Raw genomic sequence first — 57,671 nt, 5'->3', positions numbered from 1 at the left:
AATCGGCCGTCATATTGTGGAATTGTTGAAAGGCAAGAACGATTTTACTGGGATTGCGATGGTTAGAAACGAAGAACAGGCAGCTGCCTTTAGGGAGAAAGGGGTAGAAGCGGTATTGGCAGACCTGGAAGGTAGTGTCGATGAATTGACAGAAGCTATGGAAGGCTGCGATGCCGTCATTTTTACAGCCGGTTCGGGAGGTCATACAGGGGCAGACAAAACGTTGCTTATCGACCTGGATGGAGCAGTCAAAACTATTGAAGCAGCGGAATTGGCAAAGGTTAACCGTTTTATTATGGTCAGTGCCTTACAGGCAAACAACCGTGAAAACTGGAATGAAAAAATCAAACACTACTATGCAGCCAAACATTATGCTGACAAAGCTCTATTGCAGAGCAGTTTGAACTATACGATCGTGCGGCCCGGCGGTCTCGTGAACGAGGCCGGAACTGGTAATATAAACGCTGGTGAAATAATTGAACGAGGTGTAATTCCACGTGCAGATGTTGCCAGGACGGTTGTTGAATGTTTAAAAGAAGAACATACTTACAATAAATCGTTCGATCTAGTTTCAGGCGGCACACCTATTCAAGAAGCATTACAAAGAATCTAAACAGAATTGGTGGGATGCGTGTGAATATTATTGACCTTCATTGTGATGTTTTATGGAAACTGTGGGAAAGCAAAGGGAAGATCAGTTTTAGTGATTCCCCGGAACTTGATGCAAACAAGGAACGTCTGAATAAAGGAAATGTGAAGGTACAGTGCTTCGCTGTTTTCATTCCTCCAGAACTTAAGACAACTGAACAATTTCAGGCCGCGCTTGAACAGGTTAATTATTTCTATACGGAAATCCTTGAAGCAAACCACGATATGATACAGATCAAAAGCTGGAAGGATGTTCTGAAGTTAAAACCAGACCAAACAGGGGCTGTGCTTACGCTCGAAGGTATTGACTGTATTGGTAATGACATTCAAAAGTTGAGTATATTAAAACACATGGGCGTCCTTTCTGTCGGACTTACTTGGAATTATGGAAACCTGGCTGCAGATGGAGCACAAGAATTTCGCGGTGCAGGCCTTACAGAATATGGGAAAAAAGTGGTACTCTATAATAATGACAACAGTCTTCTGACTGATGTATCACATTTAAGTGAAAGGGCCTTTTGGGATGTGATTGATCTAGCGCATTTTCCGATTGCAAGCCATTCAAATGCAAAGTCAATATGTGATCATCCAAGAAATTTGACAGATAAGCAGGCTAAAGCCCTTTTCGAGAAAAATGGAATGATTCATGTTGTCTTTTATCCAGAATTCACCGATGAGAAAGACGTTGTGACAGTTTCGGATCTTATCAGACATATTGATCATTTCAGTTCGCTCGGAGGAGTTAGCCATATTGGATTCGGCTCTGATTTTGACGGGATTGATAAACATATTTCCGGGTTGGAAAATGCATCAAAATATCCCAATCTGATCAACGAGCTTTTAAAGTATTATTCCGAGGAACAGGTAAGAGGATTCGCTGGTCAAAACTTTTTGGAAACGTTGTCAAATTGGGAAATTTAATCAGCAATAAAGTACTTGAAACATTTGAACCTGGATTATTATGAAAAAACCTTAAAAAAAAATATGAATATAGTTTTAAAAAAACCGCGTTGGGCAATACAAGTGCTATAGCGGTTTTTTTATTTTCCGCTTGCTATTCTAATGGAAAGATAAGGAGGCTGTTTAAATGTCGGAAAAAGATAATGGTTTAACTCGCCGTGACTTTTTGAAAACTTCCGGAATTGCGACAGGAACCTTGATTGGTGGCGGCCTGCTGGGCGGATTGATCGGATATAACGCTAATAAGGATAATGATACTGCCACAAAGGATCAGGGAACTGGCAAAGACAAGTCCAGTCCAAAAGGATTGCAATTCTTCAAAAATTATAATGACTTTGAAGTTTTATCACAGGCAACCGAACGCATTTTTCCAAAGGATGATCTGGGCCCTGGTGCTATCGAGCTTGGTGTCCCCTATTTCATCGATAATCAACTTGCCGGAAGTTACGGCCTGAATGCAAGGGAGTATATGCAGGGGCCATTTGATATTGGGAAAATCACACAGGGTTATCAAACACCGATGAACCGTCAGGAGGCCTTTTTACTTGGAGTAAGAACATTGGAAAAAGAAGCGCAGAATCGTTTTAAAAAAGGGTTTGCCAATCTGGAAGGCGATCAGATGGATAAAATTTTGACAGACTTCCAAAAAGGCAAAGTGAAAATGGATGGGATCACTTCCGACTTCTTTTTTACACTGCTTAGATCAGCAACGCTGGAAGGTGCATATGCAGATCCAATATATGGCGGTAATAATAATATGGATGGCTGGAAAATGAAAAACTTCCCGGGCCATCAGGCAGCATATATAAACATTGTAGACAGCAAGGAATTTCAGAAATTAAAACCGCAGTCTCTGGCTAGTATGGATCATTAAAGGAGTTGAGAACATGGCAAAAACTTTAGATAAGGTAGATGTTGTAACCGTTGGGGTAGGTTGGACTGGCGGTATTGTAGCAGCCGAGTGTGCAAAGGAAGGGTTGAAAGTGGTAGGACTGGAACGAGGAGAAAGAAGGGGAACCCAGGACTATCAGCGAATCCATGATGAATATAGGTATGCTATCCGTTATGATTTGATGCAAGACTTGTCCAAAGAGACAATCACGTTCAGAAATACACGTAAGGAAAAAGCACTCCCCATGAGACAGATGGGCTCATTTCTATTGGGTGAGGGTCTCGGAGGTTCGGGGACCCACTGGAACGGGTGGACGTTCAGGTTTTTGCCATATGATTTCGAAATTAGAAGTATGACGGAAAAGAAATATGGCAAAGAAAAAATTCCCGATGGCTTCTTGCTGCGAGATTGGGGTATTACATACGATGAAATGGAGCCTTACTTCGATAAATTTGAAAAAACGGCGGGGATTTCTGGAGAGACGAACCCGCTTGGAGGGAAAAGGGCCAATGATTATCCGACTCCACCGATGAAAAAGACTCCTATATTGCAAATGTTTGAAAAGGCCGCAAAAGATAGGGGATATCATCCATATATGATGCCTTCGGCAAATTTATCCGAAACCTATGAAAATCCTGATGGGCAGAAAATTTTTGCCTGCCAATATTGTGGATTTTGTGAAAGGTTTGGCTGTGAATACGGTGCTAAGTCTTCTCCGGAAATAACAGTTATTCCTACTGCAGAAAAGACCGGAAAATTTGAAGTACGGACAAACGCCAATGTCGTCGAGATTTTGAAAAAAGGCGACAAGGTCACTGGTGTGAGATATGTGGACACAGTCACAAGGAAAGAATATATTCAGCCTGCAGATGTAGTAGTGTTGACAAGCTACGTGCTGAACAATGCAAAACTGCTTATGGTTTCCGATATTGGAGAGCAGTATGATCCGGATACAGGAAGAGGGACATTGGGCAGAAATTATTGCTACCAAATGAACGCCGGTGCAACAGGATTCTTTGATGATCAGATGAATACATTCATGGGTGCTGGAGCACTTGGTATGTATATGGATGATTTCAATGGAGATAATTTCGATCATAAAAAAGAAGATTTTCTTCATGGTGCCGGACTATGGATTACTCAGTCAGGGTCGAGGCCGATTGCAAGCAATCCAGTCCCGCCGGATGTCCCGCTGTGGGGCGAGGAGTTCAAGAAAGCTTCCATTCATTATTACACACGGACACTGTTTGTGGGAGGTCAGGGAGCATCACTCCCATATAAGGAAAATTATTTGTCGCTCGATCCAACATATAAAGATGCATACGGATTGCCGCTGCTGCAGATGACCTATAACTTTACCGATCAGGATCGTGCACTGCATAAATTTGCGACGGAAAGATCTGCGGAAATTATGAAAGATATGGGAGCAAAAGAGGTAGTCCCTGATAACGTGTTGACAGACTATGATATTGTCCCTTACCAGACAACTCATAATACTGGCGGAACTACAATGGGGGACGATCCCGGAACAAGTGTTGTCAACAACTATTTGCAGCATTGGGATGCGGATAATTTATTCGTTGTCGGAGCCGGAAACTTTCCTCACAACAGTGGCTATAACCCGACCGGCACTGTTGGTGCATTGGCCTACAGATGTGCGGAAGGAATCATTAAATACAGTAAGAATGGCGGAAGCTTAGTCTAATCAAAAAGGAGGCTGGCAAAGATGGGGATTTCACAAATAGGTATACCAGGCCTGATTATTATTCTGGTCATCGTATTGATTATTTTTGGACCGAAAAAGCTTCCGGAAATCGGAGGGGCCATGGGAAAGACACTATCCGAATTCAAAAAGTCCACTAGGGAAATCATGGATGACGGCGAAACCACAAAACAGCAGGATAAAAAAGAGATTTGAACTAGAGGGTGTTTTTGATGGGACAAGTTACCAAACAAAACAGAAAGATTCTCAGTCCCTTGGACAAAAAGCCTGAAGACCGAAGGATGGACCGCCCCTATAACAGAGTGGAAAAGCAAGGGTCAGAAACAAACGGGGAAGCTTTGGTTGAACATTTGGCAGATCTTCGCAAGCAGTTGATCAAAAGTTTGATCGTATTTGCCCTATTCCTGGTTCTCGTTTTTACAACGATGAATTACTGGTTTCCTTATGTGACGAAGGGGAATGATCTCGTTGTATTTGGACCTTTCCAAATCGTCAAGTTCTACACTTCCATTTGTGTGACGCTTGCGCTTGGGTTGTCGTTGCCATTCCTCGTCCATTTTATGTGGCAATTTGTTAAGCCCGGTTTGAACTCTAATGAGATTCGTTTTCTGGGATTTTACTCACCGGCGATGTTTCTGTTGTTTATTGTGGGTGTCGCGTTCGGCTATTTTGTTGTAAATCCTTTAAGTTACCATTTTTTGATGAACTTTGGTGCAATGAACTTCAATGTGATTGTGTCAGCGCAGGAATATGTTCATTTCCTGATCATGACGACGATTCCGCTCGGCTTGTTATTTGAACTGCCCATCGTCGCTATGTTCTTGGCAAATATCGGAGTACTGAGCTCAGAAACGATGAAAAAGGCGAGAAAGTGGTCTTACTTGGTCATAGCGGTCTTATCCGCTCTAATTACCCCGCCTGACTTTATAAGCCAGTTGATGGTGTTGATTCCAATGGTACTGCTGTATGAAGCAAGCATCTATATTGTAAAAAGGATGCAAGCAAGGCAGATGGCGGCTCAACAGGCTGAAGCCGTTACTACTGAATGAGTCCAAAACTCGTCCAATAGTTATTTATGAAAAGAGCTCCAGGAAGACCGTCAGCCTTCCTGGAGCTATCTTTCATTTACCAAAGATCACGATATATTCCTCGCCGCGCTTCTCCATTTTGAATCCGCGCCATCCTTTTTGCAGCAAGTCTTGCTGCCCTTTGATATCACCCATTGGAAGTTCTTTTGTTTGGCTCCAATCGTAAGAATGGTCAAATCCGAGCCTTTTGTAAAAAACATAACGCAGACGTCCTTCATATTTTTCTTTTAGTGCAGTGATCAACATGCCTTGACCCAGCTTATCCTTCAAACTTGGTATATTGAATGGCATGACGGTTGCACAGACATATTTGAAAGATTGATCCTGTTGTTTAAGTTCCTGCATGATCAGTTTTGCGAGTTGCTGCTGTAGCCGGTTTCCACGGTAACCCGGATGTACATTCGATATTTCCTGATAGATGACATCTTGAAGCTCAACATCCCGCAAACCTATATCGAGCCCTAAATGTTCTTCTTCATCAACAGGGGGAATCAATAGAGCCCGAAAAGCAATTAATTTTTGATCCGCAAAGGCACCGATGAGAATTCCATTGCCATCGGTTATATATCGAAACTCTTCATAAGACAGCGGCTGCAATATATCTTTATTTTCCAGTGTTTGAACAACAATATCCTGAAGGGAGAGGGCCTCGGTAATATCTTCCGCTGCCATCCTTCGTACTCTGTAGGGATGGTTGTTTTTTAAAACCCCTTCAAAGAAATAGGTCATGACATCACCTCTTAACGGACAATATCTTTGTACTGTGTCAATTCCTCCAATGTTTCCTGGTCGACTTCCACACCAAGCCCGGGCTCTTCATTAAGCTGGATGAAAGGTACGTCATATCTGAGGTTTCCGATGTCCCGCGAAAACTTCAATGGACCGGTCAGTTCGACGCTCGTAATGTTTTTCTTGGAAAAAGCGACATGGAAACCGGCGGCTGACCCGATGGATGATTCTACCATTGATCCGACCTGGCATTCAATGCCCGCCATTTCGGCTTGGTACGCAAGCTTCACTGCCGGAAGAATGCCTCCGCATTTCATCAGCTTTATATTTACTTTATCAGCTGCCCGCTTTTGGATAATTTCCAGCAGTTCACGGGGACCCTTCATCCCTTCATCGATCATGACTGGAATATCGGTCTTTGATTTGATTTCAACCATGCTGTCGATATCATCGGCCATCACAGGCTGTTCAACCCAATCGATATTCAAGTCTTTTAATGAACGCATGGCAACAAGGGAGGCCGCGCTGTTTTTCCAACCCTGATTGACATCGACACGGATAGCAATATCTTTTCCTACTCTTTCTCTAACGGCTTGAATCCTTTCGACATCCATCTGTACTGCAGTACCAACTTTCATTTTAAAAGAGTTATAGCCCTTCTCTATCATGGTTGCTGCTTCTTCAGCCATTTCTTGCGGTTCTTTGATACTCAGTACATGGGTAATCGGGAACTTTTCGTGATAGCGTCCGCCGATCAGCTGATAGATTGGCTGTCCGAGCTTTTTGCCGGCAGCATCAAAACAGGCTATATCCAGTGCGGCTTTCGCAGCGGGCACACCGTAGACAGTCCGGTTCATCAGATCGTGTATCTTTTCAAATTCCATTGGATTTTCACCGATCAACAGGGGGGCGAGTGTATGTTTTAAAAGGTAGAACGTGCTTTCAAAGGACTCGCCGGTCACGTATTCGTCCGGCAAAGCTTCCCCGTAGCCTGTAATGCCTTCATCTGTATCTATTTTTACGATAATGGTGGGCATATGGTGGTATGTACCATAGCTAACAATAAAAGGGCTGTACAATGGCAAATGGACAGCATGAATGTGTATAGCTTCAATTTTCAAGTCGGATCAATCCTTTCACTTTACAAATATCGAATTTTTGATAGAATGGTCGCTAAATAGTCGTTAAATAAGGAGCAAACAGAATGGCTACAAAAATTGCGGTAATAGGACCAGCTGATTTCATGCATAATATAACTCTTTTGGCCGAACAAATCAAGAATGTAGAAATTGTGCCGTATATATATTCTCAGCCGGAAGAGTCAGATTCCATAACAAGGAACTTAAAACCATGTGATGTCGTATTTTACTCAGGCGGGTTACCGTACTATTTTTCAGCGGGAGCCAGGAAGCGGTTGACGATCCCTTCCCTTTATATGGAACAGGACGAAATGATGATTGCAGTTTCTCTGCTTTCCGTTGTCCATAATAAAAAAATCCCCCTGGAACATCTGTCTGTTGATGTATTAGATGCCTGTTTTTTCTCGAATGTCCTGAAAAACATTGGCGCTCCAGAGGCAAAACATCATGTTATTGATTTTGTCAGCATGCTGCCAGCAGATTTTGATATACGTAAAATTGTCCAATTCCATCAGGACCTTTACGAGTCTGGACAAACCAAAATGGCTCTTACCAGCATTTATTCCGTGTATGACAAGTTGGTTGAACTCGGCGTTCCTGCACAACGGATGATTGATCCTTCCAAGGCGCTGATACGGGGACTTCTTGAGGCAAAAGCGGAAGCCGAAATGATGAAAAAGCATGCTGCAACGATTGCCGTTTGCCATATGTCATTAAAATATTCCGATCCAAAGGTGGAGAGTTTAGCTAAATCAATCCAAGCCTCCGTGCAGCGAAGAGGTGATTCCGCTGTTTCGCTTTTCTGTACCCGCGGAGATATTGAAAACATCATCAATACACACGGATTCCGGCTATTCCTGCAAAGTTGGGAAGGGCATGCCGCAATTGGATTCGGTTATGGAGAGACAGTCTCAGATGCTGAGGAGCATGCAATAATTGCACAGCGGTTTGCAGATCATGAAAAAACAAGCTGCGCCTATATTTTGACAGAAATGAAAGAGTTGTACGGCCCTTATCCTGACGATGTAAAGTTTCAAAGCTTGGTAAATGTCCATCCGGAGCTTGTCAAGTTGGCCAAAGCGATAAAAATCAGCCCTGCAAATTTATCAAAAATCATTCAGTTTTCCCAAAACCGGCAAACCCATCATTTTACCGCGGCGGATTTATCCGCATACATGCAAGTGACGCGGAGGTCCGCTGAGCGTATGATCAAAAAATTGGTCGATCACGGATCGATAAAAGTTGTCGGTGAGGAAATGACCTATACACAAGGGCGTCCCCGTTCTTTGTATGAACTTGACATTCCAGTTTATAACTATGGAAAAGAAAGTCCGTGATGGACTTTCTTTTTCGTTGCTTCATAAAAAGTCACTAATAGGGGCTAAAAGTGCCCGCAAATAGAGTTTGTCGAGAGAACCGGTCACTAATAGAAGATAAAAGTGCCCGAAACAAGCGCTTTTCACAAGAACCGGCCACCAATAGAAGATAAAAGTGCCCGTAAACAGAGCTTTCCGCAAGAACCGGTCACTAATAGAGGCTAAAAGTGCCCGCAACTAGCGTTTGTCGAGAGAATCGGTCACTAATAGGGGCTAAAAGTGCCCGCAAATAGAGTTTGTCGAGAGAGCCGGTCACTAATAGAGGCTAAAAGTGCCCGCAAATAGAGTTTGTCGAGAGAACCGGTCACTAATAGAGGCTAAAAGTGCCCGTAAACAGAGCTTTCCGTAAGAACCATCTATGTATCATTTTCTGAGTATCATGTCTTTGTCCAGCTATAGTGCCTTTTGTACCGGGGAACAAGCGGCAGTTCTTTTTTTCACGTATTCATTGCCGCTTTTTCTTCCTTTTCTAAAGCGAGTGCCTCTGTATCCGAAATTTTTTCAATCGTAAACCCGGTGAAAGCGTAAATGATTGAAATGATTGGAACAATGAAATTCAGAACGGCATAAGGCGCATATTGGAAAGCGCTTACACCAAGTGCACCGAATATGAATAGGGCACAAGAATTCCAAGGAACGAAAACGGATGTCAATGTACCGCCGTCTTCAAGTGCACGGGATAAGTTTTTAGTATGCAGCCTTTTATCCCTGTACAATTTTGCATACATACGAGATGGAACAACGACTGAAATGTATTGGTCTGCACATGTCACATTCATGGTGAAGCAGGATAATATCGTTGCCGTAATGATGCTTTTTGTTGTTTTAGCAACCTTCAGAATTTGATTCAAGATCGATTGGAGCATGCCAGTATTTTCAAGGATACCCCCAAAAGCCATGGCAACCAGTACCAAGGACACAGTGAACATCATTGACTCAAGGCCGCCTCTGTTGAACAATTCATCTACCAGTTCATTCCCCGATTCGATCACATATCCTCCATACAATGCTGAGAAGGCGTTGCCTGTACTGTCCCCCTGGACAAAGACCTGACATAGGAATCCAAGAAAAATACCGACAATGATTGCCGGAATGGCAGGCACCTTTCTGGCCACCATGATGATAACAATCAATGGGACGATAAGTAAAAATGGCGAAATAACAAAGTTATCCTGCAAGGAGCGGAGTGTTTCCTGAATACCGCTTGAATTCACTCCTGTTTTTGCGGTGTTTCGGCCAAGGAAAAAGTAGACGATTAAAGCGATCATCAATCCAGGGACTGTGGTGTAGAACATATGCTTAATGTGTTCAACGATATCGGTTTTCGTTAATCCGGATGCCATGATAGTCGTGTCTGAAAGCGGTGACATTTTATCGCCAAAATAGGAACCGGATATGATCGCACCTGCTACCATTGGGGGAGGAAGACCCATGCTCATACCAATCCCCATGCCCGCGACACCGACAGTTCCCATCGTTGACCAGGAACTCCCGATTGACAGGGAGACGATAATGCAAATAAGTGTGATGGAAACAAGGAACCATGATGGAGAAATCAGCTTAAGGCCATAGTAAACCATTGTTGCAACAACTCCGCCGCCGATCCACGCCCCAATAACCACACCTACAAGCATGATGATTGCAACGCCGGGTAACACAAGCCTGATCCCGTTATAGACTGATTCCTCAATCTCTTTCCAGTTAAATCCATAAAAATATGCAACAATCCCTGCTGCAATTGCAGCTATTAAAATGGGAATATGCGGATCTTGTCCAAACGCAATGACGGCGAAACCGATGGAGATAATCATGACTATTAAAGGAATAATAGCAGCCCAGAAAGGTATTTCCCTCTCATTCTTTCCCTTCATTTTCTCCAATACAATTTCCCTCCTTTTGATTTTAGAATGGTTGTCGCATAATAGACGCCTATTTAAAGAAATCTTACATAGAACAATATAAATAGTCAAACATTTTTTGAAAATAATTTTTTGCGGACTAATTGACCTTCAATCTGTTGATTTTAAGTAAGGAATAAAAGTGGAATTCACACGAAGAGTATCTTTGATCGCTTTTGTTAACAGAGGGTGCAACCGGCCTGAAACGTACTAAACGACAAGCGATCTGACAAAAGATCTTGTATGGAATAAGCGGCTGAAATAATTTTTCTGGCAAAAGCTAAAAGGATTTTGGTTCAGGATGAGGAGAAATTGAAAAAATGTAATAAGGGGCCACTTATTAATGCCTGTTTAGTAACAACATTGAAAGGATAGTTTATATTATTCGAAAATTCATTAATGAAAGATTAATAGGAAAATACCTTTTATTTTTGTTTATTCTGTTATATAATAATTTCAGTAAAAATACACTGGTGTATAACACGATGTTGTTCTGCTAAGTAAAGAGGAGGAGAGAGGAATGGAGAACTACTTAGATGTGAATGGGCTGAAAGTGGCGTCCATCTTACATGAATTTATTGAAAAGGAGGCATTGCCTGATACCGGGGTGGATAGTGAAAGCTTTTGGCAAGGATTTAGCGGTATCATTAAAGATCTTGTACCTAAAAACAAACAATTATTACAAACAAGGCAAAGAATGCAGAAACAAATTAATCAGTGGCATCAAGAAAACAAAGGACCCATTGATTTAAAAAAATACAAATCATTTCTTAAAGAAATCGGTTATCTCGAACAGCCGGTCGGAGACATTACAATCACAACAAAAGATGTCGATGAAGAAATTACTGCCCAGGCAGGCCCGCAGCTTGTCGTTCCTGTAAATAATGCAAGATATGCCATAAATGCCGCCAATGCAAGGTGGGGCAGCTTATATGACGCACTTTATGGGACAGATGTGATCGATGAAACGGGCGGAGCAGAGCTGAAAGGTGGGTATAATCCGATAAGGGGTCAGAAAGTAATTGATTACGGAAGAAGTTTTTTAGATCAGATTGCACCACTTCATGAAGGGTCCCATCATGATTCTGTCAGATACACCATATCCGATGGCCAATTGACGGTAGAGCTGCGCAATGGCAAAAACGTGAAACTCCAGGATCAGCAGAAGTTGGTCGGTTTTCAAGGGAAAGAGGATAACCCGAGTGCCATTTTACTTAAAAACAATGGCCTTCATGTTGAAATACAAATTGATTCGAAAGATCCGATCGGCCGGACTGATTCTGCTGGCATAAAAGACCTGCTCATAGAATCGGCTCTTTCTACCATTATGGATTGTGAAGATTCGGTTGCAGCAGTAGATGCGGAGGACAAAGTACTTGTTTATAGAAATTGGCTCGGATTGATGAAGGGATCCATCAGCTCCGTGTTTGAAAAAAACGGAAAAACAATTATCCGTGTAATGAATGAAGACCGGAGATATCTAACGACTGATGGAACTGAATTCTCCCTTAGGGGCCGATCACTCCAGCTTGTTCGGAATGTAGGGCATCTGATGACGACACCAGCCATTTTGGATCAATCCGGGGAAGAAGTCCCTGAAGGGATTGTTGATGCAGTTATCACAAGTTTAATCGCCAAACATGATCTTCTTGGAAATACAACGCGGAAAAACTCTGAAAAAGGATCTGTTTATATTGTTAAGCCCAAAATGCACGGTTCTGAAGAAGTGGCATTTGCCAATGAACTATTTGACCGTGTCGAAGACATGATCGGTCTAGAACGAAATACGCTGAAAATGGGAGTAATGGATGAAGAACGCCGGACTTCATTGAATTTGAAAGCTTGTATCAAAGAAGCCAAAGACCGTATTGTCTTTATTAATACAGGTTTCCTTGACCGTACAGGAGATGAAATCCACACGTCCATGGAAGCGGGACCGATGATTAGAAAAAACGACATGAAGGCGTCCAGATGGCTCAAGGCATACGAACAGTCGAATGTTTACTCAGGGCTTGAGACAGGGCTCCCAGGCCGTGCACAGATTGGGAAGGGAATGTGGGCCATGCCTGATCAGATGAAGGCAATGGTTGAGCAAAAAATCGGTCATGTAGAAGCCGGTGCAAATACAGCGTGGGTTCCTTCACCGACTGCTGCAACGTTACACGCCTTACATTATCACAAGAAAAATGTGTGGGAAATCCAGCACAGACTGTCCAAATCAATCAAAGATGCACAGGATGAAATATTGGATATTCCTCTTGCGGCCAATCCTAATTTTACAAATGAAGAGATCCAGGAGGAACTAGACAACAATGCCCAAGGGATACTGGGGTATGTTGTCAGGTGGATAGAGCAAGGAGTGGGTTGCTCAAAAGTTCCGGATATCCATGACGTTGGTTTAATGGAAGACCGTGCAACACTGAGAATTTCCAGCCAGCATATGGCTAACTGGCTTCATCATGGAATTTGCACAAAGGAGCAAGTGCTCGAAACGATGAAGCGCATGGCAGCAGTTGTCGATAAACAGAACGCCGGGGATCCGCTTTACAAACCGATGTCGGATAATTTCGAGGAGTCTGTCGCTTTCCAAGCTGCATGCGATCTTGTATTTCATGGAAGAGAACAGCCGAATGGATATACAGAACCGATCCTTCATCGCCGCCGCTTGGAATTCAAACAGAAAGTATCAATAAAACAGGTATAAAATGGTGGCTTCAAGGCCGGTTCTACGGCCTTGAAGATATTTAAAGACTTTGTAGAAAGAATAAATAAAAAATTTAAAAATATTGTATTATAACAATTGACTAAATTGTTTATCTGTTATATATTAGTGACAATCCAATAATAAAGTAAAAGAAGGTGGGGAACATGCAAACGAAACAAACAGCGGAAAAAGACTTGATCGAAGCGTGGATTTTGGAAGAGTTGATAAAGGGCAAAACTGTTGAAGAAATGAATGGTACAACTTTTGTCTATGGAAAGGAATTGCTCACTTTAAAAAGAAATGCTGAAGGTTCGTTTGATGTTGAGCCGTTGCCAGCGAAAGAAGTGGTCGTTATCCGAGAGGAGATGGACATGGAGAACATATGTAATAAATGCGGAATGGAGCATCAAACATTTAAAGAAGTAATTCAATGCTGTGAGGATGTTGAATAATTTTTTTGATCTACCTGTTATATAACATAGAAAAACGATAAAACAGGTGTGTTACAGGGGATGATAGATTGCTTGAATCAATCTATTCATAAAATATAAAAACATAGAATGGGAGAGATTTGCCATGACAAGAGAAGCACAGATCCGCCAAGTTGAAGAAAGCTGGAAAACTGACCGCTGGAAAGGGATAGAGAGGCCATATTCTGCTGAAGATGTAGTGAAGCTGCGCGGATCGGTCGTCATTGAACAAACATTGGCGCGGATGGGAGCGGAAAGGCTTTGGAAATTGATCAATACGGAAGATTATATAAATGCGTTGGGTGCTTTGACAGGAAACCAGGCAATGCAGCAGGTAAAAGCAGGCCTTAAGGCAATTTATCTGAGTGGTTGGCAGGTTGCAGCAGATGCGAATCTTGCGGGACAGATGTATCCGGATCAAAGCTTATATCCAGCCAACAGTGTTCCGCAGGTCGTCAAGCGAATCAATCAAACACTTCAGCGTGCGGATCAAATCCAGCAGGCAGAGGGAGAAGGAGATACTTATTGGTTTGCTCCGATTGTTGCAGATATGGAGGCTGGATTTGGTGGTCCTCTCAATGTATTCGAACTGACAAAATCCATGATTGAGGCTGGAACAGGCGGAGTCCACCTTGAGGACCAATTGGCTTCAGAGAAAAAATGCGGACATTTGGGCGGTAAAGTTCTTCAGCCGACACAAACGGCTGTGCGACACTTGATTGCGGCGAGGCTGGCTGCAGACGTCATGGATGTGCCTACTGTTATTATTGCAAGGACGGATGCGAATGCAGCTAACCTGATTACAAGCGATGTTGATCCATATGACCGCCAGTTCCTGACGGGTGAAAGAAGTCCGGAAGGGTTTTACTACACAAATCCGGGGCTTGACCAAGCAATTGCAAGAGGGCTTGCCTATGCGCCATACGCAGATCTCATCTGGTGTGAAACGGCTGAACCGGATATTGAGGAAGCCCGGCGCTTTGCCGAGGCAATTCACGAAAAATTCCCTGGTAAATTGCTTGCCTATAACTGCTCACCCTCCTTTAATTGGAAAAGCAAGCTAAGCGATGAAGAGATTGCTAGCTTCCAACAAGAGTTAGGAAAAATGGGATACAAATTCCAATTCGTTACACTTGCGGGCTTCCATTCACTCAATCACAGCATGTTCGAGTTGGCCAGAGGCTATAATGAAACCGGCATGGCTGCCTATTCCAAGCTGCAGCAGGCAGAGTTCGCTTCCGAACCGGAAGGGTACACAGCTACACGACATCAGCGTGAAGTGGGTACTGGTTACTTTGATGAAGTGTCAATGGTCATTTCCGGAGGAACTTCTTCCACAACGGCATTGGCCGGATCAACCGAGGAAGCACAGTTTCAGCAATCTTGACAATAACAGGATGGCCCCCTTGAAAGTGGTACTCTCAAGGGGGCTTTTTGAGGTAAAGATGCGTGTAGCCGTGACTTTTTAGGAATGAACATCAAGCTAAGTGCTGATGCTGATATTAAAACGATTCTAATAATAACTTGAAGCATTTTATCAATCCTTGACAGTTTTTTTAAGGATGGAATAGTTAGAAATTTTTCGGAGGTGTAAGAATGGGGTTTAAACTCAGATGAGATTTTTAATATCTTATATTCTTACCTTATTTTTTTTCTTTTTGTTAAATGTACTAGCCATTTTTATAGGTTCTCAGGTCAATGATTACAGTTTTAATGAGTACTTTAATTTTTTTTAGTTATTTATATTCCGATTATTGTATTACTGGCTTTTGTAGGGGTGGTTATTGGAGAACTTGTTTTGAAAATATCTTTTTTAAATACAACTAAACGGCGATTGTTCTCGCTTTTAATTCTTGGGTTAGTATATGGTATATTGGTTAGTGCTTTGCTTTATTTAACCCAGGGCCGTTCTTTAACTACAAGTGATATGAGCAACATCTTGGCTTTTATTATTCTCAGCGTCGTTGGTTCATTAACTTTCTTCGTTTCAAACGTAATTACAGAAAATCTATTTAGAAAAAAGTTGTTTAATAAATAAAGTTGCAGTTTGGTGGACTTTTTGCATACTTTTTGCGTACTTATACAGTTAAAATAAGTGGTATATTGTTCATATAGGGTTCAATAGGCCCCCTCTCTAAATCCTATGCAGAATTTTTTTTCAAGGACTTCCTCTACGGGAGTCCTTTTCTTTGTTGGGAGGTGTACCGAATTATATCTGTTTAAAGCAAGAAAGATTCAGATAATGAGGATTGAGCTACTTATCAAATGGATAGTTTGTTTGATTTATCGATCATCCGGTCAATCAGACATGTAGAGATAATCTTTGTAAAGTTGTATGGTTTTACGGCATTTGGAAGAAAACAGATTACAGTGAGCTGCATCTACATTCAATTTCTCCTTTTTGGGCGTTGTTGACCAAAGCCGTCAACAACGCTCATTTTTTATTAGAATCAATCACATTGATAAAATGCAAAGCTTGACATTGTCACAATAAAATAGAGATAATAGGAATACATTCGAATACATTTTCCTTCGGGGCAGGGTGAAAATCCCGACCGGCGGTGATGAGACAAATGTCTCTTAGTCCGTGACCCGGCTCAGTAATGAGTCGGTGGATTTGGTGAAACTCCAAAGCCGACAGTGAAAGTCTGGATGGGAGAAGGAAAAAGGCGTCAATTTTCATGCTTTCTTAGGGAAAGGCATGTTTATTTTGAGCTTTGCTAAAATTTTTGGAAAAGCTGCATGACGTTTATTTAAATTTGCTGTTTTTGCGCCCCGAAACATGGTTTCGGGGCTTTTTCCGTCATTAAGTTGTTTTTTTATGAAAGGAGGAAATATGGGAGATCACAAATTTTATATGGATTTGGCAATACAGTTAGCGGAATCCGTTATCGGGCAGACGAGTCCGAATCCTGCGGTCGGCTGTGTAGTTGTTAAAAACGGTCAGATTCTCGGCATGGGCGCACATCTGAAAGCTGGCGAGCCGCACGCTGAAGTCAATGCCTTGAAGCAGGCTGGCGAAAAGGCGGAGGGAGCCGATCTTTATGTGACTCTTGAGCCATGTTCACATACAGGAAGGACGCCGCCATGTGCTGATTTGATTATTGAGAAAAAAATCAGTCGCGTTTTTATAGCTGGTCTTGATCCGAACCCCATTGTTACCGGAAATGGAGTGGCAAAGCTTCGGGATGCCGGCATTTCAGTAGAATATGGACTGTGTGAGAAACAAGCTGAAGAGCTGAACAAATTTTATTTTCATTTTATGAAGACAAGGAAACCATTCATCACATTAAAAACCGCTGTAACTTTTGACGGAAAGACAGCGGCATCCAGCGGAGACAGCAAATGGATCACTTCTAGTGATGCAAGGTATGATGTCCATCGATACAGGCATCGCCATGATGCAATATTGGTTGGCATCACGACTGTGATTCAGGACAATCCCCATCTTACAACCCGATTGCCCCAGGGTGGAAAAAATCCCATTCGAATTGTTTTAGACACTTATTTGAAAATTCCTATAGAATCCAATCTTTTAAATGACAATGCAGCCCCAACAATCATTGTTTGTGGGAAGCATGCAAATGAAAAAAAGCGTATTTCCATTGAAGAGAAAGGTGTCAAAGTAAAAAAGATGCCTACAGAAGAAATTGAAATCGAATCGCTGCTGAATTGGCTTGGAACGGAAAAAATACTTTCTGTTTTTGTCGAAGGCGGCAGCACCGTCCACTCATCATTCATTGATTCCGGACTTTTTCAGGAAATAGTTATGTACATGGCTCCGAAATTACTGAATGACAGGGAAGGAATGCCTGCATTTGCCGGCCTCCCGAAACGATTGATTACTGACAGTATCCACTTGGCATTTAAATCAGTCGAGAGGATCGGTCAGGATATAAAGCTAATTGCTGAACCAACGGAAAGGGGAGAGTAAATGTTTACGGGGATTGTAGAAGAAACAGGTACTGTTATGCGAATTGACCGAAAGGCGGAATCCTTCACTATACATCTCCAGGCGAAAAAGATCCTGGAAGACGTCCAGCTGGGCGACAGTATTGCGGTAAACGGTGTTTGCCTCACTGTAACAGAATTGACCCGTACCTCCTTTCAAGCTGATGTAATGCCCGAAACATTCAGAGCCACATCACTTGGCATTCTTTCACCGGGTTCAAAGGTGAACTTGGAAAGGGCCATGTCTGCCAACGGCAGATTCGGAGGGCATTTTGTCAGTGGCCATGTGGATGGGACTGGTATCCTATTAAGTAAAAAAAGACTCGAAAATGCACTTTACATGAGCATCCGAATACCTGAGCAATTCAAAGTATTTGTCATGGAAAAAGGATCGATTGCAATAGACGGAACATCACTGACAATTTTTGAAACAGAAGATGATATTATCACGATTTCTCTTGTTCCTCATACCCAACAACAAACAATACTTGCGGGAAAAAGCATCGGCGATCTTGTAAACGTTGAATTTGATATGCTTGCAAAATATATCTATCACATGATGGATAGGCGTAAGGAAACAAAAGCAGAAATCACAATGGATAAGCTGATAGAAAATGGCTTCGTCGATTAAGAAGGGAGGCGTGACACCATGTTCGATCCAATTGAAAAGGCACTCGAAGATTTAAAAAATGGGAAGGTCATTATCGTAATAGATGATGAAGACAGGGAAAATGAAGGGGACTTTGTTGCGCTTGCAGAAAAGGCGACTCCTGAAGTGATTAATTTCATGGCGAGAGAAGGAAGAGGCCTCATTTGCATGCCGATAACAGAACAAAAAGCGAAGAATTTGGAGTTGCCCAAGATGGCCGATCGGAACACCGATCCTTTGGGGACAGCGTTTACCGTAAGTGTTGATTTTATTGATTCCCAGACTGGCATCAGCGCGTTTGAGAGATCGGAAACTATTTTGAAAATGCTGGAAGACGGCGCAAAGCCGGAAGATTTTAAAAGGCCTGGTCACATTTTTCCTCTCATTGCAAAAGAAGGAGGAGTTTTAAAAAGGCCTGGTCATACAGAAGCAGCTGTTGATCTTGCAGAACTTTGCGGGGCAAAGCCTGCCGGAGTCATTTGCGAAATTATGAAAGAAGACGGTACAATGGCCCGGACTCCGGATTTAAGGCAAATGGCGGATAAATTAGGGTTGTCAATGATTACAATCAAAGACTTGATTTTATACAGGAGCACAAATGAGGCACTTGTCAAAAGAGAAGCGGAAGCTTCTTTACCGACTGAATTCGGGGATTTCAGGGTGATCGCCTACTCTAATCAGCTGGATGATAAAGAACATCTGGCCATTGTCAAGGGCAATATTGAACCGGATACGCCTGTAATTGTACGGATGCATTCCGAATGCTTGACAGGGGACGTGTTCGGCTCATGCAGATGTGATTGTGGGCCACAGCTGCAGGCTGCTTTGAGGCGGATTGAAGAAGAGGGGACTGGAATCATTCTTTATTTGCGCCAAGAAGGCCGAGGTATCGGGCTCATCAATAAGTTAAAAGCATATAAGCTTCAGGAAGAAGGATTGGACACAGTGGAAGCCAATGAAAAACTCGGATTTCCTGCTGATTTGCGCGATTTTAATATCGGTGCTCAAATGTTAAGGGAACTTGGAGTTAAAAAGGTGAGGCTGTTGACAAACAATCCAAGTAAAGTTTCCAGTCTTTCAGATTTCGGATTTGAAGTGACTGAGAGGCTGCCGATTCAGCTTCCTTTTAAAAGTGAAAACGAAAAATACTTGAAAACCAAAGCGGAAAAGCTTGGACATTTGCTGACATTTTAATCATTGGGAGGAGAAAAAATATGGGTAAGACTTTTGAAGGTAATTTAGTAGGCACAGGGTTGAAAATCGGAATTGTAGTTGGGAGATTCAATGAATTCATTACCGGAAAACTGCTTTCTGGAGCGATGGATGCATTAAAACGCCATGGCGTATCCGAGGATGATGTTGAGGTTGCTTGGGTCCCAGGTGCATTTGAAATACCTTTGACGGCAAAGAAGATGGCAGAAACGAATAAATATAATGCCATTATCACTTTAGGAACAGTTATACGTGGAGCGACTCCGCACTTTGATTATGTTTGCAGTGAAGCAGCCAAAGGGGCGGCAAACGTGGCTCTTCAATCGGGAATACCTGTCATATTCGGCATTTTGACAACAGACACGATTGAGCAGGCAATTGAGCGGGCTGGAACAAAAGCTGGGAACAAGGGCTGGGATTCAGCAGTAGGAGCCATAGAAATGGCCAATTTATACAAATCAATGGATGTTTAATGAAAGCCCAACGACAATCAGAGCGAGGGAAGTCCTTCAGGATATGATAAGCACGACCAGTCTTTTTAGATGTGTGATTCCCGCCATCATGAAAAGTTGCCCATAATGGATATCAAAGAAGGTAAAGAAAAAGAATGTGTTCCTATTTCCCTATTTCTTGACTAAACTTCGTTCCTTTTTATGGGCTACAGCATATTTTCCAAATAAAGGCAGTCCAGAAAGTCACTTTGCATTTGACTTTCGGACTGCCGTTTTTTTATTACTCTTTATCCTCCAAAGCTGCTTTCAATGCGTCAGCCAAACTGTTTCCAAAGCCGTCATCATTGGAGTATTTTTTCAGAAGCTGGCGCTCTTCCCGTTTGGTGACTGTCTTTTTCCGATTTTCGGCTTTTTCCACAAGGTTGCATGGCCGGCATTGGAAATACATTCCCGACTTCCCCTTATGGATTTCCATTTTCTTATGGCATTGCGGACAGCGGCGGTTGGACAGTTTCGGATCTTTCCTTTTACGGAAGTTACACTCCCTGTTTGAGCAAACAAGGATACGTCCGTCTTTTCCTTTTATTTCCTTCATCAGAGAGCTGCATTCCGGACATTTCGTACCGGTAATATTGTGGGCTTTGTACGACTTGTCGCTTTGTTTGACTTCAGTCACAAGTCGTTTCGTCTGCTTTCTGATATTTTGTAAAAACTGCTCAGAATCACCTTTTTGACGAGCGATTGCCTCAAGCTCAGCTTCCCATTTGGCAGTGAGTTCAGGAGATTTCAGCTCATTGTTTACAAGCTCGATCAACTGCTTCCCTTTTGGAGTAGGGAATAGGCGATTGTTTGAGCGATCGATGACCTGTGAACTGAGAAGCTTTTCGATAATATCGGCACGTGTAGCAGGAGTTCCAAGTCCATATTTCTCCATCCTTGCCAACAGGTCGGACTCTGTAAACCTCGGCGGTGCTTCCGTCAGATGTTCCTGCAGACGGCTGTTAGCGATTGTCAAAGTTTGCCCCTGCTTTAAATGTTGAAGGGACTTCAGATGCTTTTCACCATCCTGCTGTTTTGTTAAAACCTTGAACCCTTCGTCAATCACAGTTGTTTCTTTAGACAGGAACGTTTCTCCATTCACTTCAAAGGTCACACGGACAATCTCATACTTATATGCCGGGTAAAAAAGTGCCAGAAAGCGTTTGGCGATCAAATCAAACAGCTTTCTTTCATCCTGGGATAAGTCTCCTAATCTTATCGGCTGCTCTGTTGGTATAATGGCGTGATGATCCGTGACTTTTTGGTTGTTAAAAACACGAGGCGCGAGCACCTTTGCCTTTTGCTTCAAAATAGGCTGTATATCATCCTTGTATGCTGGGCGAAGGGCTTCGAGCCGGTCTGCCATCGTAGAAGCCAGGTCAGTTGTCAAATACCTTGAGTCCGTTCTTGGATACGTAACGATTTTATGGTTTTCGTATAGACCTTGCAAAACGTTCGAAGTTTTTTTGGCCGAAAACCCGAACCGGCGGTTTGCATCTCTCTGCAATTCGGTCAAATCATAGGGGAGAGGCTGCTGCTCCGATTTCTCTTTACGGTCGACTGTGTTAACTACCGCTTTTTGGTTCGTTACTTTGGCCAGAATGGCATTTGCCTTCTGTTTTGAAAAGATTCTTTTTTCTCCTTGGTGTTCCCACACGGCTTCAAGGCTCCCAGATTGTACATGAACTGTCCAATATTCTTTCGGAACAAAGGACTGTATTTCTTTTTCTTGGTTTATAATCATTCCGAGTGTCGGGGTCTGTACACGTCCCGCTGAAAGGGGATCATCGAATTTTGTTGTCAATGCTCTTGTCACATTCAATCCGATAAGCCAGTCGGCTTCAGCTCTGCAAACGGCAGATTCAAATAAAGCATCATATTGTTTCGCCGGTTTTAATTGCCGGAACCCTTCCTTGATTGCACGATCAGTATATGAAGAGATCCAGAGGCGTTTCACCGGCTTCTTCCACCGGATCTTTTTAATGATCCAGCGGGCAACCAGTTCACCTTCACGTCCTGCATCAGTCGCGATGATTAAATCTTTAATGTCTTTTCTTTTGGCAAGCTGTTCTATTCCTTTATATTGTGGAAAAGTTTGCTTGATCACTTTTAAATCCATTTTTTGGGGGATGATAGGCAAGTCTTCCAATTTCCACGTCTTATACTTTTGATCATAGTCTTCGGGCATTTTTAGTTCTATCAAATGTCCCAAAGCCCATGTAATAATGTATTTCGGGCCTTCGATATAGTGCTTCTTTTTATCCGTGCAGGCGAGAACCCGTGCCAGATCCCTGGCAACACTGGGTTTTTCAGCCAGTACTAATGATTTCAATTGCTTGACTCCCTTCATACTGCTTCTACTGTATATCATAACATAGCGGAATGTGTAAAAAACCAAAAAATGATTGGTCGTATGTGGCGCAAGCCCAAACATATACTGCCAAACTGAATAATTTATGGTGTGGGGAATCTTCCTTATACACAAACGGGAGGTGAACGCTAATGTTTTGGGGCGGATGTGGCTTCGGTTGTGGCGGCTACGGAGGCTACGGCTACGGTGGTGGCTACGGCGGAGGCTTTGCGTTGATAGTAGTATTATTTATTCTGTTAATCATTGTTGGCGCAGCCTGGTGGTAATCGATTAGAAAAGAGCGGAATTTTCCGCTCTTTTTTTCAATATAATTTTTCCAGGAATAGTGGGCAGGGTAAATGTATTATTTTGATGATCCTTTTTGATCCGGTGCTGGAAGGATAATTGTAAAAGTCGTCCATTCCTCATTGGATCTGCATAATAACTGCCCCCGGTGCTTTTCTATGATTTGCCTAGACACATAAAGTCCCAAACCAGTCCCGGTTTTCTTGGTTGTTACAAAGGGTTCGAAGATATCCTTGATCAAAGAATCAGGAATTTTTGGTCCGGTATTGGAAGCTTCAAGATAAATCGAGTCTCCTTTCCGGTAACCTTTTATATGTATTTCAGATTCTGTGTCAGTGGAAACCATAACTTCAATCGCATTAAAAATGATATTAATAATTACCTGTCGCACTTCTTCCTGGATTCCCTTTACAAACAGTCCATCTTCCATTTCCTGTTGAAGCGACACCTTCAATTCAAGCAGACGGGGATAAACGAATGAAGCTACTTGTTCAACAAGCTCATTCAAAGAAAAAATGACTTTTTCCTGATTTACTTCCTGTTTTTTGGAAAGCATTAAAAATTGCGTGATCCTGAATTTTAGCTGATCCAGTTCCGAAGATATGATATCCATGTATGGCAGATCAGGATACTCTGCACGCAGGAGCTGAACAAATCCTTGAACTGTAGTCAAAGGGTTTCTAAATTCATGGACAAAGCTGGATGTCATTTGACCAAGCAGAGTAAGACGATCTTCATGACTCGAATGAATATGCCGGGTTTCCTGTTCATTCAATTGTTGTTTCAGCCTATCATAATGCATAATAGAATGATATAAAAAATGATCAAAAATATAAGATAATTGCTTGAAAATTTTACTTAAAGTTTGCGGTTCTGCTTGAAAATTATACATTTCTTCGCATAGGATGTTTTTTGCCATATTCAGATTATAAACTAAAAGTTCAATTTCTGAGTTTTCCCTTATTTTCATTTGTGCCAATTGATGGGCACTGGCCTGTAAATAAGTTTGCAAATCCACGTTAGGTAATGAAAGTGCTTTTAAAGCAACCTCGTATATGAATTCCCCTTTGCTTTCCAGCTTTTCTCTGTGAAATTGCGTTAAATCAGGGGGGAGCATCGCTTTTTCTTTCCATTTTTTGAGGAAATTTGGTCCTTTTTGTTGAAGAAAAGATATAACCTCGTCCGTAAGATGGTCCATACCCGCACTCACCTCTTTTCCATTATAGCAGTTGAAGCGCAAAAAGACTCTTTAAAAATTAATTTTATACATTTTATTTAGAAGCTTTATAGATAGGTATATGACGCATTTTATAGGATATGACTAAATGGAACAAATTACATCAAATTTTTAAGTCAGTTTATCATACAAAAAATATATAACACGGACTATATAGTTTTTAAAAAAGATTTGTATTTCACGGTAACGGGTTATTTTTCTGAAAAGTTGATAAAATGTACCTATATACTTTTTAAAAATTCCTATATATAATAAATATAATTTAGTAGATATCTACCCATTGTATTTGGTGTAAAATGACGATTTTTCCATCATTAAAATTTTTGGCAAGTGAAATCTTGCAGACAGGAGTGGGTAGTATGAAAAATGTAGAAGAAAAAAGCAGATCAAAGAATCCAGTGATAAACAAATGCATGAAGCATTTGGAAGTTATTGGAGCAGATGATAAAACAAGGCAAATAGTGTATATGTACATGAAAACTTTGGAAGATGAGTTGACCAAGATGAAAGCAAAAGAGCTGGACCACCAATCCTTTTAATTTGAGCCCAAACAATCGGATAAACCGGTTGTTTTTTTGTTGTTAAAAATGGTTAATTATGGACCAAACTACGACAACGTATGATATTTTTAGCCAAGACTTCCTCCTCCTTCCTACGATAAGTCAACATCGGCACGCTTGCGGCATCGCCGTGTTGTCCAGCTGCGAGTGCCATCGGCTCGAGGTCATAAGCCAAACGCTGTTGAAGGCAACCTACGCCTTCTTCTGCGTTCATCTTATGCTTGTCGCCGATAAGCAGGCACTCTCCGCTTTTCTTTTTCCTTTATTTCGTCAGGATTCGTCCAGTCTGTACGTCGCTAAACGTCGCCTTCCACTTTTCTTGTAGCTTTTCGACGAAAAAAACATTATATTATAATTGGTTTCCAAATGAGTATGGTGCCAGCGCAATTGAAAGCGAGGAAAAGGTATGGACCTGTTATATAAAATAAAGGATAGTATTTGGAGGTTTTGGAAAAAAGCCCATCTGAATCAGATATTATTGCTGATCATCTCGTTAATCATTTTGATCGGCCTTTCATATTTTGCCTACTTGGCAAGTGCTGCGAATGTCGAATCTCTGAAACAAGGTTTGGCGCAGGCAACTGTGATTTATGATAAGGATGGAGATGAAGCAAGCAAGATTTCCGCCAACAGGATGGAAGGTGTTCCAATCACTGAAGTTCCTGAGAATATGAAGAATGCAATAGTAGCAATTGAAGATCACCGTTTCTATAAACATAGAGGCTTCGATCTTTACGGAATTTCCCGAGCTTTTTTTAAAAATCTGTTCGCTGGAAGAATCACGGCCGGAGGTAGTACACTGACGCAGCAGTTGACCAAAAATGCCCTCTTATCTCCAGAGCGGACATATAAACGGAAACTTGAGGAAGTATTTCTGGCAATTGAAATAGAGAAGAAGTTCACTAAAGATGAAATTCTTGAAATGTATTTAAACCAGGTTTACTTCGGAAGCGGTGGTTGGGGAGTTCAAAACGCATCCAAAAAATTTTTTGGCAAGGATGTAGGTGAAATCACACTAAGTGAGGCAGCAATGCTGGCAGGAATTGTGAATCGGCCGACCGCCCTCGATCCATATAAGAATTATGATGCGTCAATCGAACGCCGGAATCTCGTCTTAAAACAAATGCTGAATTATGACATGATAAGCAAACCCGAATATGAAGAAGCCGTCAATGAAAGAATTGTGCTTGAAGACAAGGGCGCGGATCCGCTGAAAGGAAAATATCCTTATTATGTGGATGCCGTATTAAACGAGGCTATTAACCATTATGGGTTGACCCAGGAAGAAATATTGACTCGTGGGTATAAAATATATACTGAGATGGATCAAAATGTTCAGGCAGGTTTGGAGAAAGTATATCAAAATAACTCCCTTTTTCCTGTAAGTTCAGATGGAACACTTGCTCAAAGCGGTGCGATCATGCTTGATCCAAAGACAGGAGGAATACGAGGGCTTATAGGCGGAAGGGGAGAGCATACATTCCGCGCATATAACAGGGCGACACAGCTGAAGGCACAGCCTGGCTCGGCCATCAAGCCCCTTGTCGTTTACAACCCGGCACTTGAAGAGGGCTACACGGCCCAATCAACTTTAAAAGACGAAGAAGGAATGACATTTTCAGGCTATACACCAAAGAACTTCAACGGACAATATGCAGGTGAAGTGCCATTATATACTGCTGTTGAGCAATCATTGAATGTTCCAGCAGTATGGCTTTTAAATGAAATTGGTTTGGATAAGGGTATCGCATCTGCAAAGAAATTCGGACTGCCGATCCAAAAGAAAGACGAAAATCTCAGCCTGGCTTTGGGCGGAACGACCACAGGGTATTCGCCTCAGCAAATGGCCGAAGCCTATTCTGTTTTTGCAAATGATGGTAAAAGGGCAAAAAGCCATATCATCACAAAAATTGTCGGTCCCACTGGGAATGTAGAAGGTGAATTCAAACCGAAAACCACTCGGGTTACTAGCCGTAAAACAGCAGAAAAGATGACATCCATTCTACTTAATGTGGTAGAGACTGGGACGGGGCGGAACGCAAAAGTTGAAGGCTACGATATCGCCGGAAAAACCGGCTCAACCCAGCTTCCCTTTCCTGAAATAACGGAAGGGACAAAAGATCAATGGTTTGTCGGGTACACCCCGAATCTCGTTGGAGCTGTTTGGCTTGGGTATGACTTGACCGATAGAAACCATTATTTAAGTGGGTCAAGCAGTGATACCGTTGTACCTATTTTCCGTTCGATGATGGAACAGACACTTCCGCATGTTAAAAAAGATGAATTTGAAACGACATCCATCAATGAAGAGCTCGAAGAAGAACGTAAAAAAGAAGAGAATTCTCTTAAAGGACAACTTAAAAATTTTGATGATAAGATGATTGATGAAGCCAAAAAATGGAAAGATAAATTAGAAAACGGTAAAGGCAATTTGAAAAAATTTGAGGAAAAGTTAAAGGAAACGTATAGGCGATTTCAAAATGAGTAGCTATAGGAAATTTTTTTATGAATTATGACACGTTAGATGAAATTTTTGTCGATATATGAGAGAATACGTATGGTTAAAACTTAGAGGAGGCATGTAAGAATGGAATTCCGGATTGAACGGGATACAATTGGTGAAATTAAGGTGCCTGCAGATAAATACTGGGGCGCACAAACTCAGCGGAGTAAGCAGAATTTTAAAATCGGAAATGAAAAAATGCCTTTGGAAGTCATTAAGGCTTTTGCGCAATTGAAAAAAGCTGCCGCAATTACAAATAATGGACTTGGCAAATTATCTGATGCCAAGAAAGAAGCGATTGTTCAAGCGTGCGATGAAGTGCTGGATGGCAAATTTGATGAACACTTTCCACTTGTCGTTTGGCAGACAGGAAGCGGCACACAGTCCAACATGAATGTGAATGAAGTTATTGCCCGAAGGGCCAATGAATTATTAAAAGAGAACTCTGGTGAGAAAGTTCATCCGAACGACGATATCAATATGTCACAGAGCTCCAACGATACATTTCCGACAGCAATGCATATTGCAGCATATCACGCAATTTACCATGAATTGATTCCTGCATTGGGTCAGTTGAATCAAACTCTTCTTGAAAAAGAAAAAGCCAATATGAATATTATCAAAATTGGCCGTACACACTTGCAGGATGCCACTCCGCTCACGCTTGGCCAGGAAATCAGTGGCTGGAGGGCAATGGTAGAAAAAAGTGAGAGAATGATTAAACAAGGTGCTGAGCATCTCCTTAATCTGGCTATTGGTGGAACGGCTGTAGGCACGGGCATCAATGCTGAACCGGAATTTGGAGATAAAGTGGCTGAACAATTGAGCAGACAAACTGGTTACTCTTTTAATTCATCGGATAATAAGTTCCACGCACTTACAAGTCATGACGAAATTGTTTTCGTTCACGGAGCACTCAAGGGACTTGCTGCTGATTTGACAAAAATTGCAAATGATGTACGTTGGCTTGCAAGTGGTCCACGTAGTGGAATTGGAGAAATTACAATTCCTGCCAATGAGCCGGGAAGCTCCATCATGCCGGGAAAAGTGAACCCAACACAGAGCGAGGCGCTTACTATGGTTGGTGTCCAAGTATTCGGTAACGATGCGGCCATTGGTTTTGCAGCAAGCCAAGGAAACTTTGAACTAAACGTCTATAAACCTGTTATTATCTATAATTTCCTTCAGTCGGTGCATCTGCTTGCTGATGCAATGATCTCATTCAATGAAAAATGTATGAAAGGTCTAGAAGCGAACGTTGAAGTAATCGAGGAAAATGTCAATCGTTCCCTTATGCTGGTTACAGCTTTGAACCCTCATATCGGATATGAAAAGGCAGCCGAGATCGCAAAACTTGCTTTCAAAGAGGGAACAACACTGAAAGAAGCGGCAATCAAAACAGGTTATTTGACGGAAGAGCAATATGACGAGTGGATAGATCCGAAGAAAATGGTCCACTTATAAAGAAAAGCGAAATTCTCCGTTTAATGTCACTGAGCAATAAATAAATTGAAAGGCCCCCGAAAATCCGGGGGCCTTTTGCCATGTTTATATTTAGTTATTGTTGGGAGAATCCGCCAAGCTGTTGTTGTGCCATTGAAACCAGGCGTTTGGTAATTTCTCCACCGACAGATCCGTTTGCACGGGATGTGGTGTCTGCACCAAGATTCACGCCAAACTCCTGTGCAATTTCAAGCTTCATTTGGTCGATTGCCTGCTCGGCACCAGCTACTAAAATTTGGTTTGAATTGTTGTTAGCCATTTTGTCATCTCCTTATTGTAGTAATAAGATTGGCTGGGTTAGTCGGATTTGCACCGACTCACATGCATGTGACCATCTTTAGGTGTAACCCACTGTTTGTATCATTTATGTTTTTAGTATGTTATTTAAAGATGAAAATATACAGGATGAGAAGAGGGAGTTTTTACCTTATTTTACAGCTGAGTGTCATACATGTATTCTCTGATTTCACAAAAGATAAGAGTAAGAGGAGGATTGCGTATGGATTACTGCAGGTTATGCAACGGAATATCGGTTGAGAATTGGGCTTGTTACATATGCATGGGAACCTTGAAGGATCAAGGGAAAATATATGATTTTTATGATGATTATTCACCTTATATGGAGATTGATTTGAATAAATTGGTCGATGGGGATCCGAAGAGTACGCGAAAGCCGGAGTGTGTCCACTTGTTTGTCTGTAAAGTGTGTGGGACGCAGCAGGAATTGAAAATTTTTTATGGACCTTAATATAAAAAAGGGGCCCGCTACCGAGTCCCTTTTCCTTTACATATTTCCTTGTGGCGGGTCTTCAGGAAAAAAATCAGTGGATTGCTCTATGTTTGTTGAATCTTCTCTTTTAAAAACAGAGCCTCCTGACAAGCCCTCATTTTCCATTCTGTCTACATCCATGAAATATCTGTCCCGGCCTTCATGATCCGAATCGGGCAGAAATTGATCTTTCAGCTTTTTTTTCTCCAAAGTTTTCAGCCCTCCTTAAGGATAGTTTGGGCTGCCGATACGTTTGGCCATGCATATAAAAAGTTGGTAAAAATTAACGTTTCAGATCGTAAACATGAAAAATCATTAAATCGTGAACCTGCTTTTCCAAGATATTCTCTATTTCTCTGTCCGGTTTTCCGGATGTCCATTCAATTTTTCCATCCTGTTGATAGATACCGTTCATCCTTATCCCGGAAAAGTAAAACGAAAATGTCCAACCGGGAATTCGTTCATCTCTGTATAATGGTTGGTATTGGAAGTGCTGCAACAAATGGATCACCTCGTTCTTTAAAAAAGTAAAGGGTTCGTTTTTCTATTAGTACAAGATGTGGAATGTCCGGCTCCGGCGAAAGTCCAACTGGAGGTGAAGACGACAGGACGTCGCAGCCTGCCCCCGCTGATAGTGTACAGACGTACCGCTTGCAATTTGTCTTAAGGACGTAAGCGCAAGAGCAGAGGAACTGCCACATTCGAAGTTCCACTTGGCTTACCTGAGGCTGCTTTCGTTTTGTGTATTACTTAGCAACATTCTATCAACCCTTTGGATAATTTGCTAAGTTTATCCCTCCCAAAGTAACTGAGGAGAATGTATTGTTTTTTCTGTCAAATGAATGGCGAAAGCAAGGGCGAGCTTGTTAGTCAGTGTATCGGACTCTTTGAGGCCGGGATGGGAAAATATATGACGGCCAGGTTTTGAGTTGGCCTCGAACATCCAAACCTTCCCATTACGGTCTATTCCAAGATCAAATCCGATTTCCGCAACAATTCCGCCTATATTGTCTTCAATGGCAGCAGCCAGATCCAATGCGGCCTTATGAAGTTTATTACGGTACGTTTCCCTTTCTTCCTCTTCCGTAAAAGCTTCTTCAAGGGAACGTACAATCCCTCCAAACCTGGTATGTGTGGTAGGGCTTCCTTCTCCGGCAATCTTAGCGGCTATCGCACTGACATTCCAATGTCCACTTTCATCTTTGTTTACATGGACTCGAAAGTCCATCGGCTTTTTATCGATTCGCTGCAGGCGGATGCCCTGCTGGATAATCAATTTCTCAGATTCTTTCCTTTTATACAGATGATTGATCAGGCTTTCAATGGAGTCATATTTATATAGTCGGTTTTTATTATCGAAAAAACGGCAATAGTAATCATTTTTTTCCGAATCGTAAAGAACCTGCCGAATTTTATCTCCGTTGCTGCCGTCCGCTTGCTTCAAATATACGTGTCCATAGGTCGCAACCATTGGTTCAATATCTGAAAATGACCTGAAAGGATGCGTTTCGGGTAAATAATTTTCGGCACGAGGATCATTGTATAATCTCTCATGAAGCTCCAACTTATTAAAAAAACCTGGATTATACCAAGGGATCAAATAGTCGTTCTCCATTTTCTCTTTCACTTTTTTGAAAGAGGGTTGGCTTTCGCTCGAGCGGTTTGGGAGCCGGTCATATACGACATTTGGAAGGGGGACAATCCTTTTCTTCCAGCTATGCTCGTGATAGAAAAAACCAAGGATCACACCTTTTTCCCAATCTATATGTTTTTCACCGAATAAAAAAGGGACTGCCCCAACGGATGTCTGCACGGACATTTGCTTAGCGAAATTTTTGGTCCTTTCTCCAACTGGCAATAATTGAAAAGGTGTAAAACCTGATGTGAAAATGCCCACAAGGGGGCCGAGATATAACGTCTCATCGTCATCAAAGAGACAAAGCGATGAAACGAATTCAGGGATTCCCAGAATTTTAGCCAAGCTTGAACTGATGGATATGACATTTCTTCCATTTGGATGTCGGCAACATTCAGCTTCTGCAGCATTGGACCCGAACGAGATGATTTGATGCTCCCCTTTAGGCTGAAATTCCCTAGGATAATACAACTTGATGTCATCACTGTCGAAAAACTCGCATTTATACCGAACACTCATAATAAAGGCCTCCTTCGAAAGGTGTCCATATTTGCCCTAGTGCACCCTTATTATTTATAATCAGTTCAGACCGTGCATGGTAAATAGGCCAAACAAAAGAACTGGGCGCATTCCCCATATCGTATGAAAGAGCAGTTGTCCATGTTCTAAAACGGTTGTAAGGAAAAAATTCACCCTATTTTTCTATGTTTTTCCTGCTCTGACAGATGCCACTAGCGTTACAGAACGTGGTGCATGAGGTGGCCCCAGCGCCTATTCTCAAGGGAGAGAGGCTGCCTGGCCATTTTTACTGTGTTATACTTCGTCGCAAAATCTTCTCATGGGTTGAAAAGTCAGCCACTTGCTGATAAATGAGACTCGGATTCAGCTTGTCGAGCTATTTTTGGCGCTTACGTTTTTCTAAAAGGAGTGGAATACATACATGTCTAGCTGGTTTACAATCATACCTTTCATGGTTATTATCGGAGCTGCAATAGGAGGATTCACCAACTTTTTGGCAATTCGTATGCTGTTTAGACCACACCGTACGCTCTATATTGGCAAATGGCGTGTGCCGTTTACACCAGGACTCATTCCGAAGAGACAGGGAGAATTGGCCGCTCAAATCGGGAAACTGGTTGTAGGCTATTTGGTGACACCTGAAAGCATTTATAAAAAACTGACTGATGATACATTCAAGAGAGAGACAGAGGAATGGATCAATGCCAAATTGAACAGCTGGCTGGAAAAAGGTCTGACACCAGAAGAAATACTGAACCAGTTAGGAATTGACCGTCCTGCGGAGAAAATGGATTCAGTTATTCAAAAAACGATTGAAAAAAAATATGAATCCCTTAAAAGTAAGTATTTGAACAAGTCGGTTGGTGATATTCTTCCTGGACAGCTTACAGAGTCGATTTATAATAAAATTCCCGGTATGGCCGACCACATCATTCAAAAAGGTGCAGATTATTTTTCCAGTGAGGAAGGGAAAGAAAAAATCAGGGTCATGATTGAGAATTTTTTAAAGAACAGGGGAAAGCTTTGGAATTTAGTCCAAATGTTTATTGGCGAAGATCAGCTGGCGGATAAAGTGCAGCCCGAAATTATGAAATTCCTTCATAATGAAGGTACTAGAGATCTTCTTATATCCGTGTTGGATGAAGAGGCGCGTAAGCTCGAACAAAGAACGCTAGGGGAATTTTACTCCGATGCTAATGAGGAAAAGATCCTGCAGTTTTTAAAGAAGGGGGCTTCGGATCTTTTTTCATTGGAAGGGTATTTGCAAAAACCTGTTAAAGATTTGATTGAACCCTATAGAATCAAACTGTTAGATAAGGCTGTCCCCCGCCTGCTTGCAGGAGCAGGCGAATATCTGACCAAACAATCGGGTGAAATCCTTGAACGCTTTCAAGTGGAGGATATTGTTCGTAAAGAAATTGAGTCCCTTTCGCTTGAACGTTTGGAAGAATTAGTCATATCCGTTGCTAAAAAAGAGCTTGTGATGATCACTTACTTGGGCGCGCTGTTAGGGGGCTTGATCGGAATTATCCAAGGAATCATTGTAATGGTCACTTCATAGTATGTTACACTTGGGTAAGGAGGGATTTAAATGAACACAAACCTGCATGATTATGCGTACGACCTTGAAAAAGCGATGCGAAACAGTGGCGAATTCAAGCATTTGAAAGAGATGTATAGAGCTGTTACCGATGACAGTGAAGCAAGCAGAATGTTTGACGAGTTCCGCAATATCCAGATGCAGCTGCAGCAAAAGCAGATGGAGGGCCGTGACATATCCGAAGAAGAGGTTATGAGGGCTCAGGAGATAGCCAACAGAGTCCAGCAAAATGAGAAAGTGACAAAACTCATGGAAGCTGAACAACAAATGAGCATGACTATTACCGAACTGAATAAAATTATCATGAAACCGTTGGATGAATTATACAGCTCTATGTCTTAAGAAAGGCTCCTCTTTGAGGAGCTTTATTTATTTGGGGAGGAATATTATCGGTATGCATGAAAATGGTGCGTGCCTCCTGGACGCGATGAGAAAAACAATTGTAACGAAGAGCGGCCGGATACCTCCTGAAGCAGCAGGCAATTTCCCAAAATATTGTAGTCAAACGCGATTCCCCTTTTAGATGAAGGGGAAACATTGAAAAGCTCGTCAGAGCAAATGTCCTCTTTTTTCAGTTCTATAAAAAAGGCGTGTCTCGTATAAATAAAAATAGGCAGAGATTGCGCAAAGGGGGAGCATCATGACCTATAAAATGCTTGTTTTGAACATTGATGGAACGTTACTGCAAGACAACGGCCGCATTCATAAGCAAACCCGGGAAGCGATAGAGTTCGCTCTTCAAAAAGGGATTCACATAATCTTGGCAACAACCAGGAATTTTCCTGCAGCAAAACGAACAGCAAAATCATTGAAGCTGAAAGATTACATCATTGCCCATCAAGGAGCTTTTATTGCAAAAGATATTAACAAACCTGTCTATGTTCAAAGAGTCCATGAGCGAGTGGCAAGTGAAATTACAGCGTTTTTGGAATCCTTTCCATGCCAAATCAGGCTTGTCAATGAAAAATTTTTAATCAGTAATAAAGTCAAACTCCCAACCAATATGATGACAAGGGTTGTTTTCCAATCTGCCAACCGCTTTGTGTACCAGGAACGGTATGTTGACTCAATCAGTGAGAAGCTGCTCGATCAGCCGGTTTCTCCGCCTAACTTCGAAGTGGTATTTTTTGATGAAAAAGAGATGGCCGATTCCATGATGGCGATTAAAGAAATGTATGATGAGGTCGTCTGTATTCCGATTGAACCTTTGAAAATGGTCATTGTACCGGCAGGGGTCTCCAAGTTGGAAGGGGTAAAGTTCGTATGTAGCCAATATGGCATTAAAAAGCATGAAGTTGTTTCAATTGGCGCGGGCTTGGATGACCTCCCACTCATGCAATGGTCCGGACTAGGTGTTGCCATGGGAAATGCGCCCAAAGAAGTACATGATGCCGCAGATTGGATCACAAGGACAAATAATGAGAACGGCGTGGCGTATATGGTTAAAGAGCATTTCAGGAAACAGTATCGCCTCGGGTTCTTGAATAACCTAAAAAGGACGGATCTGATTGAGGAAGGGCCTGAAAAACACTTTATGATGAATATAGAAAAAAATAATTTTAAATAAATGAAGGGAAGACTGCTTTTATTCAAGCAGTCTTCCCTTCATTACATCAACGATGGAAAAGGATTAGTTTCCCTAAAGGCGATGTGCAGCGGTGTGTTCTGTTGAGCAAGTCTTTCTCGGATAAAATTGATGTTCCCTTTTCTTTCGCTTCCCTATCATCCACAGCCTCAAAGCCTTCATCCAAAAGTTTTTCCCCTGTTGGTTGGAAAGCCGTAAGTTTATAAATTCCCATTTTTCAGCCTCCTTTGTATCTATTGTTACATATTCTTCATTAGTCGAAAAGAGGAATGAAAAGAGATATGGAAGCTATTTCTATTTTCATGTATAATGATAGGAACGTACATTCGCTCGAGGTGATGATTTTGGACGAAATTCGCTTTATCCATACGGCAGACCTACATTTGGACAGTCCTTTTCTTGGTTTGAATCAATTGCCTGAAAAGCTGTTCCGGCGCTTGCAGGAAAGTACATTTACCGCATTTGAACGAGTTGTGGATGCGGCCATTAAAAAGGATGTCGATTTTGTTTTGGTCGCAGGCGACTTGTTTGATGGAGAGGACCGCAGCATCAAGGCGCAGGCACGTCTGAGAAGACAACTGCAGCGTCTTGGGGAAAAAGGCATATTTGTTTTTATTACGCATGGCAATCACGATCACCTGGCAGGTGACTGGGTCAGGCTGGATATGCCGGAAAATGTACATATATTCAATGAAAATATCGAACCGTATTTTTTTTCAGCTAGAAATGGTATGACGGTTCACATATACGGTTTCAGTTATCCTGAGCGGCATGTATTGACAAGAAAAATAGCGGAGTTTGAAAAGGTACCGGGGGCGGATTTGCACATTGCGATGCTTCACGGAAGCGAAGAGGGCCAATCAGGTGCCCATCAGCCATATGCACCGTTTACCATCCGTGAGCTTCTTTATAAAGATATGGACTATTGGGCCCTTGGCCATATTCACAAGCGCAGGATATTGCATGTGGACCCTTATATTGTATACCCGGGTAATACACAGGGACGGCACAGGAAGGAAGAAGGAGAAAAAGGATGCTATTTTGTCAAAATGAGTAAGGAAGGCCAAACGGAGCTGGAATTTATTGAGACAGCTGATGTATGTTGGGAAACGGTTCGAATCGATTTTAGGAAAGAAGCAGGAATGACAGATCTTTATACTTCATGTACGGCAGCATTGGAATCTTTTGGGAATAGGAAGCAAAGCATCCTCTGCCAAATAATCCTATCCAATTCACGGCATCTTTCCAAAAAAGTATTAAAGACAATTGACAATGGAGAGTTCATTGAAATGCTGCAGGAGGAGTCTTTCCTTGGAAGTGAGTTTGTCTGGCCGTATCAAATAAAATTTGAAGAGACTTTTGTGAACGAGCATAGCTTCATTTCTGATGATGCTTTTTTGAATGTACTTGAAGAGGCGGCCAAAGAACTGGAGAACTCAGATTCCTTTGATCAAGCGATATCTGATTTATATGAGCATACTTATGCAAGCAGATATCTCGATGTATTGGACAAGCGGCAAAGAGAGGAATTGCTGCATTCCGCAAAGAAACAGGTGCTTGGCCGATTGTCTGAAAAAGACTGAAAGTGGGGGAGAACTCTTGAAACTAAAACAATTGCATATATACGGCTATGGCAGGCTCAATGATTTCAAGGTGGATGATCTCTCAGACTTGCAGTTGTTCTATGGAGAAAACGAAGCGGGAAAATCTACAATCATGTCTTTCATCCACAGCATCCTTTTTGGCTTTCCCACCTCTCAGCAATCCGAATTGAGGTACGAACCTAAAACCCACTCTTCATACGGCGGTAAGCTCGTTTTTGATACGGAAAAGTTTGGGGAGGTGGTCATTGAGCGGGTAAAAGGTAAGGCGGCAGGTGACGTCATGGTTCTGCTCAAAGATGGACCTGTAGAAGCGGAGGAATTTCTCTCCAAGCTGCTGAACGGGACGGATAAAAAAATGTACCGGAGTATATTTTCCTTTGATCTTCAAGATCTACAGGAGATTCAGCGCCTTAAAGAGGAGGAAATCGGAAAATATTTGATTGCCGCCGGCTCCATCGGAACAGATGGCATTCTACAGGTTGAGCAGCAATTACATAAGGAACTCCAAGAGCTTTTTAAACCTGGAGGCCGAAAGCCGTTGCTTAATGATTTCTTAAGGAACCTCCGCTTGCAGGAGCAGAAGGTTAAAAAGGCAAAGTATGAAAACTCATTATACGAATCATTTCAGTCTGAAATGAGGGAGATCATCGGCAGAGTGGAAAAAGCGAAAAAGTTCCTCAAACATAAAAAAGCGGCGCTTGATGGTGTAAATGAGCTGCTTAATAAATGGCCGCTCATATTGGAAAAAGACCAAATCAAGAAGCGCCTTGTTGAACTGGAGTCTGTTGAATTTCCTGCCGATGGATTAATAAGGCTTGAAAAATACAATGACAGGTTACTGGAGCTGTCCATTGCGTTAAAGACTGTTCAGCACCGTATTCAGTCCACCGAAGAGGAAATGAAGGAGAATACCCTTTTAAAGGGATTTGATCCGCAGAAAGCGGAAAAGTTTGTTCATGATTGGCCGGAATTGCAACAAAGCATTAGAGAATTGTCCAGTCTGGAATATACCATTGCCGAAGACCGAAAAAAGTATGATTCCTTCCTGACCGAGCTTCATTATCCAGCCGAAAAAGCCGGGGAAATAGAAAGCTTGAATTTGGGAATGGACATGAAAGCCAGGGTAAAAGAAACCCTTCAGCAGTATATCAGGTATGAAGGCCGGCTTAAGGATCTGGCAGATCGGCTTGAAGAAGATAGAAAATCGGTAATTGGACTGGAAAACAAATGTGAAGAAATAGAAAAGCAATTGGTGAATGAAGGTACATTTAAAGAGTGGAAAAGCCATTATGACGGACATGCGTCAGCATCAGGCCTTGAAGACGAAAAAAAGCACCTTGAAAGGGAAATTGAGAACCTTGAAAAAAGAAAGAAGCATGAAGAAAGTAAACTGCACAAAAAGAGAAGGCAGGCTCAGATCATTTCACTCTCCTTTCTTTTTATCTTTACGGGTGTACTGATTTGGAGCTTTACAAATAAACAATGGCCGCTGACTTTGGCCCCCATATTGGCAATCGGATGTGCCGCTTATTTACAGGTCAGAAAAGTGGAAGGAAACAGCATTGACTTTATAAAGGAAAGCCTTGATGAAAAGCGTGACCGATTGAGAAAATTGAAAGAACAACTGAAAACGGCAGTCGGTGATGTCCATATCGCATTTCAGTATAAAGAGCAGGTTCAGCTCCGTGAAAAATGGAAGCAGCATTATTCACGGCTAGAGGAACAAAAGCAGATACTGGAAGAGAGCGAGAATCTGTTTCGAAAAATGAGTAAAAATGTTGATGCCGAGGAAAGGAAGCTTAATGGAATTAAAGCCGAGCTCGGCCTGGCTGAAGATATTTCCCACATGAAAATCGAGGATGCATTTTCTATGCTTAAAAATCTTCAGCAGACCCGTAGCCAGTTAAGCGTTGCAATGGCACAAAAAAGGAAGCTCCAAAAAAAACTGGAAGAATGGTCCGATAACCTCTTTCAATTTCTGAGTAACATTGACGCGGCCGTTCATGAGCCTTCCAAGGCTGTATTTTTTTTGCAGGAGACGTTGAAAAAAGAACGGGAGAAGAAGTTTGTCCTTAAAGAGCTCCGGAAAAAATTGTCTGAACTGAATGTGGATATTATTCAGATTAAAAACGAAAAGTCTGTAATCCAATCGAGTCTGAAAGAGCTTTTTGAAGCTGCCAATGTGGAACACGAAGAGGATTATCGAATAAAAGCCAAGCTTTTCGAAGAAAAAACTTTACTGAAGGAACGTTTAAGTTTACTGGAAGTGCAGTTGGGAGAAGAAGAAACCGTTCACTTCAAAAGCGAGGAAGAAATAAAGAATGAATTCAAGCATTTGAACGAAGTCATCGAAAAGCAGTCTCAACTCTTGGAAGAGGACAGGAATAGATTGGCATCTTTGAGACAGAAAATTTCCTTTCTTGAAGAAGGAGGCACCTATACCGAACAATTGCATCTCTTCCGGCAAATGCGTTCATCTTTCAATGATGAAGCCCGGGACTGGGTTGAGTTGGCAGTTGCTGAATGCTTGCTCGAAAAGGTAATGCAAAAATACAAAGAAGGCCGTTTTCCACAGGTTATCCGTAAAGCTGCCGACTATTTTTCATTTCTGACTGATTATGAATATAAACAGATTCATGTCAAGGCGGATGGTGATCTGGCAGTTGAAAGAAAAGACAGGATTTTGTTTGCTCCTGAAGAATTGAGCAAAGGGACTGGGGAGCAACTATATATCGCCATTCGACTTGGGCTTGTTCATGTTTTGAAGAAAGAATACCCTTTTCCTGTTATTATTGATGACGGATTCGTTAATTTTGACGAAAAGAGGACAAACCGGATGCTTGAGTTGATACAAACAATTAGCCCTGATACACAGGTTTTACTCTTTACATGCCATCCGCATATTGCACGGCAGTTTTCTGAAGACCGGGTCATCCAGCTTCAGCAGAGGCTGCCTCAGACAAATCTAAGCGGATAACGGGGATTATGTTATAATTTTTTTAGGAGAACAAAGGGAGGCAGGCGTTTGGATGTTAAAAGAATTGATGGAACACGAAGTAGGGGAGCAGGTGGACTTATTTCTCCTTGTAAAAAGTGCTTTCAGGGGAGTGGCAAGCAACGGAAAACCATTTCTGACTCTTATTTTACAAGATCGTTCTGGAGATATTGAAGCGAAGCTTTGGGATGCTTCTGATAGTGAAGTGAAAGCTTATCAGCAGGGGACGATTGTCCGTGTTGCCGGAGAAGTCCACAATTATAGGGGAAGAATGCAGTTGAAGATAAAAAAAATCAGGCGTTCTAATCCTCAGGACAACATTAGTGTCGGAGATTTGCTGGAAAAAGCTCCTATATCCAAAGATGAGATTTCTAGTAAAGTGACACAATATATATTTGAAATGAAGAACCCGAATATTCAACGGATTACAAGGCATTTGCTTCGCAAATATCATGAGCCGTTCCTTGAATATCCTGCAGCAACAAAAAATCACCATGAGTTTGTATCGGGTCTTGGCTATCACGTAGTATCGATGTTGGATTTAGCTAAATCTGTGGCTGAACTGTACCCTTCCCTTGACCGTGATTTGCTGTTTGCCGGCATCATTCTTCATGACCTAGGCAAAGTTATTGAATTGTCGGGTCCTGTAGCAGCCGCTTATACGATTGAAGGAAACTTACTTGGTCATATAACGATCATTGTCAATGAGATTGGAAAAGCTGCCGAAGAGTTGGGAATCGAGGGAGAAGAAGTGGTCGTCCTGCAGCATCTAGTTTTAAGCCATCATGGAAAACTGGAGTGGGGGAGCCCGAAGCAGCCAATGATCAAAGAAGCTGAAATCCTGTTCTTGATCGACAATATGGATGCAAAAATGAATATGCTGGATCGTGCATTGAAACACGTTAAACCGGGTGAGTTTTCCGAAAAGATCTTTCCGCTTGATAACCGCTCATTTTATAAACCAACATTCCATTCTTAATGCCTCTGTCTTCAGAGGCATTTTTTTGGCGTTCTCTCATATTATTACAATATATGGACTAGCCAATGAAAGGAGAAAAGAAAATGGCCTTGCCGATTTGGTTGTATTTCGTCATTGCAGGAGTATTCGTCAGTGCGTTCATGGCTATCAAAACTGCACGTGAAGACCGTGAGTTTGAAAAGGAATGGATTGAAAAGGAGGGAGAAGTCTATATTGAGAGGATGGAGGAAGAAAAGGAGAGGAGAAAGCAGATAAGGGAAACCGGAAGTTAAGACAAACCGTCTAAGGCGTTGAAGTAGCACTGGCAAACAAGGTGATTTTCCAAGGAGCCGCGGCTTTATAGCCAAAATGGCTGATACCCATCATTTCGTTAGCATCTATACGATAAAAAAACCGGGCAGATTCGCCCGGTTTTTCGTTTCTTATTCTTTATCCTTTCCTTCATCGGCAGGAGCATCTCCATCTTCTTTCTGCTCATTTAAAATCGGATCAAAAGTGTCTTTTAGGTCTTTATCCTCCACTTTAATATCCGCTTTTTCAAGTTCTTTCTTTAAAGATTCCTGCATCATATCAGGGTCCAGCTTGGACACTTTCAATTCATACTCATACTCGTCTTTAACTTTATCAAAAGGTTTTTTATCTTTCTTCTCTTTGATTTCCGTTACCTGGATGACATGCCAACCGAACTGGGTTTCAACAGGATCACTGATTTCATCTTTTTTCAATTTGAAAGCAGCTTTTTTGAATGTTTCGTCCATTTGAGGATCGTCGATAGAAATTGTTCCAAGATCTCCGCCTTGTTCATTCGCAGCTGTATCAACAGAGTATTTTTTGGCAAGCTTTGCAAAATCCTCACCTTTATCAAGTTTGTCCTTCACTTCTTTTGCTGTTTTTTCATCATCAACAAGAATGTGACGGGCCGTTATATCCTTTTGTTTGTTCTCATAATACTCTTTCACTTCTTTTTCAGAAACTTTTATATCTTTTGCTGCAGCTTTTTCTTGAAGAAGGTTGACTTTTAGGGACTCGCGAAAATCATCTTCGTCTTTGAACCCGCTTTGCATAAGGGCCATTTGGAATTGGGGTCCGAGCTGTTCCTTAAGCTCGTCCATTTTTTTGTCAACTTCTTTATCAGACACTTTGTATTCTTTGGATAGTACTTTCTCGAAAACAATTTGTTGAAGGGCTTGCTCTCCGTGTTTATCTTTCATTGCATCATATAATTCATCTTTTGTGACATTTCCGGCTTTTGTTTTGGCAACTGTATCGCCGCTTTGTCCGCCGCAACCTGCAAGACCGACAATCCCTGCAGCTAAGGAAAGGGAAAATATCCATTTTTTCATGTAAGCCAACTCCCTGTTTTTTATATCTACGTTTATTGAAATTCCACAAATCATACTATATCACAGATAGGTGAAGAAAAAAACAATTTCCCGAAAATCTAAGAAATTGGGCGTTTGATTCAGACAAAGTGCCCGCCTGCTTCATATGCTATAGCGAAACAGAAAAGGAGGTCATCAATATGGGAGGCTTTGGCTATGGCGGAGGCTTTGCGCTCATCGTAGTACTGTTTATCTTGTTGATCATTGTTGGGGCAGCTTTCGTCTGGTAAAAAACTTTTGAAAACTGGGCGTATATCTTAAGCATAAAAAAAATGAATGAATAGTATAAAGGGTGACAGAAGTGTTAGGAGGTGCGTATAAGTGAGCGGAGGCGCTGGATACGGAGCAGGGTTTGCGTTGATCGTAGTTTTGTTCATCTTGCTAATCATCGTCGGAGCATCCTGGTTTTACTAAAATAGAATTATCAGCTATTAAAATGCAGGAAAAAGGACGGTATCCGCGCAGATGCCGTCCTTGTTTTTATGACTGTGTGTACAGGCAGTCCTGGTACCGTATAAATGATTTTAGGGGACCACTAAACACCTAGCCTTAGCTATTCTTATGTGTACAATATTTCAATATAAGATGAGAATAGCAGAATCGTAATCAATATATTGATGGTGCGAAATATTTTTGGGTGCCGCTCCTCAGGTATTTCCCGTTGAACACAGAGGGAATATGTCAAGTTATTAAAAATATATAAAATGAAAATGGCAAAAATGATAAACAACGCCGGCAATCCAAATCTCCCCCCAACTATCTCATAAACATACGATAGCAAATTTCACAAAAAAAAGACAGCATAAAAAACGATGCTTCCATAAGTTTTCAGGAATTTTTCATGGAAGCATCTTTACTGTGGATCGTTATCCACCAATATTTCGTAGCCTTCGTCGTTCTCTTCTACCAGAGCATTTTTGGGAGAAAGGAACAATGTTTTGAAATATAAAAGGTCAAACGCCGATATCCCGTTATGGTATGCAAGCAGAATCGTAATGTAATGCCCGAATTGCGGATATAAAAAAAGTAAAATAAGAAGCAAGACATTCAGCGCCATAAAAGGCAATATGAGCGCTAAACCGAATCTGGCCTTTGGAATCGGATGCTCTACTTTCAAATCTATGACTGGCAAAATACGAAAATACCGTTCGATTTCCCATTTCATGTGTTTATAATAAGATATGATCGGTACAATATGAAAAAATTTATGAACTGGATATAGTATAATGAAGCTACATAAAAATACCAGAAAAAATTCATCATTGAATTCCCGGGCCTCAATTGCCTGCATTGTTACATAGGATATGATAAAAACGGATACTGAAATCATGGCGGAAATAAAAAAACGCCGGAAAAAATGATGTTTGCGGTCCACGTTGTACGCTTTCCAACAATGCATGTCAACAGCCCTCCCAACTTCGCTTATGTTTTCATTCACTCATAATGTACGATGGATAGAAGGGAATTGCAATATGATTTTTGCTTTTTTTTTCATTCCCTTGTTACAATTTTATGGTGACTTTGATGACAAAAGCATGGAGGTGAACGAATGGACGAATTAAAAGAGCGGATCGAACGGCTTGAATATCACCAAAAATTGCTGTTGGACATGATCCAGCCGATAAATAAGGATTTTGATCTGTTGATTATTAAGAGAAGGCTGGCAGAAAGAGAAGTGAAGGAATTTTACCAGCTTTGTGAAGAATTGTCCGCAGAGATGGAAAAACAGAAAGCGGAAAAATTTGTGTTTCATTTTCCGCTTTTTAAACAATTTACTTCTAGATTAAATGGAAAACTGCAGCCTGAAGAAACGATTCGGGCATGTTTAAAACAAAATATTTATCCTGAACTGATGAAAATATTATGGCTGAATATCAAATGACTTCCCTTATACAGCACTGTTGATTTCAGCCTTTTCCAACCTTCTGCCTTCTTCCAAAAAATCGGATTCAAGGTTATTGAAAGATTTTTCGAAAATCTCCATAAAATCATCACCATATATTTGCCTCACAATCGCCATCATCTCCATTGCTTCAGGGAGCTTTCCATATAAATCCTTTAGAGGCGAAGCTCCTGTAAAAACAGAGTCTGCATCGGGATCATAACAATCGATCAATTCAAGTAGAAGATCTTCTCCACGGGCTGTAAGCTTCACATACGTATTCCGTTTATCATTTTCTTTTTTCGAAAATTGAAGATATCCACGCTCTGCAAGCTTTTTAGAAAAATTAAAAGCAGTGGAAACGTGCATGACACCAAATTTTGCAATATCCGAGATGGAAGCTCCTTTTAAATGATAGGCGATCCATAAAATATGATGTTCATTGATATTCAAATTATACGGCTTAATCCAGTTTTGCCAATCTTTTTCAATGGCTTTCCATAATGCTTTGCTCAATTGGGCCATGCGCTGGCTAAATATCATTGCTTCTTTGACGGAAACGTGTTTACTTCCCATTTTTTATTCCCTCACTTTAAAGGTGTTTCTATTATTATGCAAAAAAAATAATAAAAATGCAATCTGAAAAAAATTTAAAAAATTTAGAATGAACTATGAACAAAGAGATAAGGCAAGAGAGGTGGTGCCGATCTCTTGCCCTCGGAGACGATTAGGAAGGTCGTATCGTTTCTTTTCCTTCTTGGAGCTTGTTTTCCAGTTCGGCAATCGTCTTTTGGATATTTTTTATTTCACTCTGCATGGCTTCCTTCGTAGGTTCGATTTCATGCTGCCATTCTTCCACAGCTGTTTTCACATCAGTTGCAAGTTCTTTGATGATCTCTTTACCATCTTGGGAAAGCTTTGTTACGGATTCTTTCAGTTCTGTTGCATTTGTTTTAAACTCATTGGCAATTTTGACCCATTCATCTTTCGATTCTCTCATTTGCTTTCGCAGCTCTTTACCGGATAGAGGAGCGTAAAGAAGGGCTGCGGCTGCACCGATGGCTCCTCCAACGAATATTCCGCAAGTTAACATTTTTTTGTTCATTTTCCTCACCCTGTTCTTATTTTGATAAAAAATTGATATCTCCTGCTTATCACTTTACCCGAACTTGTTCATGTGCACACTATTTTTGCATAAGATATAAGTAAATGTTGTTGTTTAACAACGGAGTAAATTTGAAAGAGCTTTGAGGTGACGATTTGAATGTCATCATGATTGTTTTCCTCATCTTCGGTACACTGATGCTCACTGGAATGCTCTATAATGTCATTTTATACCAACGGCCTGGCATTTATCCTCCAAAAAAAGTATTGAAGGCCCGTGCAGCTTCCCTAGGAGGCATTGGCGGGATACTTTTCACCATCGGTCTTTTAGTAGCGCTATTTTCCAAGTAAAATAAGAACCCTCACCAAAGGCGGGGTTCTTATTGATTTTTATGAAGCTTGCTGCATCAGTTTCGTCCTTTGCAAAATCGTCTTTACAATCGGGAAAAGAATAAACATCGCGATTGCATTCATGATAGTAGCAGGGATGACTACTGTTGCGAATAATGCTGCAAACGGTGCGGGCAACCCACCGACAATAAGCAAAGCCGATGAAAGGAAAACTGTGCCTGAAACAATGGTACCGATAGCAGTTAGGATTGAGACCCCGATCAGATTGGACATGTTTTTTGAAATTAACAGATAAAGCCCGAAGAAAACAAAAGCTGTAATCGGCTTGTCGATTAAGTTTGGAATAAGGCCTCCGGGGAAAGTTGAAGTGAGACCTGCAAGCACCCCAGTGACCAGCCCGAGCAGCAGTACGTTTTTCTTATCCGGGAAAAGTGCAATTCCCAAAAACATCATAGCCAGCATCGTATCAGGTTTCATCCCCATATAAATGCCGGGCATGATAAAGTGAAGTGCAGCACCGATTGCCACAAATAACGATAAAATAACAAGCGTTCTTGTATTCATTTGTAAACTCTCCTCTTCTCAACTAAACTCATCATTTCAATCCTGACATGCTCTGTTGCTGCCAGCGAAAGATTAACAGTATTGTAGCATACTATTTTCTGAAAATGAAGCCTTTTTTAGTTGTGAAAGGAGATAGAACGTAATGAGTGTTTTATTGCAACTGGCTGTTTATAGCCGCAGCCATCATTTGCAAATCATCAGGTGAGTATTCGGATTGATGGCTGACAAAACGTTTTGAAAAACCGTCTTTCTCATCGTATCTCGGAATCAGGTGCATATGATAATGGAAAACCTCCTGGCCGGCAAATGAGCCATTGTTATTCAGGAGATTCATGCCTTTGGCGCCAAATTCTTTCTTGATGGCTTCCGCAATTCTGGGAACAACGGAAAATAGCTTTCCGGCTGTTGTTTCGTCCATTTCAAATATATCTTTCTTATGTACTTTCGGAATAACAAGTGTATGTCCCTTTGTAATTTGGCTGATATCCAGAAAAGCCAGGATATCTTCGTTTTCAAATACTTTTGCTGACGGAAGCTCGCCGCTTACAATTTTACAAAAAATACAGTTGCTCATTCCACTCCACCTCATTAATGTATATGATAACCCATTTTATCATAGGGGAGGAGACAACAAAAGTGCAGACGCTATGGTGTATAGATTTGTAAGTGCCTGTTTATCAGGTAAAACTAGACAAGTGCTGAAGAAATGTATTTTACCTCCAACAGGAGTAGTTTAATATTTGAGTTAATGACATTTCAATAAGCTTGAAAAGCGACTTCTTTTGCTCTGTTGCACTTGGACATCCTATAAATCGGGCTGAACGCAAAATGTGCAGAGCTGTTAAGCTCTGCACATTGAAGGATTGCGGTTCATTTTGGAAAGTGTTCTTCATCTAACCCATCGGTTCGATTAAAGAAGCGATCGATCAATCTTTATCATGCCCAACGCAATCATCCCCTTATGAAGGTACAGATTACCGTTCATGAAAATTGATATGACTTTCCGCGTCTACTGCAGATTAGTGTCTACGACAACCACCCCAGCTTCGCTTAATCCCGCTCCCTTCAAATATATATTGTGCATTTTGGAATGCTCTATAAGAGGTAAAATTCACCAGCTGTTAGTGCTTGCAAGATATATTTTTGTTACAATGAAATAAGTTAAATGAGAGGACGAATGATGATGTCTTTATTAGAAATTAAAAATCTGACTGGTGGCTACACGAAAAGGCCGGTTTTGAAAGATATATCCTTTTCTATGGAAAAAGGCCAGCTGATTGGCCTAATTGGTTTGAATGGAGCCGGAAAGAGCACAACAATTAAACATATTATCGGTTTGATGGAACCGCGTTCAGGGATCGTCACGATAAATGGGTCGCGGTTGGAAGACGACCTCGTCAAATATCGGAAGCAATTTTCCTTCGTTCCCGAAACCCCGGTGTTATACGATGAATTGACACTTGAGGAACATCTGCAATTGACAGCAATGGCGTATGGGCTGCCGCAGGATACGTATGAAGCGAGAGTTGAACCCCTGCTCAAGGAGTTCCGTCTTGACAACAAGCTAAAATGGTTCCCTGCCCATTTTTCTAAAGGCATGAAACAAAAAGTGATGATCATGTCCGCATTTCTCATCGAACCGTCACTTTATATCATCGATGAACCGTTTGTAGGATTGGACCCGCTCGGGATTCAGTCGCTGCTTGAGTTAATGGAAAAGATGAAAGGAAAAGGGGCAGGCATCCTCATGTCCACACATATCCTGTCGACAGCTGAACAATTTTGTGACGGGTTTGTCATTTTACATGACGGCAGGGTACGGGCTAAAGGGACGCTGGAACAATTGCAGGAACAATTTGAAATGCGTGGTGCAACCTTAAATGACATCTATATACAATTGACAAAGGAAGAGCCCAATGAAACAAATAAATGATCTATGGCCTGAAAGGTTCCAGGAATTTATAAAAGAAATGCGCCGCTACTTCAAATATATGTTTAATGACCATATGAAATTTGTGTTGATTTTCGGGGGCGGTGCAGCCATATATTATTATTCTCAATGGGTGAAGAATCTTTCCCCGGATTTCCCGTCCAGTTTGGTCATGTCGCTTGTTCTGGCTTTCTTTCTAACCATCAGCCCAATTATAACACTGTTAAAGGAAGCCGATATGGTCTACCTATTGCCATTGGAGAAAGAGCTGGAAGGATATTTCAGGAAAGGAATGAGGCTCAGCTTTATCATCCAGGCGTATATTCTTCTCCTCGTGCTTGGAGCACTGATGCCCTTGCACTTTAAATCAACGGGTGCAGGTTTTGTTTCTTTCCTATATTTATTCGCTGTGTTGCTATTGCTGAAATATTGGAACTTAAAACTGTATTGGGATACGATGAAAACGATTGAGCAGGGGACTCTAACTGCGGATCCAATCATCCGTTTCATCCTGAATGCAGCGGCCCTTTACCTTATCGTTGCAAATGCTTCATGGCTGTTCATATTGGCTGTTCTTTTAATCATTGCGGCATTTACCCTATATATGAGAGCTTCTGTAAAAAACAAAATGCTGAAATGGGAGTTATTGATTGAAAAAGAACAGAGAAGGATGCAGCTGTTCTATAGGATGGCAAACATGTTCACTGATGTCCCCCATTTAAAAAGTAAAGTATGGAGAAGAGCTTGGATGGATCCAATATTTCGTTTCATCCCCTTTGAGGAAAAAAACATTTTCCGCTATTTATTTTCAAGGACAATTGTGAGGACAAGCGAATATTCGGGGTTGATTGTGCGTCTAACCTTAATTGCGTCCGTTATTGTATTTTTTATCGAAAACTTATACATGGCGGTCGGCGTTGCTCTTCTCTTTTTATATTTGACGGGCTTTCAGCTGCTCCCCATCTTTAGGCGTCATGATACGAAGGTTTGGGTGCATCTGTATCCTGTACCGCCCATCTATAAAAAGTTGAATTTTTTTCGTTTACTAATACAGGTACTGGTAAGTCAGGGAGTGTTATTCGGGTTGGCCGCCGCATTGGGCGGAAACCTTGTCAACGCGGCATTGATTTTATTAGCAAGCCTTTTGTTTGCTTTTATTTTCGGCAAGCAATATGCCCCTGGAAGAATAAAGAAAATGGAACAATTTTAAAAGCACCTGATCATAGTCACAGGTGCTTTTTAAATGAAAAAATTAGTCAGATTTTTCTGCTCGAATGTGTATGACTTGCATCAGAAAATATCGGCATGGGTCAAGTCAGATAACTGAGATGGTTGTGGAACATCCTTCACTCCACATACTCTTAAGCCTTACAAAATTGCAACAGATTCATCTTGCGGAAGGTCCTGTTTTTGATATTCAACAGCTGCCAACGTCAAAGTTTTGGCTGCCACATGCATCGATTTCTCGTTGATGTCAAATTTCGGATGATGATGCGGATACGGAGTTTCGGCATCATCCGGCTGAGCACCGGTAAAAAAGAAAGTGCCTTTTACATATTGTAAATAATAAGCGAAATCTTCTCCGCCCATTTGTTGTTCCAATTCTTCCACGTTGGTGACGCCCGGAACCTCAGCTGCCAGACCTGCCAAAAATTTTGTCTCATTTTTATGATTGACTACTGCAGGATAACCGCGGTGATAGTTGAAATCATATCCGCAGTCTCCATTGGCGAGACATGTGCCTTTTACAACCGCTTCAATTTCTTGCTCGATCAAATCACGGACATCTTCACTGAAAGTCCTGACAGTTCCTTGGAGTTTTGCTGTATCGGCAATGACATTAAAGGCATTTTCTGCAATAAACGAACTAACGGTAACAACTGCTGGTTCGACAGGGTTTACCCTCCGGCTAACTATCTGCTGCAAGTTCATGACAAGCTGGGAACCGATTGCAACTGCATCCTTTGTCTTATGAGGCATTGCCCCATGGCCTCCGCGCCCTTTAATGACAATTTCAAACCGATCCGCAGCCGCCATAAATGGGCCTGTCCGATAACTGATAGTTCCATGCGGGATCTCCGCCCACAAATGAGTCCCAAAAATGGCATCAACACCATCGAGGCAGCCATCCTTGATCATGGAGATGGCTCCGCCCGGCGCAAGCTCCTCGGCATGCTGATGAATCAATACATATTCACCTGAAAGCTCTTCCCTGATTTCATGGAGTACCTTACCAATGATCAATAATGTTGCAGTATGGCCGTCATGGCCACATGCATGCATGACACCCGGTACTTTTGAGCTGAACGGGAGGCCAGTTTCTTCCTGAATCGGAAGAGCGTCAAAGTCAGCGCGCAAAGCAACCGTTTTACCCGGCTTTCCGCCTTTGATCCTTGCAACAACACCGTTGCCCCCAACACCAGTTTTCACATCAACCCCAAGTCTTTTATAAAAATCGGCAATATAACCCGCGGTCTTTATTTCCTTGAATGATAATTCGGGATATTGATGCAAATGGCGCCTAATTTGTACCATTTCATCGTAATATTCTTCCAATTTATTAAATAGAGCCTGCTTCATTGAAGATCACCGCCTATTTTTTGTTTAAAGTAATTATAGCATAGGGGGCTTCCTGTTATCTTTATTATTGGATGTAACAAGGTCAATTGATTGCACATGCAGAATTTCGAAAACCCGGATCCTATTTTCTTATCTGAGCATTCAAATTTCCGTCAGATCGCTAACGAATAACGCTATTGATCAAACAATTTCTAATGATGCCCAATCTATCATCAAAAATAAGGAAATGCGGTCGATAATCGCATTTCCCGATAACCTTGCTATATAAAAAATAAAGCAGCAATCGTTGTGGCGAGTAATCCGACGATGACGGGGATGAGGTTCCGCCTTGCCAGTTCAAAAGGATCGACATTACAGATGGCTGCCGCCGGTATGAGTGCCCACGGAACGAGGGTTCCACCGCCTACCCAGATCGTTGTGATCTGTCCCAACGCTGTTAAGGATGCCGTACCCGAACCGATGGCTTTGCCAAATAATGCTGCAATGGAGCCCGTTAGCGGGAGCCCGGAAAAACCCGATCCATCCAATCCTGTAATGACTCCAACGGCTGTGATTGTAAAAGCTCCTAATGATTTGGTGACCGGGACGACAGCGGCAAGGGCTGTTCCAAGGTCGTTGATAATCCCCTCCGAACCTTCAGGTAATGGGCTGCCGATTATCGTTTCGAATCCCCCTCCGCCCAGATAGAAAAAAGCGGCAATTGGAATGACCGGACCGAATACCCGAAATCCGAATTGCAGACCTTCTATGAGAAATTTCGTTGTTTTTTCCAATGCCTGCTGTTTATGCGCAGCAATAGATGTAAATATTAGTATTAGTATGGATGTACCGCCAATCAAGGCTGTAGCTTCTCCACCTTGCAGCTTTAAAGTGAACATCATGACAATATTAGCTGCAAATAAAAGAGGAATGATAACTGCGAAGACTCGTTTAACAGGAAGGGATAATTCACTTTTTTCGTTTTCCTTCACGACTTCTTCAGATTCAAATCCTTTTGCGGAGTCAAGCTTACCTTTCTTCAGATCTCTTTTTAAGAGGATAAATGCGGTGACTGTTGTTACAATTCCCATAATGATCATAAGAGGGATGCTTGCTGTAATGACATCCGAAGCACCGATTCCGGCGGCATCGCCGGACAGTTTGGGGGCGGCTTGAATGATGAAGTCTCCTGATAAAGCTATACCGTGTCCGAAGAGATTCATGGCAATCGCTGCTCCAAGGGCCGGCAGGCCGACGCGGAGGGCTACTGGAAGCAGTACAGCTCCCATTAAGGCAACAGCAGGCGAAGGCCAGAAAAACCAGGAAATAATCATCATGACGATTCCGATCGTCCAAAAGGCGAGCGTCGGCGTTTTAATGATCCTTGCAAAAGGAGATATCATCAAGTCGTTAATTCCAGTCGCCATCAATACTTTACTCATGGATGAAATAATTGAAATGACGAGGATGATTGACAAAAGCTCGGAAATGGCGTACATGAAGCTTGAAAAAATCCCGCTGATGGATGCGGCTAATGATCCTGTGGAAGTAAACGCGAGCAGAAAAACACCTGTTATGCAAACAATTGTGATGTCGCGTCTTAAAATCATCAACAAGATTGCAAGACCAATGAACAGAAGGTAAATCCAGTGCAAGGCCGTCAATTCTATTTCCATATTCATTCCTCCCGCCAGCTTCAAATATCAGTAGGGACAAAAGCCCAAATTCCCATACTGCATCATATGAAAACCGGGGAAGGGTGTGTCATCAATATAAGGCTTAATCTGCATCCTCTTCTTTTTTATCTTCCAACACAAAGACAGATACATAGGAAGGTCCGGAAAATACACTTGTGCTTTCAGCGGATTGTAATGCCTTTGAATGGGATTCAACAAATGACGAGGACTGCTTCCAATCTTTGTAAGCTTCTTCATCCCTCCACATCGTCATGACGATATACGTATCATTAGAGAGGGGACGAAGTAATCGAAAAGCGGTGAACCCAGGAAATGATTCGACCTTTTTCATCCTTTCGGTAAACTTGAATTCAAAAACCGGACGGCCTTCTTCGCGTACAGGGACATGATTACAAGCAATGAACCCTTTCTTCTCAAGTTGTCCTGAAGAATGGATAACCTCATATTTTCTGGGTGATTGAAAAACCGTTGCTCCTTTTGTTTCATGCCATAATAAGGCTGTTTCTGCATTTTGCATTAAAAGCATACATTCGTCCGGATGCTGTTCCTCAAGTTTTTTCAAGAAATAATATGTTCCTGTTGTAATGTATGTGTACAATCTAGTCACCCCTTTTATACTTAATACTCATTACATGATTCTACCCAAAACCGTGGCGGGCAAAACAAGCACAGAAGCTGTGAAAAAAGCACAAATTTATGACAACCCCGCATCCCGCCTATACTTTGGAATGGAAAAGTACTATAGTAGGCATGAGTCAATCACATGTTCTATTATGAGTGTGGAATAACAATATATATTTTTTATATACGAAACCTGAAAGGTGGCTTCCTTGTTCATGGGTAAAATTACAAATGATACATTTTTACGGGCTGCAAAAGGAGAGAAGACGGACCATGTACCTGTCTGGTATATGCGCCAGGCTGGACGGTCGCAACCCGAATATCGAAAACTGAAAGAAAAGTACTCTTTGTTCGAAATCACTCATCAGCCGGAACTTTGTGCATATGTCACAAGGCTCCCGGTGGAGAATTATAATGTGGACGCAGCGATTTTATACAAAGATATCATGACCCCGCTTCCTGCGCTAGGCGTCAATGTGGAGATCGTGGGTGGAGTCGGACCTGTTATTGATAATCCCGTCCGTACGGTGAGTGACGTGGACAAACTCGGTGAACTGCATCCCGAAAAGGATATTGATTATGTTCTGGAGACAATCAAGATTTTAACTGAAGAGCAATTGACAGTCCCATTGATCGGTTTTGGAGGAGCGCCATTTACATTGGCGTCATACATGGTTGAGGGTGGCCCCTCCAAAAATTACCATAAAACAAAAGCATTCATGTATTCTGAGCCGAAGGCCTGGGCCCTCCTGATGGACAAGCTTGCCGATATGACGGTTGCTTATTTAAAAGCCCAAATCAATGCTGGTGCAAGTGCAGTTCAGTTGTTCGATTCATGGGTGGGTGCACTGAGCCGTGCAGATTATTGTGCGTATATCAAGCCTGTTATGGAAAAGATATTCACTGAATTGAAAAATGAGAATGTCCCACTTATCATGCATGGAGTGGGAGCAAGCCATCTAGCGCTTGAATGGAATGATTTGCCGCTTGACGTAGTCGGACTTGATTGGAGATTGCCGATTGCAGATGCCCGAAAAATGGGCATCACAAAAGCGGTACAGGGAAACCTGGATCCGGCTGTACTCATTTCTTCATGGGATGTCATTGAAAGGAAAGCGAAGGAAATCATTGACGAGGGAATCCAAAAGCCTGGCTATATTTTCAATTTGGGCCACGGGGTTTTCCCAGATGTCAATCCGGATACACTCAAGAAACTGACTGCGTTTGTACATGAATACAGTGCAGAGAAATTAAAGCAGTAATTTTTTCAAAAGGAGCGCGAACAGATGCCGAAAAAGAAAATGGGATTGCTCGTTATGGCATACGGGACTCCATATCATGAAAATGATATTGAACGGTACTATACTCACATAAGGCACGGAAGACGGCCTTCCCCTGAAGCATTGGAAGATTTAAGGAACAGATACGAAGCGATCGGGGGAATTTCACCGCTTGCAAAAATCACCGAAGATCAGGCATACGGACTTGCAAACCGGTTGAATGAAATCCAGGACAGTGTAGAATTCAAGGCTTACATCGGATTAAAGCATATCGAGCCTTTCATTGAAGATGCTGTACAGAGAATGCATGAAGACGGTATTGAACAGGCTGTATCAATCGTGTTGGCTCCGCACTTTTCCACCTTCAGTGTCAAGTCCTATAACGGACGGGCACAAGAGAAGGCTGCCGAATTGGGCGGTCCTGATATTACATCGATTGAAAGCTGGTACAAGGAACCGAAGTTCATAGATTATTGGGTCAAGAAGGTAAAGGAAGTCTACGATAAAATGCCGTTAGATGAGCGCGAAGCAGCTTGTCTGATTGTATCTGCACACAGCCTGCCGGAGAAAATCCTCCAATTTAACGACCCGTATCCTCAGCAATTGCAGGAGACAGCAGACTTGATTGCACAAGGTGCAGGGATTAAAGACTATGAGGTCGGGTGGCAAAGTGAAGGGAATACACCCGAACCGTGGCTCGGGCCTGATGTGCAGGATTTAACTCGCGATTTGTATCATCAAAAGGGTTACAAAGCTTTTGTGTATATCCCGGTTGGATTCGTTTCAACCCATTTGGAAGTGCTCTATGATAACGACCATGAGTGCAAAGTAGTGACAGACGAAGTGGGTTCTTCGTATTATCGTCCGGAAATGCCGGATGCGCAGCCCGAATTTATTGACGCACTGGCTTCAGTCGTTTTAAAGAGACTCGGAAAACATTAATTAGAAGAAGGCGATTTCGGTTTGGCGGAAGACAAGAAAAAAGTTGCTGTTATCGGTGGAGGAATAACCGGTATGACAGCGGCGTATTATTTGCAAAAAACGATTCATGAAAAGCAGCTGCCGTATGAAGTTCTGCTTGTTGAAGCAAGCCACAAGCTTGGAGGCAAATTCCAAACAGTGTATAAAGACGGGTTTACCATCGAACGCGGTCCTGACTCATTTCTCGAAAGGAAAAAGAGCGCGGCGGAACTTGCCATAGATGTCGGTTTGAAAGATGAACTGGTGAACAATACAGCGGGTCGCTCTTTTGTGCTTGCCAATGAGAAACTCCATCCGATGCCCAAAGGGGCCGTCATGGGTATTCCAACGAAAATCAGGCCTTTCATTACAACTGATTTGTTCTCTGTCCAAGGTAAAATGAGGGCGGCTGCAGATTTTGTCATGCCGCGATCCAACGTTTCAGGCGATCAATCGTTGGGAGGTTTTTTCCGCAGACGGCTTGGGGACGAAGTGGTGGAGAATTTGGTCGAACCACTGCTTTCAGGTATTTATGCGGGTGATATTGACCGGCTCAGCCTAATGTCTACATTTCCCCAATTTTATCAGGTAGAACAGAAATACAGAAGTCTGATCATGGGGATGAAAAAGACAACCCCCTCTGTGCCAAAAAAAGACATAAGTGCAAAGAACCAAGGGATTTTTCTGACATTGAAAGGCGGTCTGCAATCACTCATCGATGCAATTGAAGAAAAACTCGCCCCCTCTTCCATCATTAAAGGGACACGCGTCGTCTCGATTTGGAAAAACGATGGGGAGGGATATGAGCTTCAATTGAATAACGGAGAGCTGCTGGAAGCGGATAGTATCATCTTGGCCTTGCCACATTTTGCTCTGGCCGATTTGTTCCCTGACAATCCTCTTATTTACGGATTAAAAGAAATGCCTGCTACGTCCGTAGCAACCGTTGCGATGGCATTTGACGCAGGGGATGTTGATGATCGGTTGGATGGAACTGGTTTCGTAGTATCAAGAAATAGTGATTATACGATTACAGCCTGTACATGGACACATAAAAAATGGCCGCATACCACGCCAGAAGGAAAAGTGTTACTGCGCTGCTACGTTGGTCGGGCCGGTGAGGAAACAGTGGTGGATTTATCAGATGAAGAAATAGAAAGAATTGTTTTGGCAGACCTGAAGCGGTCAATGGATTTAACGGCAAAGCCTGATTTTACAATTGTTACACGCTGGAAACAGGCTATGCCTCAATATACCGTCGGTCATAAAGAACGTATTGGTAAAATCAAGTCAAACCTTCGGGATACTATGCCTGGCGTGTTCATTGCTGGCAGTTCCTATGAAGGACTGGGAATTCCCGATTGTATTGACCAGGGAAAAGCCGCGGTGAATGATGTTTTACAATATATTGGTTAAAGTTGGGGAACGGTCGTAAGGCCGTTCCTCTTTCTGTATAAATATGTATGTTGTGTCAGGTTTGTAGTCAGGCACTATCGGCGCGTCATGCGTAAGGTGTCCGAAGAATTGCCTCATTGCAATTGTGTTTGCATTGCAGGTAGGCGGGCGTTTGGCGTTTAATCATACAAGCTTTTAACAAATGAGGCTTCGGATATTTAGCAGAATGGATGAAACGGAGCATGTCGAAGAGATTAAAAGAATAGTGAGGAATTTTTCAGCGAAATTCCCGAGCTGATATGACAAGATTACCTTATAGAAAATAAATGAGGTTAGGGGATTCATAGGGCTTGCAAGGGATAAAAATTGAGGACGTGTTATGATGAAATGTTCAAGGAACTCAGTATTTCATAAATAACGGGGACTCGATCAGCACGAACTGATTATAGAAATTGGAAAGTCATAAAAGCAGTGAACCCGGTCACATAATGCTTACAAAATTAAAAGATGTCCATCAAGAGTACTTAGTAAGAACCAGCTTTTGTCGTCTATACTGCTGATAAGGCATAGTAAAAAGCGAAAGAATGGTCCACATTGGGCCTTCCTCTCGCTTTGCTTTTATAAGGCTGCTTTAATATCTTTGATGATCTGCTTGAATGGAACCTCTTTATCTCCAGGATATTCCCCGATCAGTTCACCATCTTTGTTAAAAAGGTAAAAACTGACTCCGTGGATGACCTGATCATCATCCCGCGGTTTTTTCACGACCGTTTTAAAATTCTTTGGTGCATAATCTTCGATTTCTTCCTGCGAATATCCTGTAAGGAAGTGCCATCTTGAAAAATCGGCTCCGAAGGATTCTCCATAATTTTTTAATACCTCAGGAGTATCGACCTCCGGATCGACACTGAATGAAACAAAATGGACATTGTCAAGTCCTTTTTCCTTCACTTTTTTCTGCAGCTCGCTCATATTCATTGTCATCGGTGGACAAACCGTGGTGCAATTCGTAAATACAAAATCGGAAACCCAGACTTTTCCTTTTAAATCCTTGAGCCCAAAAGACTTTCCATCCTGATCAGTATAATTGAAGTCTTCAATGGGCTTGCCGCTCTTTTGCGAAGAACAGGCACTTAACATGAGAATAAAAGATATGAAAATAACGGAAAAAATTTTCTTCAAAAAAAAACCTCCCGAATAACGCACATTTGAATCCATTATACTTAATATATGCTCTACAGTGTCAGTAATCGGTCAATGTTCAGAAATAATTCATTTAAAAGTAAAACTGGTGAAATTTTTTGCCGTGGGATAAAAATGAAAGCAGCACTTTGTTGAGAGTAACGGGGGATAATGGTAATATCAATCCGAGAAAAGAAATTTTTCATACGGTATTTTAGAAAGGCGTGAGGAGTCATATACCCTCTAATAAAGAAATTTTTATTTAAGTTGGATCCAGAAGAAGTGCACCATCGTACGGTTTCCGCATTGAAAATGGCTGAAAAATCGGGTGGAAGAGGTTTGCTCCGTTCCATGTATCATGTAAGTGATGAAAGCTTGGCTACAGACGTCTGTGGAATAAAATTTCCAAATCCGGTCGGACTCGCCGCTGGATTTGATAAGAATGCCGAAGTTTATCATGGATTGGCTGCTATGGGGTTCGGATTCGTTGAAGTGGGAACAATCACACCGCTGGCACAGTCGGGAAATGAAAGGCCCCGGCTTTTCCGTCTCGCTGAAGACAGCGCAGTGATCAACCGCATGGGATTTAATAATGAAGGAGCAGATGCTGCCAAAAAGAACTTGCTTCATTATGAAACGGCAGGGGTGCCGATAGGTGTCAACATTGGAAAAAACAAAGTTACCCCGA

56 protein-coding genes, 1 pseudogene and 1 riboswitch (2 of these 58 only partly in view) are annotated in these 57,671 nt (G+C 41.9%); of the genes and pseudogenes, 36 read left to right on the top strand and 21 right to left on the bottom strand.

The window, feature by feature from the left end:
* The 6 genes from C509_RS0103510 to tatC form a co-directional block, all read left to right on the top strand.
* Window positions 1-613, top strand: partial view of an SDR family oxidoreductase gene (locus C509_RS0103510; RefSeq protein WP_018705525.1) — the 3' portion only. It extends 32 nt beyond the left edge of the window; 613 of the gene's 645 nt are visible here — the last part of the coding sequence; its start codon lies beyond the left edge, outside the window; the stop codon is at window positions 611-613.
* A 20-nt stretch (window positions 614-633) separates the two neighbouring features.
* The gene (locus C509_RS0103505) at window positions 634-1,569 is read left to right on the top strand and encodes a dipeptidase (RefSeq protein ID WP_018705524.1); all 936 of its coding nucleotides are present in this window, start codon (window positions 634-636) and stop codon (window positions 1,567-1,569) included.
* Window positions 1,570-1,735: 166 nt separating this feature from the next.
* On the top strand, window positions 1,736-2,482 hold the full coding sequence (locus C509_RS0103500; RefSeq protein WP_018705523.1) for a gluconate 2-dehydrogenase subunit 3 family protein: 747 nt from the start codon (window positions 1,736-1,738) through the stop codon (window positions 2,480-2,482).
* A 13-nt stretch (window positions 2,483-2,495) separates the two neighbouring features.
* Complete coding sequence (locus C509_RS0103495; protein WP_018705522.1) at window positions 2,496-4,205, top strand: GMC family oxidoreductase; 1,710 nt, start codon at window positions 2,496-2,498, stop codon at window positions 4,203-4,205.
* Between the two features lie 21 nt (window positions 4,206-4,226).
* Complete coding sequence (gene tatA, locus C509_RS0103490; RefSeq protein ID WP_018705521.1) at window positions 4,227-4,418, top strand: twin-arginine translocase TatA/TatE family subunit; 192 nt, start codon at window positions 4,227-4,229, stop codon at window positions 4,416-4,418.
* Between the two features lie 17 nt (window positions 4,419-4,435).
* Window positions 4,436-5,272 carry a twin-arginine translocase subunit TatC gene (gene tatC, locus C509_RS0103485; RefSeq protein ID WP_018705520.1) on the top strand — a complete coding sequence of 279 codons (837 nt, stop codon included), beginning with the start codon at window positions 4,436-4,438 and terminating at the stop codon, window positions 5,270-5,272.
* Between the two features lie 72 nt (window positions 5,273-5,344).
* Here tatC and C509_RS0103480 read toward each other — a convergent pair whose 3' ends face one another.
* Both C509_RS0103480 and C509_RS0103475 read right to left on the bottom strand, forming a co-directional pair.
* Entirely contained in the window at window positions 5,345-6,040 is a 696-nt protein-coding gene (locus C509_RS0103480; protein WP_018705519.1) for a GNAT family N-acetyltransferase, read from the bottom strand.
* An 11-nt stretch (window positions 6,041-6,051) separates the two neighbouring features.
* The gene (locus C509_RS0103475; protein WP_018705518.1) at window positions 6,052-7,161 is read right to left on the bottom strand and encodes a mandelate racemase/muconate lactonizing enzyme family protein; all 1,110 of its coding nucleotides are present in this window, start codon (window positions 7,159-7,161) and stop codon (window positions 6,052-6,054) included.
* 83 nt (window positions 7,162-7,244) lie between these two features.
* On the opposite strand from C509_RS0103475, the gene C509_RS0103470 reads away from it, so the two are divergent.
* A complete protein-coding gene (locus tag C509_RS0103470) occupies window positions 7,245-8,516 on the top strand; it encodes a hypothetical protein (protein ID WP_018705517.1) in 1,272 nt (423 codons plus the stop codon).
* A gap of 476 nt (window positions 8,517-8,992) precedes the next feature.
* Here C509_RS0103470 and nhaC read toward each other — a convergent pair whose 3' ends face one another.
* Window positions 8,993-10,426 carry a Na+/H+ antiporter NhaC gene (gene nhaC, locus C509_RS0103465; RefSeq protein ID WP_033369716.1) on the bottom strand — a complete coding sequence of 478 codons (1,434 nt, stop codon included), beginning with the start codon at window positions 10,424-10,426 and terminating at the stop codon, window positions 8,993-8,995.
* Between the two features lie 547 nt (window positions 10,427-10,973).
* Between nhaC and C509_RS0103460 the strand changes: the two genes are divergently transcribed.
* The 7 genes from C509_RS0103460 to ribH all read left to right on the top strand — a co-directional run bounded on the left by C509_RS0103460 (window position 10,974) and on the right by ribH (window position 19,912).
* Window positions 10,974-13,157, top strand: coding sequence for a malate synthase G (locus tag C509_RS0103460; protein WP_018705515.1), 2,184 nt, complete (start codon window positions 10,974-10,976; stop codon window positions 13,155-13,157).
* A 164-nt stretch (window positions 13,158-13,321) separates the two neighbouring features.
* Entirely contained in the window at window positions 13,322-13,609 is a 288-nt protein-coding gene (locus C509_RS0103455) for a hypothetical protein (RefSeq protein ID WP_018705514.1), read from the top strand.
* Between the two features lie 124 nt (window positions 13,610-13,733).
* A complete protein-coding gene (aceA, locus tag C509_RS0103450) occupies window positions 13,734-15,014 on the top strand; it encodes an isocitrate lyase (RefSeq protein ID WP_018705513.1) in 1,281 nt (426 codons plus the stop codon).
* 1,137 nt (window positions 15,015-16,151) lie between these two features.
* A riboswitch (FMN riboswitch) is annotated at window positions 16,152-16,295 on the top strand.
* Window positions 16,296-16,463: 168 nt separating this feature from the next.
* Window positions 16,464-17,561 (top strand): bifunctional diaminohydroxyphosphoribosylaminopyrimidine deaminase/5-amino-6-(5-phosphoribosylamino)uracil reductase RibD, encoded by a 1,098-nt coding sequence (gene ribD, locus C509_RS0103445; protein WP_018705512.1) that lies wholly within the window; start codon window positions 16,464-16,466, stop codon window positions 17,559-17,561.
* On the top strand, window positions 17,562-18,209 hold the full coding sequence (gene ribE / locus C509_RS0103440; RefSeq protein WP_018705511.1) for a riboflavin synthase: 648 nt from the start codon (window positions 17,562-17,564) through the stop codon (window positions 18,207-18,209). It abuts the gene before it with no gap.
* An 18-nt stretch (window positions 18,210-18,227) separates the two neighbouring features.
* Window positions 18,228-19,421 (top strand): bifunctional 3,4-dihydroxy-2-butanone-4-phosphate synthase/GTP cyclohydrolase II, encoded by a 1,194-nt coding sequence (locus tag C509_RS0103435; protein WP_018705510.1) that lies wholly within the window; start codon window positions 18,228-18,230, stop codon window positions 19,419-19,421.
* A 20-nt stretch (window positions 19,422-19,441) separates the two neighbouring features.
* The gene (gene ribH, locus C509_RS0103430; protein WP_018705509.1) at window positions 19,442-19,912 is read left to right on the top strand and encodes a 6,7-dimethyl-8-ribityllumazine synthase; all 471 of its coding nucleotides are present in this window, start codon (window positions 19,442-19,444) and stop codon (window positions 19,910-19,912) included.
* 259 nt (window positions 19,913-20,171) lie between these two features.
* Here ribH and C509_RS0103425 read toward each other — a convergent pair whose 3' ends face one another.
* A complete protein-coding gene (locus C509_RS0103425; protein WP_018705508.1) occupies window positions 20,172-22,262 on the bottom strand; it encodes a DNA topoisomerase III in 2,091 nt (696 codons plus the stop codon).
* Window positions 22,263-22,489: 227 nt separating this feature from the next.
* Here C509_RS0103425 and C509_RS26860 point away from each other — a divergent pair.
* Window positions 22,490-22,567, top strand: a pseudogene (locus C509_RS26860) (YjcZ family sporulation protein); the annotation flags it as partial.
* 77 nt (window positions 22,568-22,644) lie between these two features.
* On the opposite strand, the gene C509_RS0103415 reads toward C509_RS26860, so the two are convergent.
* Window positions 22,645-23,784, bottom strand: a complete 1,140-nt coding sequence (locus tag C509_RS0103415; RefSeq protein WP_018705506.1) for a histidine kinase N-terminal domain-containing protein — start codon at window positions 23,782-23,784, stop codon at window positions 22,645-22,647.
* A 398-nt stretch (window positions 23,785-24,182) separates the two neighbouring features.
* On the opposite strand from C509_RS0103415, the gene C509_RS0103410 reads away from it, so the two are divergent.
* The 3 genes from C509_RS0103410 to fumC all read left to right on the top strand — a co-directional run bounded on the left by C509_RS0103410 (window position 24,183) and on the right by fumC (window position 28,350).
* Window positions 24,183-24,362, top strand: a complete 180-nt coding sequence (locus C509_RS0103410) for a hypothetical protein (protein ID WP_018705505.1) — start codon at window positions 24,183-24,185, stop codon at window positions 24,360-24,362.
* Between the two features lie 427 nt (window positions 24,363-24,789).
* A complete protein-coding gene (locus C509_RS0103400; RefSeq protein WP_018705503.1) occupies window positions 24,790-26,871 on the top strand; it encodes a transglycosylase domain-containing protein in 2,082 nt (693 codons plus the stop codon).
* A gap of 99 nt (window positions 26,872-26,970) precedes the next feature.
* Window positions 26,971-28,350, top strand: coding sequence for a class II fumarate hydratase (gene fumC / locus C509_RS0103395; RefSeq protein ID WP_018705502.1), 1,380 nt, complete (start codon window positions 26,971-26,973; stop codon window positions 28,348-28,350).
* 94 nt (window positions 28,351-28,444) lie between these two features.
* Here the strand turns inward: fumC and C509_RS0103390 are convergent, their stop codons facing one another.
* The gene (locus C509_RS0103390) at window positions 28,445-28,648 is read right to left on the bottom strand and encodes an alpha/beta-type small acid-soluble spore protein (RefSeq protein WP_018705501.1); all 204 of its coding nucleotides are present in this window, start codon (window positions 28,646-28,648) and stop codon (window positions 28,445-28,447) included.
* 240 nt (window positions 28,649-28,888) lie between these two features.
* Here C509_RS0103390 and C509_RS0103385 point away from each other — a divergent pair, with 240 nt between their 5' ends.
* Window positions 28,889-29,137 (top strand): hypothetical protein, encoded by a 249-nt coding sequence (locus tag C509_RS0103385; RefSeq protein ID WP_018705500.1) that lies wholly within the window; start codon window positions 28,889-28,891, stop codon window positions 29,135-29,137.
* Between the two features lie 36 nt (window positions 29,138-29,173).
* Here C509_RS0103385 and C509_RS0103380 read toward each other — a convergent pair whose 3' ends face one another.
* The 3 genes from C509_RS0103380 to C509_RS0103370 form a co-directional block, all read right to left on the bottom strand.
* Window positions 29,174-29,368 (bottom strand): hypothetical protein, encoded by a 195-nt coding sequence (locus tag C509_RS0103380; protein ID WP_018705499.1) that lies wholly within the window; start codon window positions 29,366-29,368, stop codon window positions 29,174-29,176.
* Between the two features lie 73 nt (window positions 29,369-29,441).
* Window positions 29,442-29,657: a DUF5342 family protein gene (locus C509_RS0103375; RefSeq protein ID WP_018705498.1), complete on the bottom strand. Its 216-nt coding sequence runs from the start codon at window positions 29,655-29,657 to the stop codon at window positions 29,442-29,444.
* 291 nt (window positions 29,658-29,948) lie between these two features.
* The gene (locus C509_RS0103370; RefSeq protein WP_018705497.1) at window positions 29,949-31,313 is read right to left on the bottom strand and encodes a YheC/YheD family endospore coat-associated protein; all 1,365 of its coding nucleotides are present in this window, start codon (window positions 31,311-31,313) and stop codon (window positions 29,949-29,951) included.
* Window positions 31,314-31,734: 421 nt separating this feature from the next.
* Here C509_RS0103370 and C509_RS0103365 point away from each other — a divergent pair, with 421 nt between their 5' ends.
* The 3 genes from C509_RS0103365 (at window position 31,735) to C509_RS0103355 (ending at window position 34,480) form a co-directional block, all read left to right on the top strand.
* Window positions 31,735-32,874 carry a DUF445 domain-containing protein gene (locus C509_RS0103365; RefSeq protein WP_018705496.1) on the top strand — a complete coding sequence of 380 codons (1,140 nt, stop codon included), beginning with the start codon at window positions 31,735-31,737 and terminating at the stop codon, window positions 32,872-32,874.
* Between the two features lie 30 nt (window positions 32,875-32,904).
* A complete protein-coding gene (locus C509_RS0103360) occupies window positions 32,905-33,255 on the top strand; it encodes a YlbF/YmcA family competence regulator (RefSeq protein WP_018705495.1) in 351 nt (116 codons plus the stop codon).
* 298 nt (window positions 33,256-33,553) lie between these two features.
* A complete protein-coding gene (locus C509_RS0103355) occupies window positions 33,554-34,480 on the top strand; it encodes a Cof-type HAD-IIB family hydrolase (RefSeq protein WP_018705494.1) in 927 nt (308 codons plus the stop codon).
* A gap of 46 nt (window positions 34,481-34,526) precedes the next feature.
* Here the strand turns inward: C509_RS0103355 and C509_RS0103350 are convergent, their stop codons facing one another.
* The gene (locus tag C509_RS0103350) at window positions 34,527-34,712 is read right to left on the bottom strand and encodes a YhzD family protein (RefSeq protein ID WP_018705493.1); all 186 of its coding nucleotides are present in this window, start codon (window positions 34,710-34,712) and stop codon (window positions 34,527-34,529) included.
* Between the two features lie 55 nt (window positions 34,713-34,767).
* Here C509_RS0103350 and C509_RS0103345 point away from each other — a divergent pair, with 55 nt between their 5' ends.
* The 4 genes from C509_RS0103345 to C509_RS0103330 all read left to right on the top strand — a co-directional run bounded on the left by C509_RS0103345 (window position 34,768) and on the right by C509_RS0103330 (window position 40,348).
* Window positions 34,768-36,081, top strand: coding sequence for a metallophosphoesterase family protein (locus C509_RS0103345; RefSeq protein WP_018705492.1), 1,314 nt, complete (start codon window positions 34,768-34,770; stop codon window positions 36,079-36,081).
* A gap of 16 nt (window positions 36,082-36,097) precedes the next feature.
* The gene (locus tag C509_RS0103340; RefSeq protein ID WP_018705491.1) at window positions 36,098-39,079 is read left to right on the top strand and encodes an ATP-binding protein; all 2,982 of its coding nucleotides are present in this window, start codon (window positions 36,098-36,100) and stop codon (window positions 39,077-39,079) included.
* A gap of 52 nt (window positions 39,080-39,131) precedes the next feature.
* Window positions 39,132-40,076, top strand: coding sequence for a 3'-5' exoribonuclease YhaM (gene yhaM / locus C509_RS0103335; protein WP_018705490.1), 945 nt, complete (start codon window positions 39,132-39,134; stop codon window positions 40,074-40,076).
* An 83-nt stretch (window positions 40,077-40,159) separates the two neighbouring features.
* Entirely contained in the window at window positions 40,160-40,348 is a 189-nt protein-coding gene (locus tag C509_RS0103330; protein ID WP_018705489.1) for a sporulation YhaL family protein, read from the top strand.
* 150 nt (window positions 40,349-40,498) lie between these two features.
* On the opposite strand, the gene C509_RS0103325 is transcribed toward C509_RS0103330, so the two are convergent.
* Window positions 40,499-41,419 (bottom strand): peptidylprolyl isomerase, encoded by a 921-nt coding sequence (locus C509_RS0103325; protein ID WP_018705488.1) that lies wholly within the window; start codon window positions 41,417-41,419, stop codon window positions 40,499-40,501.
* Window positions 41,420-41,598: 179 nt separating this feature from the next.
* On the opposite strand from C509_RS0103325, the gene C509_RS25320 reads away from it, so the two are divergent.
* Both C509_RS25320 and C509_RS0103315 read left to right on the top strand, forming a co-directional pair.
* A complete protein-coding gene (locus C509_RS25320) occupies window positions 41,599-41,688 on the top strand; it encodes a YjcZ family sporulation protein (protein ID WP_018705487.1) in 90 nt (29 codons plus the stop codon).
* A gap of 91 nt (window positions 41,689-41,779) precedes the next feature.
* Window positions 41,780-41,872: a YjcZ family sporulation protein gene (locus C509_RS0103315; RefSeq protein ID WP_018705486.1), complete on the top strand. Its 93-nt coding sequence runs from the start codon at window positions 41,780-41,782 to the stop codon at window positions 41,870-41,872.
* Window positions 41,873-42,017: 145 nt separating this feature from the next.
* Here C509_RS0103315 and C509_RS26855 read toward each other — a convergent pair whose 3' ends face one another.
* Window positions 42,018-42,197 carry a hypothetical protein gene (locus tag C509_RS26855; protein WP_018705485.1) on the bottom strand — a complete coding sequence of 60 codons (180 nt, stop codon included), beginning with the start codon at window positions 42,195-42,197 and terminating at the stop codon, window positions 42,018-42,020.
* A 114-nt stretch (window positions 42,198-42,311) separates the two neighbouring features.
* A complete protein-coding gene (locus tag C509_RS0103305) occupies window positions 42,312-42,857 on the bottom strand; it encodes a DUF3267 domain-containing protein (protein ID WP_018705484.1) in 546 nt (181 codons plus the stop codon).
* A 150-nt stretch (window positions 42,858-43,007) separates the two neighbouring features.
* Here C509_RS0103305 and C509_RS0103295 point away from each other — a divergent pair, with 150 nt between their 5' ends.
* Window positions 43,008-43,340 (top strand): DUF1878 family protein, encoded by a 333-nt coding sequence (locus tag C509_RS0103295; RefSeq protein WP_018705482.1) that lies wholly within the window; start codon window positions 43,008-43,010, stop codon window positions 43,338-43,340.
* Between the two features lie 6 nt (window positions 43,341-43,346).
* Here the strand turns inward: C509_RS0103295 and C509_RS0103290 are convergent, their stop codons facing one another.
* Complete coding sequence (locus C509_RS0103290) at window positions 43,347-43,916, bottom strand: HTH-type transcriptional regulator Hpr (RefSeq protein ID WP_018705481.1); 570 nt, start codon at window positions 43,914-43,916, stop codon at window positions 43,347-43,349.
* A gap of 151 nt (window positions 43,917-44,067) precedes the next feature.
* Window positions 44,068-44,445 carry a YtxH domain-containing protein gene (locus tag C509_RS0103285; RefSeq protein ID WP_018705480.1) on the bottom strand — a complete coding sequence of 126 codons (378 nt, stop codon included), beginning with the start codon at window positions 44,443-44,445 and terminating at the stop codon, window positions 44,068-44,070.
* A 155-nt stretch (window positions 44,446-44,600) separates the two neighbouring features.
* Here C509_RS0103285 and yhzF point away from each other — a divergent pair, with 155 nt between their 5' ends.
* Window positions 44,601-44,795, top strand: coding sequence for a membrane protein YhzF (gene yhzF / locus C509_RS0103280; protein WP_018705479.1), 195 nt, complete (start codon window positions 44,601-44,603; stop codon window positions 44,793-44,795).
* 39 nt (window positions 44,796-44,834) lie between these two features.
* Here yhzF and C509_RS0103275 read toward each other — a convergent pair whose 3' ends face one another.
* Entirely contained in the window at window positions 44,835-45,359 is a 525-nt protein-coding gene (locus tag C509_RS0103275) for a tryptophan transporter (RefSeq protein WP_018705478.1), read from the bottom strand.
* Between the two features lie 151 nt (window positions 45,360-45,510).
* Window positions 45,511-45,933 carry an HIT family protein gene (locus tag C509_RS0103270; protein WP_018705477.1) on the bottom strand — a complete coding sequence of 141 codons (423 nt, stop codon included), beginning with the start codon at window positions 45,931-45,933 and terminating at the stop codon, window positions 45,511-45,513.
* Between the two features lie 606 nt (window positions 45,934-46,539).
* Between C509_RS0103270 and C509_RS0103265 the strand changes: the two genes are divergently transcribed.
* Entirely contained in the window at window positions 46,540-47,292 is a 753-nt protein-coding gene (locus tag C509_RS0103265) for an ABC transporter ATP-binding protein (RefSeq protein ID WP_018705476.1), read from the top strand.
* Window positions 47,276-48,499 (top strand): ABC transporter permease, encoded by a 1,224-nt coding sequence (locus C509_RS0103260; RefSeq protein ID WP_018705475.1) that lies wholly within the window; start codon window positions 47,276-47,278, stop codon window positions 48,497-48,499. Before C509_RS0103265 ends, C509_RS0103260 begins: the two co-directional genes overlap by 17 nt.
* Window positions 48,500-48,657: 158 nt before the next feature.
* On the opposite strand, the gene C509_RS23285 is transcribed toward C509_RS0103260, so the two are convergent.
* The 3 genes from C509_RS23285 to C509_RS0103245 all read right to left on the bottom strand — a co-directional run bounded on the left by C509_RS23285 (window position 48,658) and on the right by C509_RS0103245 (window position 52,152).
* Window positions 48,658-49,869 carry a M20 family metallopeptidase gene (locus C509_RS23285; protein WP_018705474.1) on the bottom strand — a complete coding sequence of 404 codons (1,212 nt, stop codon included), beginning with the start codon at window positions 49,867-49,869 and terminating at the stop codon, window positions 48,658-48,660.
* Window positions 49,870-50,129: 260 nt separating this feature from the next.
* On the bottom strand, window positions 50,130-51,524 hold the full coding sequence (locus tag C509_RS0103250) for a hypothetical protein (protein ID WP_018705473.1): 1,395 nt from the start codon (window positions 51,522-51,524) through the stop codon (window positions 50,130-50,132).
* A gap of 103 nt (window positions 51,525-51,627) precedes the next feature.
* Entirely contained in the window at window positions 51,628-52,152 is a 525-nt protein-coding gene (locus tag C509_RS0103245) for an antibiotic biosynthesis monooxygenase family protein (protein WP_373315227.1), read from the bottom strand.
* A gap of 229 nt (window positions 52,153-52,381) precedes the next feature.
* On the opposite strand from C509_RS0103245, the gene hemE reads away from it, so the two are divergent.
* Genes hemE through hemY form a run of 3 tightly spaced genes read left to right on the top strand, consistent with a single transcriptional unit; the run spans window position 52,382 to window position 55,822 of the window.
* The gene (hemE, locus tag C509_RS0103240; protein ID WP_018705471.1) at window positions 52,382-53,428 is read left to right on the top strand and encodes a uroporphyrinogen decarboxylase; all 1,047 of its coding nucleotides are present in this window, start codon (window positions 52,382-52,384) and stop codon (window positions 53,426-53,428) included.
* A 24-nt stretch (window positions 53,429-53,452) separates the two neighbouring features.
* Window positions 53,453-54,388: a ferrochelatase gene (hemH, locus tag C509_RS0103235; RefSeq protein WP_018705470.1), complete on the top strand. Its 936-nt coding sequence runs from the start codon at window positions 53,453-53,455 to the stop codon at window positions 54,386-54,388.
* 21 nt (window positions 54,389-54,409) lie between these two features.
* On the top strand, window positions 54,410-55,822 hold the full coding sequence (gene hemY / locus C509_RS0103230; RefSeq protein ID WP_018705469.1) for a protoporphyrinogen oxidase: 1,413 nt from the start codon (window positions 54,410-54,412) through the stop codon (window positions 55,820-55,822).
* Window positions 55,823-56,419: 597 nt separating this feature from the next.
* Here the strand turns inward: hemY and C509_RS0103225 are convergent.
* Window positions 56,420-57,019 (bottom strand): SCO family protein, encoded by a 600-nt coding sequence (locus C509_RS0103225; protein WP_051088648.1) that lies wholly within the window; start codon window positions 57,017-57,019, stop codon window positions 56,420-56,422.
* Window positions 57,020-57,217: 198 nt separating this feature from the next.
* Here C509_RS0103225 and C509_RS0103220 point away from each other — a divergent pair, with 198 nt between their 5' ends.
* Window positions 57,218-57,671, top strand: the 5' end (the start) of a protein-coding gene (locus C509_RS0103220) for a quinone-dependent dihydroorotate dehydrogenase (protein ID WP_026319658.1). It continues 629 nt past the right edge of the window; 454 of the gene's 1,083 nt are visible here — the first part of the coding sequence; the start codon lies at window positions 57,218-57,220; the stop codon falls past the right edge of the window.

The sequence above is a fragment of the Siminovitchia fordii DSM 16014 = CIP 108821 genome (assembly GCF_000374565.1).
In the GTDB taxonomy this organism is placed as follows: domain Bacteria; phylum Bacillota; class Bacilli; order Bacillales; family Bacillaceae_C; genus Siminovitchia; species Siminovitchia fordii.
Note: the sequence above shows the minus strand (reverse complement) of the source record. Positions and strands in the feature narration are given on the sequence as shown.

Bases quoted from the DNA above. Each gene is read 5' to 3' on its own strand.
- C509_RS23285 (WP_018705474.1), bottom strand. From the start codon at position 49,869: ATGAAGCAGGCTCTATTTAATAAATTGGAAGAATATTACGATGAAATG.
- C509_RS0103455 (WP_018705514.1), top strand. From the start codon at position 13,322: ATGCAAACGAAACAAACAGCGGAAAAAGACTTGATCGAAGCGTGGATT.
- yhaM (WP_018705490.1), top strand. From the start codon at position 39,132: ATGTTAAAAGAATTGATGGAACACGAAGTAGGGGAGCAGGTGGACTTA.
- C509_RS0103305 (WP_018705484.1), bottom strand. From the start codon at position 42,857: ATGCATTGTTGGAAAGCGTACAACGTGGACCGCAAACATCATTTTTTC.
- C509_RS0103250 (WP_018705473.1), bottom strand. From the start codon at position 51,524: ATGGAAATAGAATTGACGGCCTTGCACTGGATTTACCTTCTGTTCATT.
- ribH (WP_018705509.1), top strand. From the start codon at position 19,442: ATGGGTAAGACTTTTGAAGGTAATTTAGTAGGCACAGGGTTGAAAATC.
- tatA (WP_018705521.1), top strand. From the start codon at position 4,227: ATGGGGATTTCACAAATAGGTATACCAGGCCTGATTATTATTCTGGTC.
- C509_RS0103330 (WP_018705489.1), top strand. From the start codon at position 40,160: ATGGCCTTGCCGATTTGGTTGTATTTCGTCATTGCAGGAGTATTCGTC.
- C509_RS25320 (WP_018705487.1), top strand. From the start codon at position 41,599: ATGGGAGGCTTTGGCTATGGCGGAGGCTTTGCGCTCATCGTAGTACTG.
- C509_RS0103270 (WP_018705477.1), bottom strand. From the start codon at position 45,933: ATGAGCAACTGTATTTTTTGTAAAATTGTAAGCGGCGAGCTTCCGTCA.
- C509_RS0103400 (WP_018705503.1), top strand. From the start codon at position 24,790: ATGGACCTGTTATATAAAATAAAGGATAGTATTTGGAGGTTTTGGAAA.
- C509_RS0103260 (WP_018705475.1), top strand. From the start codon at position 47,276: ATGAAACAAATAAATGATCTATGGCCTGAAAGGTTCCAGGAATTTATA.
- nhaC (WP_033369716.1), bottom strand. From the start codon at position 10,426: ATGAAGGGAAAGAATGAGAGGGAAATACCTTTCTGGGCTGCTATTATT.
- hemE (WP_018705471.1), top strand. From the start codon at position 52,382: ATGGGTAAAATTACAAATGATACATTTTTACGGGCTGCAAAAGGAGAG.
- C509_RS0103365 (WP_018705496.1), top strand. From the start codon at position 31,735: ATGTCTAGCTGGTTTACAATCATACCTTTCATGGTTATTATCGGAGCT.
- tatC (WP_018705520.1), top strand. From the start codon at position 4,436: ATGGGACAAGTTACCAAACAAAACAGAAAGATTCTCAGTCCCTTGGAC.
- C509_RS0103385 (WP_018705500.1), top strand. From the start codon at position 28,889: ATGGATTACTGCAGGTTATGCAACGGAATATCGGTTGAGAATTGGGCT.
- ribD (WP_018705512.1), top strand. From the start codon at position 16,464: ATGGGAGATCACAAATTTTATATGGATTTGGCAATACAGTTAGCGGAA.
- C509_RS0103345 (WP_018705492.1), top strand. From the start codon at position 34,768: ATGAAAAGAGATATGGAAGCTATTTCTATTTTCATGTATAATGATAGG.
- C509_RS0103460 (WP_018705515.1), top strand. From the start codon at position 10,974: ATGGAGAACTACTTAGATGTGAATGGGCTGAAAGTGGCGTCCATCTTA.
- C509_RS0103435 (WP_018705510.1), top strand. From the start codon at position 18,228: ATGTTCGATCCAATTGAAAAGGCACTCGAAGATTTAAAAAATGGGAAG.
- C509_RS0103295 (WP_018705482.1), top strand. From the start codon at position 43,008: ATGGACGAATTAAAAGAGCGGATCGAACGGCTTGAATATCACCAAAAA.
- C509_RS0103360 (WP_018705495.1), top strand. From the start codon at position 32,905: ATGAACACAAACCTGCATGATTATGCGTACGACCTTGAAAAAGCGATG.
- hemH (WP_018705470.1), top strand. From the start codon at position 53,453: ATGCCGAAAAAGAAAATGGGATTGCTCGTTATGGCATACGGGACTCCA.
- fumC (WP_018705502.1), top strand. From the start codon at position 26,971: ATGGAATTCCGGATTGAACGGGATACAATTGGTGAAATTAAGGTGCCT.
- ribE (WP_018705511.1), top strand. From the start codon at position 17,562: ATGTTTACGGGGATTGTAGAAGAAACAGGTACTGTTATGCGAATTGAC.
- C509_RS0103225 (WP_051088648.1), bottom strand. From the start codon at position 57,019: ATGGATTCAAATGTGCGTTATTCGGGAGGTTTTTTTTTGAAGAAAATT.
- C509_RS0103290 (WP_018705481.1), bottom strand. From the start codon at position 43,916: ATGGGAAGTAAACACGTTTCCGTCAAAGAAGCAATGATATTTAGCCAG.
- C509_RS0103495 (WP_018705522.1), top strand. From the start codon at position 2,496: ATGGCAAAAACTTTAGATAAGGTAGATGTTGTAACCGTTGGGGTAGGT.
- C509_RS0103390 (WP_018705501.1), bottom strand. From the start codon at position 28,648: ATGGCTAACAACAATTCAAACCAAATTTTAGTAGCTGGTGCCGAGCAG.
- C509_RS0103370 (WP_018705497.1), bottom strand. From the start codon at position 31,313: ATGAGTGTTCGGTATAAATGCGAGTTTTTCGACAGTGATGACATCAAG.
- C509_RS0103350 (WP_018705493.1), bottom strand. From the start codon at position 34,712: ATGGGAATTTATAAACTTACGGCTTTCCAACCAACAGGGGAAAAACTT.
- C509_RS0103275 (WP_018705478.1), bottom strand. From the start codon at position 45,359: ATGAATACAAGAACGCTTGTTATTTTATCGTTATTTGTGGCAATCGGT.
- C509_RS0103265 (WP_018705476.1), top strand. From the start codon at position 46,540: ATGATGTCTTTATTAGAAATTAAAAATCTGACTGGTGGCTACACGAAA.
- C509_RS0103410 (WP_018705505.1), top strand. From the start codon at position 24,183: ATGAAAAATGTAGAAGAAAAAAGCAGATCAAAGAATCCAGTGATAAAC.
- C509_RS0103415 (WP_018705506.1), bottom strand. From the start codon at position 23,784: ATGGACCATCTTACGGACGAGGTTATATCTTTTCTTCAACAAAAAGGA.
- C509_RS0103500 (WP_018705523.1), top strand. From the start codon at position 1,736: ATGTCGGAAAAAGATAATGGTTTAACTCGCCGTGACTTTTTGAAAACT.
- C509_RS0103285 (WP_018705480.1), bottom strand. From the start codon at position 44,445: ATGAACAAAAAAATGTTAACTTGCGGAATATTCGTTGGAGGAGCCATC.
- C509_RS0103355 (WP_018705494.1), top strand. From the start codon at position 33,554: ATGACCTATAAAATGCTTGTTTTGAACATTGATGGAACGTTACTGCAA.
- C509_RS0103470 (WP_018705517.1), top strand. From the start codon at position 7,245: ATGGCTACAAAAATTGCGGTAATAGGACCAGCTGATTTCATGCATAAT.
- aceA (WP_018705513.1), top strand. From the start codon at position 13,734: ATGACAAGAGAAGCACAGATCCGCCAAGTTGAAGAAAGCTGGAAAACT.
- C509_RS0103480 (WP_018705519.1), bottom strand. From the start codon at position 6,040: ATGACCTATTTCTTTGAAGGGGTTTTAAAAAACAACCATCCCTACAGA.
- C509_RS0103325 (WP_018705488.1), bottom strand. From the start codon at position 41,419: ATGAAAAAATGGATATTTTCCCTTTCCTTAGCTGCAGGGATTGTCGGT.